Origin of the sequence: Longicatena sp. 210702-DFI.1.196 (assembly GCF_020563125.1) — a bacterium.
Taxonomy (GTDB): domain Bacteria; phylum Bacillota_I; class Bacilli_A; order Erysipelotrichales; family Erysipelotrichaceae; genus Longicatena; species Longicatena caecimuris.
Genome location: NZ_JAJCPX010000011.1, coordinates 1 through 57,671 on the forward strand (window position 1 = coordinate 1; position 57,671 = coordinate 57,671).

The 57,671-nt window shown below is 37.2% G+C and carries 41 protein-coding genes (1 of these 41 running past the window's edge); 6 read left to right on the forward strand and 35 right to left on the reverse strand.

The features are described 5' to 3' along the window. On the reverse strand, positions 1 to 2,842 hold a 2,842-nt coding region (locus LI241_RS06630), incomplete at its 3' end, for a leucine-rich repeat protein (RefSeq protein WP_227160434.1). Positions 2,843 to 3,012: 170 nt separating this feature from the next. Further along, on the reverse strand, positions 3,013 to 3,912 hold the full coding sequence (locus LI241_RS06635) for a peptidase U32 family protein (protein WP_008689302.1): 900 nt from the start codon (positions 3,910 to 3,912) through the stop codon (positions 3,013 to 3,015). 173 nt (positions 3,913 to 4,085) lie between these two features. Between LI241_RS06635 and LI241_RS06640 the strand changes: the two genes are divergently transcribed. After that, positions 4,086 to 5,990: a sensor domain-containing diguanylate cyclase gene (locus LI241_RS06640; RefSeq protein WP_008689305.1), complete on the forward strand. Its 1,905-nt coding sequence runs from the start codon at positions 4,086 to 4,088 to the stop codon at positions 5,988 to 5,990. A gap of 299 nt (positions 5,991 to 6,289) precedes the next feature. On the opposite strand, the gene LI241_RS06645 is transcribed toward LI241_RS06640, so the two are convergent. The 7 genes from LI241_RS06645 to LI241_RS06675 form a co-directional block, all read right to left on the reverse strand. Next, on the reverse strand, positions 6,290 to 7,021 hold the full coding sequence (locus LI241_RS06645) for an ABC transporter permease (protein WP_008689307.1): 732 nt from the start codon (positions 7,019 to 7,021) through the stop codon (positions 6,290 to 6,292). Continuing rightward, positions 7,021 to 7,860, reverse strand: a complete 840-nt coding sequence (locus tag LI241_RS06650; RefSeq protein ID WP_008689309.1) for an ABC transporter ATP-binding protein — start codon at positions 7,858 to 7,860, stop codon at positions 7,021 to 7,023. The genes LI241_RS06645 and LI241_RS06650 overlap by 1 nt, the downstream gene beginning before the upstream one ends. A 140-nt stretch (positions 7,861 to 8,000) precedes the next feature. Continuing rightward, positions 8,001 to 8,870 carry a YitT family protein gene (locus tag LI241_RS06655; protein WP_008689312.1) on the reverse strand — a complete coding sequence of 290 codons (870 nt, stop codon included), beginning with the start codon at positions 8,868 to 8,870 and terminating at the stop codon, positions 8,001 to 8,003. A 368-nt stretch (positions 8,871 to 9,238) separates the two neighbouring features. Beyond that, the gene (locus tag LI241_RS06660) at positions 9,239 to 9,868 is read right to left on the reverse strand and encodes a polymer-forming cytoskeletal protein (protein ID WP_008689314.1); all 630 of its coding nucleotides are present in this window, start codon (positions 9,866 to 9,868) and stop codon (positions 9,239 to 9,241) included. Beyond that, positions 9,846 to 10,190: a hypothetical protein gene (locus LI241_RS06665; RefSeq protein ID WP_008689315.1), complete on the reverse strand. Its 345-nt coding sequence runs from the start codon at positions 10,188 to 10,190 to the stop codon at positions 9,846 to 9,848. The genes LI241_RS06660 and LI241_RS06665 overlap by 23 nt, the downstream gene beginning before the upstream one ends. Beyond that, a complete protein-coding gene (locus tag LI241_RS06670; protein WP_008689317.1) occupies positions 10,187 to 10,858 on the reverse strand; it encodes a DUF4004 family protein in 672 nt (223 codons plus the stop codon). Before LI241_RS06670 ends, LI241_RS06665 begins: the two co-directional genes overlap by 4 nt. After that, the gene (locus LI241_RS06675; protein WP_008689319.1) at positions 10,831 to 10,980 is read right to left on the reverse strand and encodes a hypothetical protein; all 150 of its coding nucleotides are present in this window, start codon (positions 10,978 to 10,980) and stop codon (positions 10,831 to 10,833) included. Before LI241_RS06675 ends, LI241_RS06670 begins: the two co-directional genes overlap by 28 nt. 226 nt (positions 10,981 to 11,206) lie before the next feature. Between LI241_RS06675 and LI241_RS06680 the strand changes: the two genes are divergently transcribed. From LI241_RS06680 to LI241_RS15805, 3 genes are read left to right on the forward strand one after another with little or no spacing between them, the layout of a single operon-like run. Beyond that, complete coding sequence (locus tag LI241_RS06680; protein ID WP_008689320.1) at positions 11,207 to 11,776, forward strand: TetR/AcrR family transcriptional regulator; 570 nt, start codon at positions 11,207 to 11,209, stop codon at positions 11,774 to 11,776. Between the two features lie 11 nt (positions 11,777 to 11,787). Further along, a complete protein-coding gene (locus LI241_RS06685) occupies positions 11,788 to 14,718 on the forward strand; it encodes an acyl-CoA dehydratase activase-related protein (protein WP_008689321.1) in 2,931 nt (976 codons plus the stop codon). Positions 14,719 to 14,722: 4 nt separating this feature from the next. After that, entirely contained in the window at positions 14,723 to 16,021 is a 1,299-nt protein-coding gene (locus LI241_RS15805; RefSeq protein WP_008689322.1) for a 2-hydroxyacyl-CoA dehydratase, read from the forward strand. Positions 16,022 to 16,125: 104 nt separating this feature from the next. Here the strand turns inward: LI241_RS15805 and LI241_RS06690 are convergent, their stop codons facing one another. Then, positions 16,126 to 17,022 (reverse strand): hypothetical protein, encoded by an 897-nt coding sequence (locus LI241_RS06690; RefSeq protein ID WP_008689323.1) that lies wholly within the window; start codon positions 17,020 to 17,022, stop codon positions 16,126 to 16,128. A 161-nt stretch (positions 17,023 to 17,183) separates the two neighbouring features. On the opposite strand from LI241_RS06690, the gene LI241_RS06695 reads away from it, so the two are divergent. Continuing rightward, a complete protein-coding gene (locus LI241_RS06695; RefSeq protein ID WP_008689324.1) occupies positions 17,184 to 17,852 on the forward strand; it encodes a uracil-DNA glycosylase in 669 nt (222 codons plus the stop codon). A 141-nt stretch (positions 17,853 to 17,993) separates the two neighbouring features. After that, the gene (locus LI241_RS06700; protein ID WP_008689325.1) at positions 17,994 to 18,413 is read left to right on the forward strand and encodes a C-GCAxxG-C-C family (seleno)protein; all 420 of its coding nucleotides are present in this window, start codon (positions 17,994 to 17,996) and stop codon (positions 18,411 to 18,413) included. A 65-nt stretch (positions 18,414 to 18,478) separates the two neighbouring features. Here the strand turns inward: LI241_RS06700 and LI241_RS06705 are convergent, their stop codons facing one another. The 25 genes from LI241_RS06705 to LI241_RS06825 all read right to left on the reverse strand — a co-directional run. Then, positions 18,479 to 18,856, reverse strand: a complete 378-nt coding sequence (locus tag LI241_RS06705; protein ID WP_008689326.1) for a hypothetical protein — start codon at positions 18,854 to 18,856, stop codon at positions 18,479 to 18,481. A 56-nt stretch (positions 18,857 to 18,912) separates the two neighbouring features. Next, positions 18,913 to 19,824 (reverse strand): YafY family protein, encoded by a 912-nt coding sequence (locus LI241_RS06710; protein WP_008689327.1) that lies wholly within the window; start codon positions 19,822 to 19,824, stop codon positions 18,913 to 18,915. After that, the gene (locus LI241_RS06715) at positions 19,821 to 21,584 is read right to left on the reverse strand and encodes an ABC-F family ATP-binding cassette domain-containing protein (RefSeq protein WP_008689328.1); all 1,764 of its coding nucleotides are present in this window, start codon (positions 21,582 to 21,584) and stop codon (positions 19,821 to 19,823) included. The genes LI241_RS06710 and LI241_RS06715 overlap by 4 nt, the downstream gene beginning before the upstream one ends. A 96-nt stretch (positions 21,585 to 21,680) precedes the next feature. Further along, the gene (locus tag LI241_RS06720) at positions 21,681 to 22,124 is read right to left on the reverse strand and encodes a hypothetical protein (protein WP_008689330.1); all 444 of its coding nucleotides are present in this window, start codon (positions 22,122 to 22,124) and stop codon (positions 21,681 to 21,683) included. An 89-nt stretch (positions 22,125 to 22,213) separates the two neighbouring features. Beyond that, complete coding sequence (locus tag LI241_RS06725; RefSeq protein ID WP_008689332.1) at positions 22,214 to 22,753, reverse strand: hypothetical protein; 540 nt, start codon at positions 22,751 to 22,753, stop codon at positions 22,214 to 22,216. Further along, positions 22,734 to 23,567 carry a class C sortase gene (locus LI241_RS06730; RefSeq protein ID WP_008689334.1) on the reverse strand — a complete coding sequence of 278 codons (834 nt, stop codon included), beginning with the start codon at positions 23,565 to 23,567 and terminating at the stop codon, positions 22,734 to 22,736. Before LI241_RS06730 ends, LI241_RS06725 begins: the two co-directional genes overlap by 20 nt. A 47-nt stretch (positions 23,568 to 23,614) precedes the next feature. Then, entirely contained in the window at positions 23,615 to 25,159 is a 1,545-nt protein-coding gene (locus LI241_RS06735) for a SpaH/EbpB family LPXTG-anchored major pilin (protein ID WP_008689337.1), read from the reverse strand. Between the two features lie 59 nt (positions 25,160 to 25,218). Beyond that, complete coding sequence (locus tag LI241_RS06740; RefSeq protein WP_227151108.1) at positions 25,219 to 39,156, reverse strand: SpaA isopeptide-forming pilin-related protein; 13,938 nt, start codon at positions 39,154 to 39,156, stop codon at positions 25,219 to 25,221. Between the two features lies 1 nt (position 39,157). Beyond that, positions 39,158 to 39,898: a hypothetical protein gene (locus LI241_RS15895; RefSeq protein WP_008689343.1), complete on the reverse strand. Its 741-nt coding sequence runs from the start codon at positions 39,896 to 39,898 to the stop codon at positions 39,158 to 39,160. Positions 39,899 to 40,553: 655 nt separating this feature from the next. Further along, on the reverse strand, positions 40,554 to 43,382 hold the full coding sequence (locus tag LI241_RS06750) for a leucine-rich repeat domain-containing protein (RefSeq protein ID WP_008689346.1): 2,829 nt from the start codon (positions 43,380 to 43,382) through the stop codon (positions 40,554 to 40,556). Positions 43,383 to 43,847: 465 nt separating this feature from the next. Further along, positions 43,848 to 45,176: an RsmF rRNA methyltransferase first C-terminal domain-containing protein gene (locus LI241_RS06755; RefSeq protein WP_008689349.1), complete on the reverse strand. Its 1,329-nt coding sequence runs from the start codon at positions 45,174 to 45,176 to the stop codon at positions 43,848 to 43,850. 29 nt (positions 45,177 to 45,205) lie between these two features. Further along, the gene (locus LI241_RS06760) at positions 45,206 to 47,572 is read right to left on the reverse strand and encodes a hypothetical protein (RefSeq protein WP_008689351.1); all 2,367 of its coding nucleotides are present in this window, start codon (positions 47,570 to 47,572) and stop codon (positions 45,206 to 45,208) included. 75 nt (positions 47,573 to 47,647) lie between these two features. After that, a complete protein-coding gene (locus LI241_RS06765) occupies positions 47,648 to 48,745 on the reverse strand; it encodes a DUF2185 domain-containing protein (RefSeq protein ID WP_008689354.1) in 1,098 nt (365 codons plus the stop codon). A gap of 114 nt (positions 48,746 to 48,859) precedes the next feature. Beyond that, complete coding sequence (locus LI241_RS06770) at positions 48,860 to 49,621, reverse strand: YwaF family protein (RefSeq protein ID WP_008689355.1); 762 nt, start codon at positions 49,619 to 49,621, stop codon at positions 48,860 to 48,862. Between the two features lie 120 nt (positions 49,622 to 49,741). After that, positions 49,742 to 50,668: a transketolase family protein gene (locus tag LI241_RS06775; RefSeq protein WP_008689358.1), complete on the reverse strand. Its 927-nt coding sequence runs from the start codon at positions 50,666 to 50,668 to the stop codon at positions 49,742 to 49,744. Then, positions 50,662 to 51,486, reverse strand: coding sequence for a transketolase (locus tag LI241_RS06780; RefSeq protein WP_008689359.1), 825 nt, complete (start codon positions 51,484 to 51,486; stop codon positions 50,662 to 50,664). The genes LI241_RS06775 and LI241_RS06780 overlap by 7 nt, the downstream gene beginning before the upstream one ends. A 71-nt stretch (positions 51,487 to 51,557) precedes the next feature. Then, complete coding sequence (locus LI241_RS06785; protein WP_008689360.1) at positions 51,558 to 52,331, reverse strand: HAD hydrolase family protein; 774 nt, start codon at positions 52,329 to 52,331, stop codon at positions 51,558 to 51,560. Between the two features lie 87 nt (positions 52,332 to 52,418). Next, on the reverse strand, positions 52,419 to 53,066 hold the full coding sequence (gene dhaL / locus LI241_RS06790; protein ID WP_008689361.1) for a dihydroxyacetone kinase subunit DhaL: 648 nt from the start codon (positions 53,064 to 53,066) through the stop codon (positions 52,419 to 52,421). Between the two features lie 3 nt (positions 53,067 to 53,069). Further along, on the reverse strand, positions 53,070 to 54,080 hold the full coding sequence (locus tag LI241_RS06795; RefSeq protein ID WP_008689362.1) for a dihydroxyacetone kinase subunit DhaK: 1,011 nt from the start codon (positions 54,078 to 54,080) through the stop codon (positions 53,070 to 53,072). An 11-nt stretch (positions 54,081 to 54,091) separates the two neighbouring features. Next, positions 54,092 to 54,538: a ribose 5-phosphate isomerase B gene (gene rpiB, locus LI241_RS06800; protein ID WP_008689363.1), complete on the reverse strand. Its 447-nt coding sequence runs from the start codon at positions 54,536 to 54,538 to the stop codon at positions 54,092 to 54,094. Positions 54,539 to 54,675: 137 nt separating this feature from the next. Next, positions 54,676 to 55,590 (reverse strand): cupin domain-containing protein, encoded by a 915-nt coding sequence (locus tag LI241_RS06805; RefSeq protein WP_227151106.1) that lies wholly within the window; start codon positions 55,588 to 55,590, stop codon positions 54,676 to 54,678. A gap of 24 nt (positions 55,591 to 55,614) precedes the next feature. Then, complete coding sequence (locus tag LI241_RS06810) at positions 55,615 to 56,664, reverse strand: PTS fructose transporter subunit IIC (protein WP_008689365.1); 1,050 nt, start codon at positions 56,662 to 56,664, stop codon at positions 55,615 to 55,617. A gap of 25 nt (positions 56,665 to 56,689) precedes the next feature. Beyond that, complete coding sequence (locus LI241_RS06815) at positions 56,690 to 56,983, reverse strand: PTS fructose transporter subunit IIB (protein WP_008689367.1); 294 nt, start codon at positions 56,981 to 56,983, stop codon at positions 56,690 to 56,692. 20 nt (positions 56,984 to 57,003) lie between these two features. After that, a complete protein-coding gene (locus tag LI241_RS06820) occupies positions 57,004 to 57,474 on the reverse strand; it encodes a PTS sugar transporter subunit IIA (protein WP_008689368.1) in 471 nt (156 codons plus the stop codon). Between the two features lie 15 nt (positions 57,475 to 57,489). Beyond that, positions 57,490 to 57,671 carry the final stretch of a class II fructose-bisphosphate aldolase gene (locus tag LI241_RS06825; protein WP_008689370.1) on the reverse strand. It continues 703 nt past the right edge of the window, so only the last 182 of its 885 coding nucleotides appear in the window; its start codon lies off the right edge, out of view — the gene reads right to left on this strand; the stop codon is at positions 57,490 to 57,492.

Consider the following 57,671-nt stretch of genomic DNA (forward strand, 5'->3'; position numbering starts at 1 on the left):
CATCTTTAGGTTTCATTGCCTTACTTGTCACATTTAATTTTACAGCACTTACCGGCGTTTTTACGGTAATCGTACATTTGGCTGCTTTCTTGGAGCCATCTTTGGCGGTTGCAGTAATGATTGCCGTGCCATTTCCTCTTGCCGTTACTCTTCCACTTGCCGACACCGTAGCTACTTTCGTATTATTGGATATCCATAACAAATCAGTATTACTTGCCGTTGATGGTGACACTGTTGCAGATAAATAATATACATCTTTAGGTTTCATTGCCTTACTTGTCACATTTAATTTTACAGCACTTACCGGTGTTTTTACGGTAATCGTACATCGTGCTGCTTTCTTGGAACCATCTTTGGCGGTTGCGGTAATGATTGCTGTGCCATTTCCTCTTGCCGTTACTCTTCCACTTGCCGATACAGTGACCACTGCAGTATTACTGGAAGTCCATATTAGCTCCTTATTGGTAGCATTAGAAGGCGCAATGGTCGCAAAAAGATCATACGTTGTTCCCGAAATCATCGTCTTGTCCGTTGTATTTAGCTGAATGCTGTCTACAGGAATCGGCACATCATACACATGATGGGGAATTCCTTCACGAAGCAAGGAAGCTTCTGTGATCGTATTTGGCATTGCCCATAGTTCCACATCATCAAATGAAAAATAACTTATTTCATTGATATTGTCAGGTAAAACTACTTTTTCAAGACTATTACAATTGTGAAATGCATTTTCTCCAATTGCATTTAGATTCTTTGGTAATGTGATTGTTTGTAAATTGATGCAGTCCGTAAAAGCGGAAAGTTCTATTTCCGTGATTGATTCCGGCAATACGATACTTTCTAATGTAGCAAAACCGGAAAATAAGAAACCGGGAACTTTCGGCATACCTTCTTCTAATGTCACGGTTTTAATTCCTGAATCTTGAAAAGCATACACACCTGAAGAAACCAGTGTTTTAGGAATCGTGATATCCTTTAATGCTTCACAACCGGTAAATGTATGATTACCAAGTTCCTTTAAACCTTTCGGTAATCTCAATTCCTCCAATGCATAACAGCCTTCGAATACGCCGTCACCTGATGAATCTCCCAACACGGTTAATGATTCGGGAAGTGCAATATGGATAAGGCTGACACAATCTTTAAAAGCTCCCTGATGAATCGTCGTTAAGTTTGATGATAACGATATATCTGACAGCATTTCACAGCCTTCAAAAGCGGAAAGTTCTATTTCCGTAATTGATTCCGGCAATACGATACTTTCTAATGTAGCAAAACCGGAAAATAAGAAACCGGGAACTTTCGGCATACCTTCTTCTAATGTCACGGTTTTAATTCCTGAATCTTGAAAAGCATACACACCTGAAGAAACCAGTGTTTTAGGAATCGTGATATCCTTTAATGCTTCACAACCGGTAAATGTATGATTACCAAGTTCCTTTAAACCTTTCGGTAATCTCAATTCCTCCAATGCATAACAGCCTTCGAATACGCCGTCACCTGATGAATCTCCCAACACGGTTAATGATTCGGGAAGTGCAATATGGATAAGGCTGACACAATCTTTAAAAGCTCCCTGATGAATCGTCGTTAAGTTTGATGATAACGATATATCTGACAGCATTTCACAGCCTTCAAAAGCGGAAAGTTCTATTTCCGTAATTGATTCCGGCAATACGATACTTTCTAATGTGGCAAAACCACAGAATAAGAAACCCGGGACTTTCGGCATACCTTCTTCCAATGTCACGGTTTGCACATCGGAATTTGTGAATATATAAGGATGAGCTTCTTCTAAAGTCTTAGGAATTACAATATCTGTAAGTGCCGTACAACCATAAAATGTTTTAGCACCTAAAACCTTTAAATTATCAGATAATGTAATATCTTCTAACGATATGCAATCTTCAAATACACCTGAATCCGCATTTGAACCTAATTCCACTAACGAATTTGGCAATGTTATTTTTTTCAAATTGCTACAGCCTCGAAAAGCACCTGCTTCAATTGTTCTTAACTTATTTGAAAACGTAATATCTGTTAAATTTTTACAATCTCGGAATGTTTCATAACCGATTTCAATTACTGTTTCAGGAATTTCAATACTTGTTAATGTATTACAATCATTAAATAACCAAGCGGGAATTTTTTTAATATTATCAGCAAAAATCACGTTTCTTAATCCCGAACCTTCAAAATTACTAACACCAACCGTTTCTATATCTTTCGGTACTTGAATTGTTGTTAAAGAGGTACATCCTTTAAAAGTATTTGCACCTAAAGTGTTTAGTTCTATTGGAAGATGTACTTCATGTAATGATGTACAACCTTCAAATACACCTGAATCCGCATTTGAACCTAAGTATCGAAGACAATCAGGCAAATCAACTTTCTTTAAGTTTACACACCCCATAAACGCCCCATAATCAATACTTCGTAATCTTGATGGGAAACTGATTTCTTGTAAGGTTATACAATCTTTAAAAGCTTCATATCCTATCTCTGTAACGTTTTCCGGTATGACCACCGCAGCAGCATTTCCCTGATATTTCACTAACGTACTTCCAGACATGATAAAGTCACCTGCTGTCTTGACCGACTGTAAAGGTTTGGTTGACAGGATGACTTGCTCATCCAAGCTTTCTTTTTCAACATAATCTGATACAACTTCCATGGCAGAAACAACTTTCTTGCTCATCTGTTTCATTGCCAATTGATGATCAGATGATAATCCGGTAGCCTTTTGCATTGCATTTGCAATCGTAAAATCGCTTAACACCGTTGTAATGGAACATGTACAACACAAAAGCCCGGCAACTACTTTCTTCATTTGTAATTTCATAAACATTCTCACCTTTCTTTATCATGAGAATTATATAAAAATAACAAATGAATAACAACAAACACAAAACTGAATGTAAAAAATGACCGTTTTTATGTCAAAATACACAAAAAAAGCATCTCAATAAACCAATGAATTGAGATGCCCTATATCTTATTCTTATGACGTTTTTAGCCCTCTTTGACCTTGCTCGTCTTGGTATAATAAAAACCGTGTGTCACATGGTCCTTCTCATACTTCTTTGCATAAGCAGCAAAAACCGCTGTTGCGTCTTTTTCCTTATTCAGAATGGCATGATAAAGATCCAATGCTTCTAACACATAAGCGATATCATGAAACATGCCGTCAATGCGAAAATGACGAATTCCACTATTTAACAGCTCCTGAATTTCTTCAAAGCTCGCAAGCGTAAAACCGGTGAATACATGCGTACCCGTTTCATCTTCCACAATGGGCATATGTTCCTCACGATTTTCTTCCATCAAATATAAGTCATAGTTATTGCGTACTTGCTCATTTTTTCCTATAAAAGACATATAACTGCTTAATAAATTACGTTTGCTATGCATCATATTCAAACGACCATGGAGAATAACCTCACATTCACCATCAGTAAGCCGACCAATTTCACACATTTCCTGCAAGGTAATTTCCTTAGAAATAGTAACCATCTGAATACCTTCATCTAAATAATATTGCACATCACTGTGATTTGTAATTAACGTATCCGGATTGTAAATAAGCTTTTTCTTTAAGTCAAAATGTTCTGCCTCTAACAATACACACTCATCGCCATAATAAATACCATCCACATCTAATTCTTTCAATAAATGTAAATGCTGACGTAACGCCGGTAATTCTTCTTCCACAAAAAAGCGATTTACGGCCACATACATGCGTAAGGAAAGCCGTTCACATTCTTTCTTTATTGCTTGTAATTCCTCCACTGCAAAAGCATATACGCAGCGAACAGAAAAAAATGGTGTACCAATCAAAACACTATCTGCGCCATGCGCTTTAACTTTTGCCAAATCCTCGAATGCAAAAGGTGTTACAATAAAATCAGGCATAGAATCCATCCTCTCTAACCAAGCTTTATTATAATATAAGTGCGCATTGAAAGAAAGGATAATGTTTTTCACCATAAGATAATCGTGAAAAATAAATTCAAAAAGATTTCGATATTTTTTAAAATGTAAAGAAAATGAGCGTATAATAATGAAAAAGAGTTAAGAGGGTTCTTATGAAAAAACATATACTTGCAAAAACAAATATATTTATCTGTATTATCATTATAATCGGTTACTTGATTACTTCCTTTGTCAGCTATAACAGTAATCATACCATGCTAAAAAAAGATATCGAACATATTTCGGATCTGAGTAGTGAAAGCATCTATCATAAAATAGATTCACTATTTACAAAACCTATCAACATCTCCTTAACCATGGCCAATGATACCTTTTTAATGCAGCATATGAAAAATGAAAATGCGCTTACAGATGATGCTAACTTTGTAAAAACAATCACAGATTATTTGCATGCCTATAAAGTGAAATACAATTTTGATTCCGTCTTTTTAGTATCTACCAAAACAAAACGCTATTATCATTTTGATGGCATTGATCGAATCCTTACAAAAGATAATCCGGAAAACACCTGGTATTATGAATTCCTTAACAGCAAAGATGATTACAGCATTAATATTGATAATGATGAAGCGAAGAAAAATGAGATTACCGTGTTTATCAATTGTAAGCTAAAAGATGTTAATAAGCATATAATTGGCGTTATAGGTGTTGGTTTTCGCATTGAACATCTGCAAGAGCTGTTGAAGCAATATGAGAAAAAATTTAATGTGAAAGCTTTTTTGATTGATGCAAACGGCACCATTCAACTCTCTACGAATATTTCCGGTTATCAAAAACAAAAGTTAGCACAAAACAAACGTTATGAAACCCTCTTACCAAAATTAATGAAGGAAAAGGAAGAGAGTGTTTCTTTCTGGTACAGCGAAAAACCTTACAGCGGTTATCTTATCCGGCAACCTTTGAATACTATACAATGGCAATTGCTGATTGATCGCGATACAGCACAATTAGAGCATTCCATGCATCAGCAGTTAGGCATTGGTTTTACTATCATTTTGATGGTTATTATTCTTGTCTTAGGAGTTATTACGTATATCGTACGCAAGTATAACAAGAAGTTGATTCATTTAACTCTGGAAACAGAAATGAAACATCAATCCATCTTCCAACAGCAAACCGAACAGATTTATGATACTATTTATGAAATTGATGTGACCCATAACTGTGCTGCCAGTGAAGCTACCGAAGACTATTTCTATAGCCAGGGCATTCCTCGAAAGACTCCTTATGATGAATCTTTAAAGATCATTGCTGAAAAACAAATCAAACCGGAATTTAGAGCTGGTTATTTGACAGTCTTTGATCCTGCGCATATCTTACAGCTATATGAGGAAGGCATTACGTCTACGCAATATGATTTTATGATCAATAATGGGAATGACAACAATTACTATTGGATGCGTATTACCGTTAAGATCTTTTATTGGGATGATGACCAGTCCATTCGTATGTTTGTTTATCGCCAAAATATTGATGAAGAAAAACGCAAAGAACTCTTCATGAAGAAGAAAATGGAAAGTGATTCTCTGACTTCCCTTTATAACAAAGCCGCTACTCGTTCTTATATCCAACAGAAACTGATGCAAAACACTGATCAATATTATGCTTTCTATATCTTAGATATTGATAATTTCAAAGATATCAATGATGCCTATGGTCATGCAGTTGGAGATGAAGTCATCGTAACTTTTGCTAATATCTTAAAAAATCAATTCCCAAAGGATGCAATCATCGGTCGTATCGGCGGTGATGAATTTGTCACTTTACAAGCAGTTGCGTCCAAGCAAGAAGCACAAGCCAAAGCAGAAGCACTTGTGAACATCTATCATAACGCAAAACGCCAAGGATTATGCCACTACACAATATCCGCCAGCATCGGCGTAGCTGTGACAATACACAATTTGGATAACTTCGATTCGCTGTATCACAATGCGGATAAAGCACTCTATGAGGCAAAAGAAAACGGTAAGAATCAGTATCGTATGTATGAAAAATGAATATTGCAGTAAAAGATAAACAAAAAGAAAAGGAAGATTGCTCGGTGAAATTAAAAGCGTAGGCAATCTTCTTTTGTTATCGAATACACATGCAATTTTTTAAGGCTTGTATACTACTTGATATGCACGAATATCTGATCCTCATTTTGAATAAAGCAGCTCTGTTCTGCTTTAACAGTAAAAGGCTTCTTCGTTTCCACTACGATTTTTTTCGCCTAGACCGATCCAAAGGCATCCTACATAGTGTTCATCCTTAAACAACCCGGTTAAGTTATGATTTTGTTAAAAGTTCACTTTCATTAGTTATCAAAACCTTTTTTACGATACATCATGGCAAATGTCACAACACCTAAGAGAATCCAGGCAAGAATAATTCCAAAATCCAGCAAATGTTCTTGACTTAAGATGCTCATACCATTCATCGCATCATTAATAATCGCCATCATTCTGGTTGTCGGTACGATACTGGCAATCTTATCAATCACTTCATTCATATTCTGAAACATCGGTGGTATCAAAAACAGAATCATCAATGGTGTTGATAAGGTACTGGTAGACATCTGATCCTTCGACAGCAATCCGACAACCGAACCAAACAACAGCATGGAAATGGAAGTCACTGTCGTTACCAGAAGAAACATTGGCAAATAAGAAAGCTGCGTTGCCGTGATAAAGAAGATCACGATTGTGATGAGTTCCATTAAGACAAGTACGGAAATAATCTTGCTAAAAATATATTCAAGCGCTGACACATCACTCAGCATCAAGACACGCAAGGTATTTTTTTCTTTTTCTTCTGCTACCATCATTGCCAAGCCGGTAAGTGGAATAGCGGAAAGATTCAATAATTCGCATAAAGTTAAAACAAAGTTACTCGGCATTCCTGCTTCTTTAACATCCCCAAATATGGTCTGATATAACACAGCAAAGCCAATCGGTAATAAGATCATGATCAGCATATTCTTATTCGTAAACATTAAACGAAAGTCTTTTTTGATTAGCACAGCTAATGTATGCATTCGCAGTTTCATTATAATTCCCTCCCTGTCACATCAAGAAAAATTGTTTTCAGATCAGGCTCTACCGAATTTATACGCAAAATATTGCCTTGTATTGCTGCCAATGTTTTCATCAGACTTGCTGTATCTTTTGTTGTATGGTATTTATTGCCTTTATCATCCAAAATGACAACTTCATTTTTGGCATATTTTAATTTTAATTCATCTGGACTTCCCATTTCTTTGATTTCCCCTTCATTTAAAAAAGCCACACGATGACATAACAAATCGGCTTCACTCATATTATGGGTCGTTAAGAAAATCGTCGTACCTTGGCGATTTAATTCAAAAATCATCTCATATACAGCCTCACTGCTGGCAGGGTCTAAAGCACTGGCAGGTTCATCTAAAAATAAGATCTTAGGTTTATGCAAAATAGCACGTGAAAATAATAAGCGTTGCTTCATCCCTTTTGACAAATGCTCAACCTTTTTCTTCTTTGCTTCATACAATCCTGTCTTCTGCAAAACCTCATCAATATACGATGTTGAAATTTTCTTCAGATCGGCGAAAATCTTTAGATTTTCATACACTGTTAATTTTTCATATAAACCACTATTATCGGATAAGACACCGATATTTTGATATAATTCATCCTGCAATTCATCCACTTGTTTCCCTAAGATCAAAAACGTTCCATGATTTGGCTTCAACTGATTTGTTAACAGCTTGATCGTTGTTGTTTTACCGGCTCCACTTGGACCCAGAAAACCGAAGATTTCTCCCTCTTTGATTGAGAAACTGACATCTTTTAAAGCTTTTGTCTCTTTAAAAGAAATTGCTCCATGACGTACTTCTACGATTGTATTCATATCACTCACTCCCTTGTGTGTATCTCTTTAAGTATACACGAAATAACCTCATCATTTCAATTTGATGCTTTGCAATAAAGCCGATAACTGTTTATCATCTATTGTATTTGTCATAACTTACTTACCTTCATAAAAGATGATTATAATCGCTTTTCAAAATTGCCACTCACCGTAGGACCCTCATTAAAAATCACAAAGGCATTTGGATCAAAAGAGGCAACAATGCGGCGAATCTGATGTTCTTCGTATTTATTTATCACTGTCACAAGGATGCGTGTCTGTGTTTTCGTATAAGCCCCGGCACCATCCCAATAGGTTACACCTCTTCCTGTTTCTTTCATGATGGCTTCTTGAATTTCCTGATTCTTAGTAAAAATCATTGCAGTCATATTAATATTTTGATAATGTGTGCGATCCAATACTAAAGAAAAACAGGTCATATATAAGATAGAATAGATCGCCGTAGGCACATCAAAAAGGAAAGCACATAACAGATAGACAAAAGCATTGACTATTATCGATAATTTCCCCACACTGAAATTGGCAAATTTTCGCGTAAAATAAACACCTAAGATATCCAGTCCTCCTCCACTGCCCCCACTACGCAATGCAATACCAATACCAAAGCCACAGATGATGCCCCCTATCAAACAGCTGGCAAGCACATCGTCTAGGATAGGTGTTTCCGGTATAAAGATAAGACTAAAAGCAAGTGTTTGTGCAATGACACACAAAAGCGTCTTCACAAAGAACTTTCGAGAAATGCTGCGATATGCCAAAATAAATAATGGCAGATTCATCAAGAAATTGATGATACCGGCAACATCAAAGTTGGCAGGCAATGAGATATGCGCATATTGTATTATAATCGTTCGAATGATCTGGGCAATACCGATCACTCCGCCACTATATAAATTTAAAGGTACGATGAATAAGTTAACACCCGCTGCGAAAATAAAGCCTCCTGCAATGACCATCAATATTTTATAAGTTTCATTTTCTATTTTCATATATAAAACCCTCACTCGTTATCATCAGCATTATAGCATAGAAGAGGTTTTTATGGGAATGTTTCCTGCTTCGATGCAGCAATTTTCCAAATCGTGCCTGCGTGCTTGCGATATGACATACATCCTAGGTAGCAAAGATGTCTTCTTTATCGCAACTGTTTTATCAAATGATCCTTTCACATCAACTGTAGTTTATAGCAATTTGCATCGATAAAGCGTTATTCTTTCATTTCTCTATCCTTACCGCAACTTGCTTAATGATAAAATAAAATCTTTGATAACGATTAAAGACTTTTTCAAACATCCTATAAAAAAGAAAAGAATCCTTTGTTTGACCAAACAATGGGATTCCTTTGCATGAAACGTGTTTACATACGTTTTTGTATACAATCGCCTTCGATTTTCTTAATACGGCAGGTTGCATCATAGCGCAATGTACCATTGCAATGCACATAATCAACTACGCAGCCTCCCTGTAGAACAATATCCGTTGCGGAAATAGAATTAGCTCGAATATTACTTGCTCGCAATGTTGTACATTCAATTGTATTCGCATGATTTGTTTTTCCCCAATTCTTGCCAAAGCCAAAGGCAAATACGCCTAAAATACCGCTGGCAAAATTAATGACCACTTCATCACCAAACAAATCATTCAACACGGCACAGCCATTGATAATGACCTTATCCGCATTCACTTCTCCGTTATTCTTTAACATGCCATCTACGCGTATATCATCTGCATAAACTTTACCATTTTCTGACTTTACCATGCCATCGATATCCAACTTATTCACTCTGATATCTTTGGCAACCTTCAGCATTCCATTCACATCCATTTGCTCCGCCGTAATACTGCCCTCTGCATTGCAAGTGCCATCTATATCAATCATATGACATTTGATATTGCCGTTTATCTTTCCCATACCATCAATTTTGATACGATCATATTCTCCTTCGGTAATTGTTCCAAAACCATCAATCCTTACATCCATACTCATACCATTTTGTCCTCCTTGCGAATAATAAATGTAACCCTGCACAGATACAGCCAACTGCTGCCACTAGGGGCACGCTTAAACGAAAATCAATCCAGTGATTCGCATCTGCCAGAAAATATACTCCTAAGCTTAATACCATCAGCATCATAAATTGAATACCGTATTTTAACAGACTGATGCAGGCAGGTAAGATCAGAAACAGACTCCACCAGCCGGGGAAAAATAAGGTAAACTTCCACAGTTCAAATAACTCTCCTAAATAGCCAGCACCTACTGCGATTAACAACAATCCCCAGATAATATTTTTTGCATGCTTGCTCATGAAACGACCTCCTCATCAAAGGTAAACGCAAACGTTTCCTTATACTTTACTTTCATTTGTGAACTCAATTCCTGTAATGATACACTTCGCAAGATTTTCATACGCTCATCAAGCCAATACCAGACATCCTGATTGGTGGATGCTGCAGGTTCTTGTAAAGCGAGCACGTAATGATCTTCTTGTACCTGCACAAGTAACATTCGCCATTCATGTGAGTGGATATGCGTTAACGCATGGGCACTGGATTGAATCAATGCCATCCGCGTGTTTTGGGAAAATGCATATTCCTGATTCCATTCACTGATGACCATCATCACCAAAATCTCATAGAAGGAAAAGCAATCCTTTTCCATTACATCCATAAACAGGGCGGCCACCTCAATATCAATCTCGCTGAATTCTTCCAGATCTTCTTCTGTAAACATGCGATTACTAACCTCAGGAGTCAGCATCTTCGCTAATTCTTCTAAAGAATATGTATCCTTCATCTGTTGAATTGCACGGATCCGATTTAATATACGTTCTTTCGGGAAATAGGTTTCCTGTCCTGTGGGACTAGGACGTTTCACAAACCAGCTTTCCGGTATCAGACCTTCGCGTTTCCAACGATATAGCTGTCCATAAGAAATACCGGTTTCTTTTAATAAATCTTTTTTTGAAATCTCCATAGTCGTTTCACCTTCTTCTCATTGTCATTTTGTAATACTCCAGATGATATTGCTCGTTCAATAAATGCAGCTTTTTGATCGATAGATTTTCGGCATACATCTGCTTGTTGCATTTCATACATATCAGCCACCTCTCTGCCGTTAGTGTAACATTGTTTTATTACACCTATATATTAACAAAACATTGTTACGTTGTAAAGAAAAAAAACATAAATTATTAAAATTTATGCGAAAACGTTTTCATAAACTTACCGATATCACTCTCAGGTAAAAATTAAATCAAATCTATTGACCGGTGGTCACTAAAGGGGTAAACTAGTTACATGTATGAAAAAAGGAAGTGAATATATGGAAGAGTTAAACAAACGCAGCCGTATTCAAAATGCTGCAGTTGCCTTATTCAGCGAACAAGGCGTAGAGGCAACCAGTGTCAATGATATCGTGCGGCGTGCGAATGTCGCAAAAGGCACCTTTTACATATATTATAAAGATAAAAAAGAACTGATCTCCCAGATCCTGACTGAAAAACATGGCAAAGCTTTGAATGATTTGATGAATGCATCATATGAGAAAAGCCGTCAGGGTATGATGGATTGGCGCCATGCATTTGCCAATGAGCTAATTTCCTTTTATCGCCATAATCCAAAGATCTTAAAGATGATCCAAAAAAACATCACCTCCATCTTTGACTGTGATAAGCATCGAGAACAAGTCTTAGCCCATATCGAAAAGTTGGATGCTTTCTTACAATGCTTTCATCAGGAAAAAGAGAGTCGAAAAGATGCCATGAATCGCTTTATGCTGATGATGGAGATGATTGGCGTCATTAGTTTTCACGCCATCTTTTATGAGCAGCCTGATACGATGGACAGCGTAGAACCGGTACTGCTGAAAATGATTGAGCGCATGTATTTGTAAGGAGGATTTCCATGACATATAAATTAGGAATTGATGTAGGATCTACTACATTAAAAGCCGTTCTATTAAATGAACAAGATGAAATCATCTATAAAAGCTATGAACGCCATAAATCGCGGGTACGCGAAATGAGCGTTGAGAAGATAGAAGAATTAAAACCGTTGTTGCTTGGTCATAAAATTGCCATAGCCATTACCGGAAGCGCCGGTCTTGGGGTGGCAAGTGGAGCTCAGCTTCCCTTTGTACAAGAGGTATTTGCGACAGCACAGGCGGTCAAGAAATATTATCCAACTACGGATGTAGTCGTTGAATTAGGTGGTGAGGATGCCAAGATCATCTTTCTAAAAGGCGCTTTAGAAGAACGAATGAACTCGACATGTGCCGGTGGTACCGGAGCGTTTATTGATCAAATGGCTTCCTTGTTAGATGTTGATTTGGAAACGATGGATCAACTATCGTTGCAATATACGACCCTATATCCAATTGCCTCACGTTGTGGTGTCTTTGCGAAAAGTGATGTTCAGCCTTTAATCAATCAAGGTGTTGAAAAAAGCAATTTAGCTGCCAGTATCTTTCAGGCAGTCGTTGATCAAAGTATTGCCGGATTGGCACAAGGCAGAAACATTGAAGGCAATGTTTTATTTCTGGGAGGGCCTCTGCATTTTCTAAAAGGATTACAAAAGCGTTTTAAAGAAACCTTGCACCTTAATGAAGATGAGGCAAACTTCCCCGCTTTAGCACCTTATTTTGTGGCATTAGGAAGTGCGGTATATGCGGATAATGAGACAGTGCTCTATACGTATGAAGAGCTATTGCATAAAATGAAAACGATGGCACAACAAAAAGTCAAAAATGACGGTCTGCCTCCTTTATTTGCCAGTGAACAAGACTATCAAGAATTTGTCCAACGTCATGCCAATGCCCATGTAGATCGAAAAGATATTCATAAGTATCAAGGAAAGGCATGGTTGGGGATCGATTCTGGAAGTACGACAACCAAACTTGTCCTCATTGATGAAGAAGATAACATTCTGTACGAAAGCTATGCCAATAACCAAGGCAACCCGGTCGATGTTATTCAAAAAGAATTATTGCAGATTTATGACTTGATGGAAGATCGCATTACCATAAGTCATGCTGCCGTTACCGGCTATGGTGAAGAATTGATGAAACATGCCTTCCATTTGGATATCGGTGTTGTGGAAACCATGGCCCATTATCAGGCAGCGAAGCATTTCAATCCCAACGTCGATTTTATCATCGACATCGGTGGTCAGGATATGAAATGTTTCCGTATTAAAGACAATTCCATTGACGATATCTTATTAAACGAAGCTTGCAGCAGTGGCTGCGGCAGTTTCATTGAAACCTTTGCGAAGAGTATGGGGTATGAAATCAAAGAATTTGCTCGGATGGGATTGCATGGAAAGCATCCGGTTGACTTAGGTACACGCTGCACCGTTTTCATGAATTCCAGTGTGAAACAAGCACAGAAAAATGGTGCCAGCATGGAAGACATTTCCGCCGGCTTATGTATCAGCGTCGTAAAAAATGCATTGTATAAAGTTATTCGTGCAAAAAGTGCCGAAGAAATCGGAAAAGAAATCGTTGTACAAGGTGGCACCTTCTTAAACGATACCGTATTGCGCAGCTTTGAATTAGAACTAGGCCGTCATGTCATTCGTCCAGGCATTGCCCATCTGATGGGGGCTTATGGAGCTGCCTTACTCGCGAAACAAAAACATGCTAATACCTCTTCCATACTCGATAAAACCGCACTAGAAAACTTTACACATACCTCACAAGCCAGCAACTGCGGTTTATGTACCAACCACTGTAATCTGACCATAAATACATTTGCGAATGGCACTCGTCATATTGCCGGTAATAAGTGTGAACGTCCGATCATTGGTCGTGCCAATAAAGAAAAACTTCCTAATCTCTATGATTTCAAATATGAAGAACTATTGAAATGCAAAGGAATCAGCGGTGTTCGTGGAAAAATCGGGATTCCGCTTGTGTTAAACATGTATGACAACCTTCCCTTCTGGCATTCCTTCTTCACCAATTTAGGATTTGAGGTGGTCTTAAGTGATCGTTCCAGCAAAGCCTTATATGCGAAAGGACAGCATACGATATCCTCTGATACCATCTGCTATCCAGCAAAGCTAGTGCATGGACACATTCAATCCTTGATTGATAAAGGTATTGATACGATTTTCTATCCCTGCATGAGTTACAATGTAGATGAGCAGATGAGCGATAACCATTTCAACTGTCCAGTAGTTGCCTATTACCCTGAAGTCATTGAAGGCAATATGGATTTAGAAGGCATCACCTTCCTTTATCCTTATGTTTACTTGGAAGATCGTCATACTTTTGAAACAAAAATCTTTGAATACTTCCGCTCACAGGATATGGATATCACTTATAAAGAAATTACGGCAGCTGCTTCTCATGCGTATGTTGCCTATGAAGAATTTAAACAAAAGATCCAACAGGAAGGTGCCAGAGCTTTAGCTTTTGCGCAGACGCATCATCGTAAGACGATCGTATTAGCGGGACGTCCTTATCATGTCGATCCGCAGATCAATCATGGCATTCATCGTTTATTAAGCAATTTGGGATTTGTTGTCGTTAGCGAAGACAGTATTCCAAAACAATCGCAACGCCCAAGTATCCATGTCTTAAATCAATGGACCTTCCATGCTCGCATGTATAATGCGGCACAGTTTGTAACGACGCAAAACGATATGGAACTCATTCAACTTGTCAGTTTTGGCTGTGGCATCGATGCGATTACCGCAGATGAAGTAAAAGATATCTTACGTCGTCACAATAAATTATATACACAGATCAAGATTGATGAAGTTGATAATCTTGGTGCCGTGAAGATTCGCTGCCGTTCCTTATTGGCGGCAATGGAAGAAAGGGAGGGATAAATTCATGAACCGTGTAGAATTTACCAAAGAAATGAAGAAGACACATAAAATCCTTGTGCCCATGATGCTGCCGATACATTTTCAATTTTTACAAAACATCTTTCGCCAAAACGGCTATCAGATGGAGTTGTTACAGACCAAAGGACAACAGATCATTGATGAAGGATTGAAAAATGTGCATAACGATACTTGCTATCCGGCATTGTTGGTCATCGGTCAAATGATCGATGCCTTAAAATCAGGAAACTACGATACCGATCACATTGCTTTGGCCATTACCCAAACCGGTGGCGGCTGTCGTGCCTCTAACTATATCCATTTGCTGCGAAAGGCACTAAAACAAGCTGGTTTTGGCCATGTACCTGTCATTTCCGTTAATTTTTCCAAGTTAGAAAAAAATAGTGGATTCAAATTGACAGGCAGTATGCTACTACGACTATTATATGGTTTTCTATATGGAGATATGCTTATGTGGATAAAAAATCAATGTAAACCATATGAACGGCATGCCGGTGCAAGTGATGCACTTGTCCAAAAATGGATCAACCGTATCAGTGAACAATTTAATTCTCTTTCCTTTTTAAAGCTTCATCACAATTATGTAATGATGTTAGAGGAATTTGCGGCTATTGAACGTGAGAATACACCGAAAATTCAAGTGGGTATTGTCGGAGAAATCTATATGAAATATGCCCCTCTAGGTAATAATGAATTAGAAGATTTCTTGATCAAGGAAGGCTGTGAACCAGTCGTATCCGGAGTTCTTGATTTCGGTTTATATTGCCTGGAAAATACGGTCATTGACCATGAATATTATAATCGCAGCCGCAAAAGCTATCGCTTTGTTGCCATGGCCAGTCGTTATATTCAGCATTTACAGATGAAAGCCATCAAAGCCATTCGTCAACAAGGTGTCTTCCGTGAACCCGATACCTTTCAAGAAGTTATGGAAAGCAGCGAAGGCATCATTAACCGTGGTACTAAGATGGGAGAAGGCTGGCTGTTAACAAGTGAGATGGTTGCCTTAATCAAAAGTAATGTTTCTAATATCGTTTGTTGTCAGCCATTTGGCTGTCTGCCAAATCATATCGTTGCTAAAGGCATGACACGTAAAATCAAAAATATCTATCCAAACGCCAATATCGTCGCCGTTGATTACGACCCAAGTGCGACACGGGTAAATCAGGAAAATCGTTTAAAGCTAATGTTGAGCAATGCGCGTTTAACGGCTCGCTTTGCCCAGGCCGAAGAAGAAAAAAGGGCAGCTGCCAAACAACAGGCATATGCATATGAGACACGATAAAAAACATTGTATTTTATAAGAATATGCACATATAAAATGAAAAAGAAGTCAAAACCAGATCAAATCACAGGTGATGACTTCTTTTTATGTAGAAATGCATACTGTTATACTTTTTGTTTTTCCTTCTTTACAACTGTAATCTGAAAACTATGCATAAGTTCCTCATCATATGCTTGTCCCAAATTTTGAAACGTTGGCAAAAAAACATAATTCAAGCGTTGTTCATAAGGCAATTCTTTGGCTTTACCAGATGCATAACAGATACCTTTGATATCGGTCTTTCTATTATAAACGGCTGCTGTTAACAACTGTGATATGACATAATTGCTCTTAAAGGCATGCTTTTCATTATCCTTTGCCCATATGGATAAGGCGTATTTTAATGGCATGGTACATAAAAAAGCAAACAATTGTTCATGCGAATATCTTCTTTTTTCCATCTGTGGATAGGATACGCTCACATCCAATAAAGAAAATGCTTTTAAAGGACAAAATTCACCATAGGATATATTGGTTTTTCCCAATTCCTTATACATACAAGGAAGACTGCCAGCCAGATATAAACAAGGTATCCCTGTGATTGAATAGCGCTGATTCTGAATCAAATAGCGTTTTGTAAAAGGGATATGATAAAATTCTTGACAATCAAGCAGTGGCATTAAAGATACTCTTCCTCGATATAATACATTTGGAAGCTGCTGTACACGCTCAAACATCATGTCATATGTTTGATGATGAAAGGAACACTGCAACATATTTTGCATCTGAGAAGAAGCTGTATTCATCCTTCCCTTTAAATAATTACGCCAAATATCATTAATTTTATTACGTAACTTATATAAATATGTATATTCTTCTATAGTTAAGATATCGGCCTTTTTTATAAGATGTAAGAAACGCAATGTTTTTTGTAAATAAGCACTACGTACCTCATGATCATGTTCAACCATCGTCTCAAGTGGCAGCTGTTCTGCCAGCTTTTGCAATAATAAAGTTTCCATCATAACTCCCTAAGCCTTTCGTAAGTTCTAGTTCATTATATAACAATTCATAATAAAATGAGTAGAAATTATAGTAGAATGTTGCTTTCCCTTATTTTCTTCTCGATAACGTTTACTTCATGATACACATAGAGTAAAATAAAGAGGAAAGAGGTGTTTTTATGGTACAGATTGGCAATGTTTGGGACGAAATATTAAAAGATGAATTTGCGAAAGAATATTACCAGAACATCCGCAAATTTTTAGTATATGAATATAATCATCATCCGGTATATCCTAGCATGTATGATATCTTTAACGCTTTAAAATATACACCGTATCATTGTGTTAAGGTTGTTATTTTAGGACAAGATCCATATCATGGCAAAGGACAGGCGCATGGCTTATGCTTCTCCGTTAAAAAAGGAGTTACCCCTCCCCCATCTTTACAAAATATCTTTCAAGAATTAAAAAACGATGTTGGCTGTAACATCCCTTCTCATGGAGAATTAACGAAATGGGCAAAACAGGGCGTATTATTGTTAAATACCGTATTAACCGTTCGCGGTGGTCAGGCGAATTCTCATGCCAATCATGGTTGGGAACAATTAACCGACGCGATTATTCAAAAGTTAAATGAACGCGAAGAGCCAATCGTCTTCCTTTTATGGGGGCGTAATGCCAAAAATAAAATGGCACTTATCACCAATCCGGCACATCTTATTCTATCATGTGCACATCCTAGCCCATTCAGTGCGGATTACGGTTTCTTTGGCTGTCGGCATTTCTCCAAAACCAATGACTTTCTAAAACAGCATGGACAAACACCTATTGATTGGCAGATTGAATAAGAAATATCTTGCACTTTTTGTATCAATTCGCTTATAAAACAAATAAAAATAAATGGTAATGCATGAATTTCACATCCCTTTCTTGACACGAAAAACAAGCATGCTAAAATTAATTCGTATGAAGAGAAAGGAAATTGGTTTATGTTAAAAGAAGTTGCTATAAAGTATTATCGCATGGGATATAACTGTGCAGAAAGTATCATTCGTGCGGGAAATGAGGTCTATGATCTGGGGCTACATGACAAGGACATGAATATGACCGCCGCTTTTGGGGGAGGTTTTCAAATTGGGGATGTCTGCGGTGCCCTCAGCGGTGCAGCTTGTGTCATCAGCTCTCGCTATGTAGAAACCAAAGCACATGATTATGCAGATATGCGCCCATTGACGCAAAAGCTGGTCATCGCTTTTCAGAAACGCATGGGTTCTCGCCTATGTGCGCAAATCAAACCGGTATTTCATAATAAAGAAATAAAATGTGAGAATACAGTTGCTACTGCTGCTGAAGTATTAGAACATGTTATCATGGAATGGGATGCAGAACACAACACTGTAGAGCAATAACATAAAGCTGCCCTATGACAAGAGCAATCTTCACTCTTGTCATGAGCAGCTTTTTCTATTCTATTTCATCCACGTTTCCCCGTTAAAATAAATTGTATCAATTCTTCAACATCATCAAACACATCATAATCACCAAAAATACCTTCTCTATGATAAACAATCCCATTCTTTTCATTCGCTGCCAGACAATCTAAAAGTTTTTCCTCGCCATATCGCTTTGCAAATAGAGTAAAGCCATAAGGTTTGCTCTTACTCAACATACCCTTGCGACATTCCTTGTCACATTCATAACAATGTCCGTATTGTTTTTCTTTTGAGCAATTGCGATTTTCACAAGCATCCATAAAAGCACAATTGTCACCTAAACACCCCTGACAAGTCGTATTTTCACTACATAAACAACAGGCAAGTCCACAGCGCGCAATACCATATTCTCTTTTCATCTTGCATCCTCCTATGTACAGCTATATCATAACAAAAAAACTACGACAACAGTATGTCATAGTTCTTGATAAAGTTGTATCCATCGTTTACTGTCTTCATAGATACGTTTTCTTAACGTTATTGGCTGTAACACTTCAATCCTATCGCCAAAGGCTAACAGATTCGCATACCAGAAATGCTCATCTTTAGGCACATACAAACGATATAAGAAAGTTTTTTTATCTTCCTGCAAAATCTCACCCGGCAGATATTCCAAAATTGATAGTTTCTTTGCTTTATCACAACGCAAACGAATTTCTATCATCGGCTGTTGATGTTTCTCATCATGCATAGATGCGATAATTTCACGTAATGCAGGATGCGGCTGCGCTTGCATATCCTTAACGAGTTCAATATCTTCCATACGCACTAACTTATACATACGATAGCCTTTTTCCATTTTGGCAATCATATACCAAGCATACCATTTATACATACATCCGGCAGCATCTGCCACTATCTTCTTTCGTTCATTACGCGCATTTGTATACATAAAGCGTAAGCAACAATGCTTCAGCATGGCTGTTTTAATGATTTGCAAATGTTGATAGATGAGCGGATGTTCCTGTAATACACTAAAATCTAACAGGATATGGGAATCATCTTTAGAGAGCTGTTCTATCTTTTCACATAAATCAACTACCTGATTTTCTCCCATTGCGCTGGAATAACCTTGCAATGCAGTAGCCATCATAGAAAACTCTTCCTCATTCACCCATTGTTCATCCAAGCGATAACCTTCTTGTATTTCATAACCGCCATCACTACCGGGATAAGCAATAATAGGAATTTTCGCCATGCTTAAGGCATCCATATCCCGCTGAATCGTGCGCACTGAAACCTCAAAATATTCTGCTAATGTTTTGGCGCTGGTACGCCCATGATTCAACAAATATATCGTGATTCCATATAAACGTTCACGCTTCATCTGCTTTTTCCTTTTTTTAAATCTTCGATGGCCTGCTGTTTTTCACTAAGATACTCCCAGCGTTCCATTAATTCTTCAATCTTGGTTTCCAAGGCTTCCCGCTGTTCACTTAAAGATTGCAATTTCACAAAATCTTGTGTATCCATCTCCATTTGCTCATCAATCGCTTCAATTTGTTTTTGCAGCTTTTCCATATGTTCATCCATCATTTCCAGTTCCTGTTTCTCTTTACTGGATAAACGCGGACTTACCTTTGGTTTCACTGCTTTTTCATTCTTATCTACTGCTGTGTTCTTTTCCCCTAGTTCCATCAAGGCACTATAGCCTCCCAAAAACTGCTGTATCGTTTTATCCGAATTAAATACAAACAGCTTATCACAAATACGATCAAGGAAATAACGGTCATGTGACACCGTAATAAGCGCCCCATTAAATGTATCCAGATAATCTTCCAGAATCTGTAAGGTCTGAATATCTAAATCATTGGTTGGTTCATCCAAAAACAAGATATTTGGTGCCTGCATCAATACCTTTAATAAATATAACCGTCTGCGTTCACCACCGGATAAACGCCCAATTGGCATATATTGCGCTTTGGCATCAAACAAGAATCGTTCCAGCATTTGCGAAGCTGTATATGTTCCCTCCATGGTCGTAATGGCATTCGAGCTTTCCTGAATATAATCCAATACGCGCATAGACATGTCCATTTCTTCATGTCCTTGCTTAAAGAAGCCTATTCTAACCGTATCTCCATGTACCACCTCACCGCTATCTGGAGCCAATTCTTTTGCCAATATTCTCAATAAGGTTGTCTTTCCACACCCATTCGCACCCAAAATACCAATGCGGTCATTTCTTTGAAGATGATAAGAAAAATCATGAAACAAGAGGTGTTCCCCATACGCCTTAGATAAATTTTCACATTCGATAATTTTCTTACCTAAGCGAGAACTTATAGCATCCAATTTTATATTCTCTTGTTCATTCGGTTTCTCTATTGCATTAAGTTTATGAAACCGCTCGATTCGTTCCTTGCTTTTTGTTCCTCTGGCTTGTACACCGGCACGCATCCAGGCAAGTTCCGTACGCAAAATATTTTGCCGTTTGCGCTCATTCGCCTGCGCTATTTCTTCGCGTTGTGCTTTTAATTCCAAATATTGTGAATAATTAGCCTCATAGGTATATATGTTTGCCTGATTGATTTCCATCATCTTATCACAGATACGTTCTAAAAAATAACGATCATGTGTTACCATAAAGATCGCATGAGAATAACGCAATAAATACTTCTCTAGCCATTCGATCATATCATTATCCAAATGGTTAGTCGGCTCATCCAATAGTAAAAGATCACAAGGCTGTAACAAGGCTCTTGCTAAAGCAACACGTTTGCGCTGTCCACCACTAAGATGCTTCACAATGCGCGCAGTATCATAAATACCAAGTTTCCCTAATATTGCCTTTGCCTCAAATTCCTTAATATCTTTATCCATACATAAAATTTGATGCAAGATCGTATCCTCTTCATCAAACACAGGGTCTTGGGGAAGATAAGAGATTCGTAAATTATTTTTACGTATCATATTACCCTCTTCATACGTTTCAAGACCTGCTATGATACGTAACAAGGTCGTTTTACCAGTACCATTGACACCAATCAAGGCAATTTTATCATGATCTTCAATCGCAAAACTGACATCTTTTACAATTGGTTTTATATTCTGATGCTTTGTTAAATGTTCCACTGACAATAACATATATATCATCCTCTTTCGTTACCTGCTTATTTTACCATACGCAGATGAAAAAGGAAATCATCTCACAAGATGACTTCCCTTACCTATTCATTTATCTTAATAATCGTCATTGTAATATACGATACCTTTATGTTCATCATAAGCCTTTTGGAAAGATACTAAGAGCACTTTCTTTAGATTTTCCAGACATTTTAAATAATTACCACGATATTGCTGGTGTGTTTCACTAAGTAATGCTTGATACACCTGTGACATAGACAATTCTTTTAAATTTGTAATTAATTTTTGTATTTTTGCATTATCATCAATACACATCAGAAAGTAGTTTTCTTGTATATCATGAATCCGTCTGTGACAATAACTTCGAGGATGATAGTTTGTGATCATATTCCAAATATAGAAAAAATCACAACTGCGTACAGGTATGGAATAACTGGCATCAGAGAATAATTGTAAACATAAATTTTTCTCATCAAAGCCTCTGTTATCTTCACATATCACATCTATTTTCTGTATTTCAAGAACGTGTATCGTCTGCATAATTTACTGTTCCTTTCTTATGAATGAAACATATAAAGAAATAATATAAATATACAAAAATTTATATCATTTCTAAATAATTTTAACAATTAAGAATTCAAATATCCTAACATAGCCGCATTCAACAAAGAATTGCTACCATCAAAAATCCATTTTTTATTCTCTTTGCGATAGTTAACTAAAACAGTTTCTTCTTTTTGTTTTGCTTTTTTCATTTTCTTTGTAAACTCACTTTTCGTGAATTCATCATCTTTTTTTTGTTTCATAGTTTCATAGATAGCATCGTTCATTGTATCTATATAATTAAAGTTTTTTACTTTAACACTGACTGTTGCTTTATCATCTTTGATTTTTTCTTCATTAACCTCATAGGTCATATTTGCATAAGTTAACTTCATAAGTTCTTTTTGCAAACTAGCACTCTTATCATAGCTTTTTTGATCAAATTCAGCACCGACGGTATCACATGCTTCTTTATACTTTCCTTCTTTCATCTTCTCCAAATAAACTTCTGTTAAACCTTTTGGTGAAGACTTATCCGTACGCTGGCATCCGGCAATTGCCATTGCCATCACCATACAGCAGAATACTGCCATTATCTTTTTTATTCTAGCTGATTTTTGTTTCATTTTTTCGACTCCTTACTTTTTTAACTATTTTATAACCTATCATCAATACTAAAGCTCCAGTTAGCACTAACAGTATAATTATTTCCTTTGGCCACGTTTTCTTTGTTATCATTGCTTTATGCTTTGGTATGTACTTTGTTCGTATTCCTCTTACCAATAAGCGATGTGAATTGATTCCATATGGTGTACAGGTCAATAAAGTCACATGATCTTCATCGGCAATTGGTTTTAAATATTCTGTTTTATTAGGTTTCACTACGATGATCTTATCTACTTTATAAGCAAGAACTTGATTATAAATATGAATGTAAAATTCATCACCAATTTCCATTTTATCCAAATCTGTAAATAATTTTGCCTCAGGCAAGCCGCGGTGAGTACTTAAAACCGTGTGATTTCCTTTCCCTCCAATAGGAAATGGCGTCTCACGTAAATGACCAACACCTTTGCGGATAACTTTTTCTGCCACACCATGATAAATAGGCAAGTTTAAATCAATACAAGGAATCTCCAATGTGCCCATAATACCGGAGGCAACATTCATGATGTCATTATAGTTATCAGGAATAACCACACCACTTCCAGGTACAAAAGGGTCATGTACCTCAGTACCTAAGATGCTTTTGTTATATACCTTTGCCTTATCAATTTCCTTTTTTACCATTGCTTTATCATAATGCAATGCCTTATCATTGTATTTCTTTACAGCTATGGTTTGATCATGATTAGACAATAAAACATTTACGTTTGGATAGGCCAGTAAAATAACACCACCTAGAAACAGCAAGGTTGTTATTAGCTTTCGTATTTTCATCTTAGTCGTATAAAGCAGAAAAGAGGGGAACTGAATCCCCTGATTTTCTACTTAACAGCTTTACGGCTGCCTTTTCTATTTAATACAACTGCTGCACCAATTAAAGCAATACCACCGATAACAAAGATAATTGTACCAATACCACCGGTGAATGGAAGATCAGTATTTGTCAGTGCATTGTATACAGTTATTGTTTGATTATCTAAATGACTTGTAGCATTAACTGTTACTTTTAAAGGCTCACTCAATAAGCTATATGGTTCACCTTTCTCATTAATAGGAGCTTTTGTCTCTACGATCCAATAATCCGTTGAACGATTATTGTTTTCTTCATATGACTCACCCAAAGTACCGTAAGCTAAACCAAAGATTTCTACGATACCTTGTTCATTTGATACAAAAGTATTCTTACCATTAATGCTGATTGGATTCTTTTTAGCTTTTGCATCCGCTTCAGATGCAAAAACCTGGAATTCTGCACCCTTCAATACTTTTGCAGAATTTTCCTTATCAACCTTTATCATTTTAATACCGCCAGTATGTACTTCTGGTGTATCGCTATCTTTCTCATAATCTTGACCACTGAAGTTTGTAAAAGATAAATGAGCAGTATTATCAATTTCATCGCCTAAAATTGCTGAATCATTTATTTTTGTATAGAACTTCGTAACCAATTTTCCATTTCTTGCAACACTACAGATCTTTCTAATACCATCATTAGTTAATGTGATTTTCAATTCGCGTGTTGATTCATCATATTGTGTATAATAATCAGCATCGCGCGTTAAGTAATCATGTGAATTTCCATAAGAGTCTCGCATTTCGATTGAAATCTTCTCTTCATTAACAAAATCTAAGCGTGAATCAATTACATCTGTAATAATATATTTGTTATAAATTTCTTCATCATCTTTTAATGGAACCGTTGTAGTAATAATCCAAGGAAAAACATCACCAATATTTTCACCTGCATGATTATTTCCCTCATTGACAACATCTTTATCGATATCTGGACCACCTTGATGAATTAAATTCTTAGGATATACATGAATATCATATAACCATTTTGGAGCATTTGTATCTGTTTTGTTTTCAGGATTATATGTTGGTACATATATAATCGCTGGTGCCATTTTTTTGCTAACTTGCGCATGATCTTCTTCTTGTAATAAATAAGCACCTAATGGCAAATTATCAAATTTATACTCACCATTATCATCTGTTGTACCTTCTTTAGTTCCATCAGTACCAAACGTCTTATCTCTATGGTTATTGAATAAATCAGTAGCCTCTTTAGGATCTAGTTTTACACTTCCATCATCGACAAGTTTTGTTAATTTGAATGTAATACCAGGGAATGGCTTATAATCTTTGATAAGTGGATTGTCTTTTTCTAATAATTGTCCAGTACCTTTATTATTCAATCCCTCAACTAATTTATTGTAGTCATCCTCTTCTTCTACTTTTAACTTGTGAATCGTGATACTACCCGTCTCAGGCTCAGCTGCCTTTACATTTGCGCCAACACATAATGTCATTAGCATTCCTATGCTCAATAACATAGCTGTGATTTTTTTCAATTTGTTTTTCATTTCTTTTACCTTTCCTTTCTGTTACATTTATATAAATTTATCAAGAAAAACTTTAATGGTTATGATCCATAACATTCCTCCTTTTTACGTTTTCTTAATAACCATGCTAGAATCAGCATTATACTTCCATATCGCAGATAGTTAGAATTTCCAGTGCTACCCATAATAGGCAAATCTTGTTTCTTTCTGTTAATTACCTGATATTCATAACTTCCATCACTCGTTTCCACTTTCTTAAATGCTGGAGGTAACGAATTTCCTTTTGCAGTAATCTTAATAGGATTTTCTTTATCAGTGTAATTAACTTGTATTGCCCATTGACCTTTTGGAAGTTCATAACCTTCTGGAGCTGCTACTTCAGCTAAACGATATTCGCCTTCTTCAATATCTGTGAATTCCACAAATCCATTTTCACCACTAACGACCGGTGTTTCTGATATAGGTTTCCAACAACTGCTGCCATTTCCTTCAATATCTGCCAGATCGTCGTGTGTATGTCCTGAACTAGTATCGTCACATCTATAGAGTTGGAAACTTGCTCCTGCTAATGCAAGACCATCTGGATCCACTTTACGGAATTTAAAGTTATGAGATAACTCATTTTCTATTTGATATTCGAAAGAAGTACCAATAGTTACCGTTTTCACATCAGGTGCACCATCAATTGATTTAAACACGATTGGTGTTGGTGATGAGTTCTTAATCGTTACTGACCATTGACCTGTAGGTAATATATAACCTGATGGTGCTTTGGTCTCAACCAAACGATATTCTCCATCATTTAAGCTTTTAAATTCAACAAATCCATCAGAGTCACTTATCTGTGGTGTATTGCTTATAGGTGTCCAACAGTTAAGATTAGTACCATCGATATTCGCAGTTTCATCATGAATATGTGATGATGCTGTATTATTACAACTATATAGTTGGAAATTAGCACCTGCCAACGCACTTCCATCTGTATCTACTTTGCGGAATTTCAAATTATGTGCTAGCACATTTTTAATCTGATATTCATAAGTGCCATTCGCTGAAACATATGTTGCATCAGGAGCACCTTCTAATGAGTTAATAACTACTGGTTTCGTTGCTTCATTATTTATGGTAACTTTCCATTGTCCATCAGGTAGTCCATAACCATCAGGAGCCGCCGTTTCAACTAAGCGATACTCACCATTAGCTAGTTTCTTGAATTCTACAATACCGTCTTCTCCACTTGTTACCGCAGGATTAGTGTCCATTGGTTTCCAACAACTGCCAGATTCATCAGGGTTTGCTAATAAATCGTGTGTATGGTGTTCTGTACAAGAGAATAATTGGAATGTTGCGTTCGCTAATGGATTGCCACTCTCATCCACCTTACGGAACTTAAATGGTGTAAATCCTGTATCTGGATAGTTAATAATTGGCTTATCCTCAGAAATTCCATCAATTACAATAGCACCTGAACTATTGTTTTCTATGGTAAACGGATATTTCGCTGTCTCAACAGCGAAGTTATCTGCTGTATCGAGTTCCTTCACATAGTATTTACCAACTGGTAATAATGTGTTATTAGTTGCTTTACCATCACTGTCTACATGCATTAACTGAACTAGTGTATCTTTCTTGATTAATGCTCCATCATTAGCACCTTTTATTTCTTCAGCAGAGAAGATACCAAATATAACCTTAGGATAAAGTGCCGTTGCATCCGCTACCCCATAGAATTCTTTATAAACCGTTAACGAAACTTTATTTCTATGGTTTTCAATTGTTGTAGTTTCAAGCGTTGGTTTAAAGTTTACTATATCTTGGTCTAATATAACCTCATGCTCACTTGTATCAACTATGAAACCATCTGGTGCTTCTTTTTCGGCAACTACATAGGTTCCATAAGGTAATTTTCTACTAATATCCTTTGTACCGCTCTTTAGCGTATCGACGACAGCACCAACTGGATAATATGTTCCATCGATTGTAACAGCAACCTTTGTACGTATTTCTACCACCGCACCACTCAAACTATCCATTGTGAATACCGGTTTTGTAACGATATGCCCATTTTCTTCAACTGTTTCAATTGCAGTGAAGGTCTCGCCGACTTTTTGTAATTTGATTTGTCCATAACCGGCATAATTGATAATCGGATCGTCATCATTCCTTATTTGTAATTCCACATTTTTATTATCATAATTTATAATAAATGGAATAGTTGTTGTATTTAAAACATAGCCTGGTGCAGTAGCCGTTTCTCTTACATAATATCTTCCTTCTGGTAATTTAATACCAGACATCGTACTCTTGCCATTTGAATCAATGCCAAACATTGCAACCATAGAATTCGCAGGTATCACATTCTGATTACCATTGTTATCAATGTATTCAATCGCATATTGTGTGAAGACACCAAATTTTACATATTTAAATAATTCAGGATTGTTCATACCGTCAAATTGTTTTGTTAATTTGGCCGTAAACGTAGCATGCGTATCATCCATATCGATAAACGCTTCTGCATTTTCTGTTGTATCAGATGATGTCAACTTAATTTGATGGAACTCTGTATCAAGCAAATAATCTGATGGTGCTGACAATTCTTTATACATGTAAGTTCCAAGAGGCAAATCAATACTTGTTTCACCACTCTTTAATTCAAGTATTAAATCATCTTTTTCATACTTCTTACCATCTAAATACAATGTTTCAGTAGCATAAATACCAATGGTAACATCTTCCAAATTCTTAGTTTCCCAATTCAGATGCAATAAACCACTTATCGTTTGATCGGCCACATAGCCAGTAAGAACTTCCCCTGTTTTACTAAATGTGATTTTACCTTTTTCAAGTTCGTTCGTTAAAGGAATTAAGAAACTATCGCTCTTATCTTCAACCGTAAAGTAAGTTGGCGTAGGATCTAGGCGATATCCTTCCGGTGCTCTGGTTTCAACGATTTTATATTCACCCGGTGTATAATTATTTAATAGAATCTCACCATTATCATTTGTAATTCTCACATCACTAAATGTAGGGTCATTAACAGATGTTATCTTAAATTCTGCACCTGGTAATCGTTTTTCTGGATTATCCTTGTCATACTTGAGAAGTTTGATAACACCTTCTTTAGAGGTATGATTTTCCAATTTAACTTCAACAATTGGCGCATCTTTATCGCCTATTAATCGGTGATATGAAGTCGTATCAATCTCACAGTTTGGTGGTGCAATAGTTTCACGTATTGTATACCATCCATATGGCAGATCCTTACTGATTCCGATTCCATTTGCTTTAGTTGTTATTTTGTCAACCACTTCATTCGTCGCATCACTTGTTATTTCAAAAGTGGCATCTGCTAAGGTATTGCCGTACTCGTCTACCTTTATAACTTTTAATTTGCCTGTGTATACATCATTCGTAAATTCATAAACGTATGGCTCATCAACTTTAGAACCATCAATCGTAACAGTACCGATATTTTCGTTTAAAATACTTCCATCCGGTGCTTTGGTTTCTACTATCGAATATGTTCCTTTAGATAATGTTTTACTTGTAGCCTTACCTTCTTTATTGGTTACCAAGGTATCAACAACAGCATTTTTGCTATCACGAATTTCGAAAGTAGCCTTCTCTAAATTACCAATGACTTTATTGCCATCAGGGCCTTTTAAAGATTTTTGAACTTCAATTTGTCCACTGATAGGATAATTCACAATGTGATTCTCATAATGATAATAAATCTTACCATTTTTTTCCGTAGCTGTTGAATCAGAGTATAGGTTAATTAATATTGGATTGATTGGCAAATATCCCTCCGGAGCTTGCTCTTCTTTTATGACATAGAAACCAATATCTAAATCTTTAATTAATGCGTGTTGGTTTTCATCAAGCTCAATATCCATAATTTTAACATCTTCTGTGACATCGCCAAACTCTTCATCTTGATACCAGGAACTGCCTGCCTTATAAAGTACGAATTTTGCTCCAGGTAATGGTTTACCGGCTTCATCGGTTTTCCATAATTCAATTTCACCTTTTGACGGCTGATTCTCGAAATAAAAGGTATAATCATGCTTATCTGGCGTAATATCAATGATTTTAATTTCATCTGATTTATCATAGCCGTAGCTAGCAGGATTTTCTTCCGTTACATAATATCTGCCAGGAGCTAACTGGTCGCTTCGATAAGATGCAATTCCTTTACCGTCATAGCCCGTTTCAAAAGTAGCTATTTTTTCATCATCATCAGTTTGCACCTGTCCATCTTCTCCAGCCCAATGCAGTGCAAACGTTACTCCCTCTAATGGCAAGCCGAATTCATTTATTTTATGAATGGTAATACTATCATGATAAGTATTCTCAAACGTATAATCAAATGAAGGATTTTCTGCACTTGGCGTAAACCTTTCAACTCTGTCGGATAATTCATAATTCAACGGAGCTTTATACTCAATCAATACATAGCTCTCATTAAATTTAAGTTGATCATAGGATGCTTTTCCTTCTTCATCTGTCGTTAAATAAATCTCTGCTTCCGTAACAGAAATATCAGCATTAGGATCTTTTTCAAGAATCTTCAAATCTTCTAAATATTGATTATAGCTTTCTTCTGTAAATATAGCAAAGACAGCATCTTTAAGTTTCTTTTTGGAATCCTTTGCATCAACCTTTAAAATATCTACTTTTCCTTTTTTAGGAACATCATTTGTTTCAACTTGAATTAAAACATCATCATATTTGGTTTCCTCATCTTCATTTTGCTTCACTTCTGCGACAAGAACAGCATCGTTTATTTCATAATCTTTAGGTGCTTCAATTTCTTTTACATAATATGTTCCTAAATCTAGAATTTTTGATTTCACTGGAACATGCGTAATCAGCGTGTTATTAATTTCAATATTTGGATCAGATTCCTCTGCTACTGAACCATCGCTGGCATATTCTTCAGGATTTTCATTTGGATCCATTATTTCAATTTCATCAGGTAAGGTAACCATATCATAGCCTTCCATATAGGAACTTTCTACAACTTCATACTTACCTTCTTCATTTAATATAGCTTCTTTGAAAATTCCATAAGTCGCTCCAGGTACACCAATTCCTGTTTCTTCAGCATCTACTTTGACTAACTCAATTGCTCCTTTGATAGGTTCGTTTTCAATTGTATATTCATATACTTGTCCATCTTTACTGGCGATTGCAAATGCCTCATAGAAATCTTTATTCAATTTATATCCATCAGGTACATCTGTTTCTTTTACATAGTAATTACCATATGGTATTTTATCAAGTGATGCTATTCCGTATTTATCTGTCTTCAATACTGCATATGCATTATCATCAGCATCATAAACAGTAAATTCAACACCTTCTACAGGCTCTTTCGTCTCAGAATCTTTTTTATTTAGTTTAAGACTACCAGTTATAGCATCATTTACAATGGTTTTTGTTATGACCTCTGGACTATTTTCATTAACAGTAAAGTATAAATCATTATTTTCTGATAATTTATAACCATTTGGAACACTAATTTCTACGATTTCATATTTTCCAACACCTAATAAAGTAGATGTAGCTTTACCATTGCTGTCAGTAATCAAACGTTCGATAAATTCAACACGATTACCATAATCATCTAAAGAATAAATATCAAATGTCGCACTTTCCAATGGTTTATGCTCATCAGAACTATCTACCTTAAGAATTTCCAAACTTGCCCTAATTTTAGCATTATCATAGATAAGCAATAATGAGTCTTCATCAGAATCAGCATTCAAATTTATAGTTTGTACTGGATTTTCAGCAAGCTTATAGCCTTTTGGTGCTTTTGTTTCTGTTACTCTATACTCACCAAACACTAATTCATCTGTAGTAAAGGTACCATTTTGGTCTGTCATATAGGTTTTATCATATTGAACATTAATTCCTACTACCTTAAATTCTGCACCTTGCAGTCCCTCAGCAGTATCCTTATCACGTTTTAACACACTGAATTTTCCTGTGGTCGGTTTTTTAACATCTGTGAATACAAATGGCAATGCATTTGTTTTTCCTGAATCTTTATTTACCTCCACCGTCTTAATTTCAGTCGATAAGTAATAACCTTTAGGGGCACCTGTTTCTCTTACATAATACGTTCCATAAAGTAAATTGCTAAATTCTGCAATTCCGCTATCTCCTGTTTTGATAGATTTAAGCTCTCCGCTTAATGCTTTTGCATCTTCATAGCTTTTATAGATTGCGAATGTAGCATTTGCTAAGACTTTTGATTGATCCTCAGCATCTACTTTTTTCACTTTGAATGAACCGGTTAAAGGCTTGTTTTCAACAGAAATCGTCTTATGTTTAACAGTTGGGGATATTGTAAAGTCATACACATCTGAAACTAGTTCATAACCTTCTGGAGCCTTTATTTCTTTCATTGTGTAAGATCCAGTGCTAAGGTTTTTACTCATTGCCTTTCCTTCGATATTTGTCGTTATCGTATCAACTACCTTACCGCTGCTATCATAAATTTCAAATACTGCGCCCGCTAAATATTTTTTAGTTCCTGTTGTTTCATCATACTTTACAACTTCAACATTTCCTGACATTTCATCATTAGAAATTGTCAGTGGTTCAGCTTCAAACTCAATGATATCTGCTTGTACCTTTTGATTAATAACAATGTTATGAGGCGTAGTATCTAATACATAACCATCTGGTGCTTTTGTTTCAATTACTACATAAGATATTGCAGCAGCTGGGATAGAAGCTGTATACGTACCTGGTGTAGTTGTTTCCGTTACATCTGCAATTTTCGTAGTCAGATCTTCTTTATTGAAGATAGCGAATTCAGCTCCCGATAAAGGTTTACCACCGTTGCTGTCAACTTTATAAATCGTGACCTTAACAGGCAAGCGATCGTCACTTACTATTACTTCTGTCGCTGCTGGCTTTTCATTAGTTACTGTTATCTCAAAACAGTCTTTAATAAGTTCATACCCTTTTGGAGGTACTAATTCATAAATATCATAAGTTCCAGCACTTGATAACATTCCAGTATAAACACCGTTTGCATTTGTTTTAAATTTTAAGAGCGGTTGGGCAGGATTCGTTGTGTTATATGGTGAATCACCATGCTTAAATAAACCAAATTCTGCATCTGCTAAGCGATCACCGCTTGCGGCATCCTGCTTAATTAATTTAAAACTAAATTCTGCTTTTTTATTTACGACTTTCACTTCTTTTTCATCACTATTTATGACAACGTTAGTAATTGCCCCAGAAACAGTTATATAACCCGGTGGAGTATTGATTTCTTTTACATAATATTCACCATAAGGCAAGCTTTCAACAATCGCTATACCGTCCGCACCAGTAATTAAATTATCTCCGATCTTTTCGTCTGTATCTTTACGGCGCAATTCAAACTCTGCATTAGCAAGCGGACTTCCATCTTCTGTACTCTTTTGAATAATAAGTTTTCCAGAACTTAGTTTATTTTCAACATCTAGTTTTACTGCCTTCCCATGCTCACTAACGTTAACAGACTGTAATTCATAAGATATATCGTGATCCTTCGGAGCTGTTGTTTCTTTCAGAACATATTCACCATATGCTAGATTCTTTACTACTTCAATCCCACTATCTGGAATTGTGATTGTTTCTATAAGTTTATAAGCTGGGTTATCTTTATTAACACTGTCATACTTTTCTCTTTCTGTTCCAGATGTCGGCATTTTTCCCTTATATAACTCAAATACAGCACCACTAAGTTTTTCTTTCGTGCTTTCATCTAGTTTTGTAATCTCCAACTCACCTACAATAGGGTTATTTTTAATAGTAACAGACTTATTATAAGCAGTAATTGGATTACCTGTAGCAGTAAAGTCCTTCAGTGTATAGTAATATACAGTAGAATCTAACTGGTAACCCTCAGGCGCTTTTGTTTCACGTAAGGTATATCCATCATCATATGGCAAATTAATTTTATCACCAGAAGATGTACCACTTGTTGTTACCACAATAGCTTTCCCATGTAAAGGTTTGATTTCAAATACAGCTCCAGCTAATGGTTTTCCACTATTATCTTGTTTCTTAAGAATTAAGCTGATTGGTATACTATTATTTTTAAGAGTTATTGAAGCAGCAAAACGATTTTGTGAATCAAATTTTAAATCACTCATATTTTCGTTTTTAGATAGCACTTCTAGATATTTATTAGTATTTGATGTGCCTAAATACGTAGGATGGAATTTAAAAGTAGCTGCAACACCGTTTAGTACAAGTAAACCATCATCTGTTTCTTTTTCAGTCAAACTAAATGTCCAATCACTCATTGATAGGTCAGCCATTTCACTTAAAACTGGTGTAATATCAAGAACACCATTTACTGTTTTAAGTTCTTTACTAATTGATTGACTTCCACTTGTACCATTTAAATTTAAAGTTGCGTTAGCTAACGAACCATTTTCATCTGTTTTATTTAATACAAATTCGTATTGTCGAATATTATTTATATCCAACTCCAATAAATACTTCGTTGCGACTAAGTCAGACGGGCTTTCTTTTATTTGTTGGAAATCACTAATTACATAATCTTGCTTAAACGCATCTCCAGCTATGTATCCAGGAGGAAACTTGGTTTCTTCTATATGAACTGATTCTGTATGCGGAATGGTAATTATATCTTTTTCCACATCACCTGTTGTTACTAATTTGTAAACTTCATTTTCTTTCGTTGTAATTGTGAATTCAGCATCTTTTAAAGGCTTATTAGTAGCTTTATCTACTTTTTTTATTTGTATATTTAAAGGTGCATATTCATTTTTAAAATCAATTACATACTTATAGATAGTAGAAGACTCATCACCTTCTGTAGTTAATTTAATAAGTTCACTTAATGATTTTATCTTGTTAGGATTAGATTCGTTTGGGCAATAAGTAAAAGCTTTAAATTTAGGTTGTTTAGAATATATTTTACCATCTATCGAACTACTAAATATTACTGCAGTTTCAGTGATATAAACATCATAATCATTTTCACTTGGAAGAGAAGTTAAAATATCGGTTATTTTTGTCAGTGTATTTGAATTATAATTATCAATATTTACTCCCTTTTCTGTCTTAATAGGCACTCCAGTTTGTCCTTTTTTATATATATCTATATCTATAATCGCACTAATTACACCATTATCTTCTGACTGCATAGATTTTTTCATATAGAATTCTGTTGTCGGTTTTTTGTTTACAACCTGAATCACAATTTGTTTTGATGAATTTTCAATAAATGATACTCCATCTGGTAGTGTTGAACTTATTAAATTAAATTGGTTATTAGAATCCATTCTAAAATTCAAAGTTATTGGAGTATTTAATATGGCAAAATCCCCTTCTACTTTAGTTTCCTCGATTTTTAATACATTAGTTGAACTTGATGCAGTACCATCATAGAACTCATTTAATTTAATTTCAGCTAATCCATCATCAACATTTGTAGTAATTGTTTCACTATAACTACCAGTTCTACTACTTGTAATCTTAAATGTTGCTTTTAATGGGTTGCCATTCTCATCAACTTTTTTAATATAAATTTTAGGAGCTTTTAAGCTGTTCTTTACTTTGATAATCCCTGTGTAACCATCGAAAGATAACGCATCACGCATAGCTTCACTTTCATCTAGTGAGCTAGTAAGAATTTTATCCTGATCTAATTGCGGAGTTCCACCAGGAACATATTTTATCAAAAAAGAACCATTTAACTTTTTTTGTGTAATATAGGCTTTAGTTTCGCTAAATTCAATATGATATCCACCATTAGTACTAGTCGTTTCTAAACATTTATCTAGAAGATAATTTAAATCTTTTGGATTATCTATTGTATTAATTTCTATATCCTCTTCATAAAATGGAGTCCCCGTTCTAGAATCTGCTTGTGAATTATTGAATAACTTTACATGGAAAGTTGCACTTATCGGTTCATTATTATCATCAACTTTTGATAATCTTAAGTTAACAGGCTTAGGTTCATTTGTTAATTTTAAACTTACTAATTCTATTTTGTGCGTAGGGTTATCAGGTAAATCAATAAAGTGTTTCTGTGTATCTAATATATATCCATGAAGCTCTTTTGTTTCAATTATGTATGCATCATTCAACTCATCTACTGTATAAGCCATACTTTTTACATAACCTTTATTATTTGTAATTAATGTCTCTAGAACTTCATCTTTACTATTTCTTAATTCAAACTCAACATTTTCTAAAGGTCGCCCACCTGCACCCTTTTTATTAACTTCAATTTGAATATAAGATTTTGGATTAGTTACATTTAGTTCTATCTTCTGCTTATCTTTGTTAATATTAATCACATATCCTTGCAATTCAGCATTCCAATAATCATCATTACCACCATTAACAAGATCATTATAATGTCCTTTAGAAGATTTTGTTTCTTTAACAACATATTCACCATATCTATACTTTTCAAATTTTACAATACCCTCTTCATTCGTTGATTTTGTTTCTAACGCCTTGGTTAGATCATTCTTACTATAGATTGCAAATTCTGCATCTTTAAGTTTTTGAGTAGGATCTTCCTCATCAACTTTCATAATTTCTATACTACCTTTTACAGGTGGATTAGCAAATGATTCTTCGAAATTTGCTTGTTCTTTCGTTAACTGGAAGTATTTACGCGTATTTTCAGGCAATATATGATTATCTCCTGGGGTGGTTTCTTCAAGATAATAATAGCCTTGTAAAGGATTTGCGTCATTTACTAATGGTACATCAACAAATTTTGCGATACCCTGATCGTTTGTTACCTGTGTACCTAACAATTGCCCTGTAAGACTATTATAAAGCTTGAAAGTTGCATTTTTTACTACTACATTATTTTTTTCAGAATCAATTTTATGAATAGTTACAAGACCTGTTGTTTCCTCATTGGTAATATTATAAGTCATCGTAAGCGTGTTAGGATTAAATGTTCCTGTCCATTTATTTCCACTGCTTGATTTTGCATTATTAAAATCTATTGTTTGATCATCAAAATCTACCAAAATATTTGCAGGTGCCCAAGTTTCTTTAAGTGTGTAAACACTACTAACTATTAATGGTTTAGATTTAGCATAACCATTTTCATCTGTTTTTAATGTCTGAATCATTTTATCGCCATCATAAACGGTAAATTCAATACCAGCTAAAGCTTTACCATCTTGATTTTTCTTATAAATTTCTATATATCCATAAATAGGCTCATTAGGTACATCTTTCTTATAGTAATATGGATGATTTCCAGTATCTGTTATTTTAAAAGCCTCTTTTTCACCATTAATAATTTTATAGCCTTTTGGAGCCTTTGTTTCCTTGATATAGTATGTAGTGTTAGCTAACAACTCAGTTGTTTTTGCCTTACCTTCATTGTTTGTAACAAGGGTACATACAACATTGCCTTTGGTGTCTGTTATTTCAAACTCTGCACCAGATAATGGTTTGTTTTTATCATCTTTATCATATTTATACACTTCAAAAATGGTAGGGATTGCTTTATTTTCAACCTTTACCTCTAAGACATTTTTCTCAATTGTGTTATCCAGAGAAAGCATAATCGGATCTTTTAATTTATCATATCCTGGTATAGTTTCTCTTTCAACTAAACGGATAAAGCCAGCATCTATATCACCCCTTGTAAACTTATTAGTAGTAACTGCTTTACCACTCTTGTCAGTTTTTATAGTTTCTACATCGACCCATGAAGCGCCTACAACCTTCTGAACTACAAAAACAACATTTTCCAAAGGCAGATCATCTTTACCTGTTTTTATTACTTTGATTTGAACTGGTTCCTCATCATTTTTAACCGTTATCCCAATATTAGTATCATTAAAGGTAACTGTTTTAATAGTTTTATCCAGTTTGATGCTATCATCTTCACTGCTCCACTCCTGGTAATAAATTTTAGTTCTGGCATCATATAGACGCGATTCAATATAACCATTTTCATCCGTTGTTTTAAAATCAAAACCATTAGCAGCACCTTCTTGTCCATTTAAATTCGGTCCGATTTTAAATGTTACGTTTTTAAGAGGTTGATGCGTTCTACTATTCTCTTTATGAATTTCCAATTTTACTTTTATAGCTGTATTTTTAAAGGTAAATACATTCTTATCCGGATTTACATTGATTATAAGTGTTTGCGTCTTTTCCGTACCTGTCGGTGCAATAAATCCAGGCCCAGCAAAAGTCTCTGTTATTGTAATTTTTGTTCCTACTGGGAAGCTTACCTTACTAGTGAATTGTCCATTTTTATCTGTAACACCAGTATATGTAGCTTTCCCATCAGTATAGGAAAATACTGCTCCCTCTATAGGGTTGTTTGTTTCTTCATTTATTTTTTTAATTTTAAGAGGAAATGATTTAATTTTATTTTTAATTGCCAACTCAATATTTTCACCAGATTTTATTGTTCTTTGGTATATGGTTGTATCTAATATCAAATCATTCGGAACAGTTTTTTCCTTTATATATATCACTGTACCAGCGGCATAATTTCGTTTAAGCTTCGTTTCACCCTTATCATTCGTTGGCTCGGTTGTTTCATTTAAATTATTTTTATCCATTCCATAGCTAAAAGTAATTCCTTTTCTCGCCTTACCACTTGAATCCGTTTTCTTGATAAGAATATTACCATTTGTATTCACTTTTATGTAGATGTTAAATTTTACATCTTTAGGAGATCCATAAAAGTAGACACGTTGCCTGTTAGTCGCCGAATATTGTTTGACATTCCAACCTAACGAAGGAAATTTTTTAACAAAGGATATACTCAAAGTCTTTCCGTCATATTTAATATTATTTGAAAGGGTCACATTTAGTTTATTCCCATCAAAACTAACACTTTTAATACCTTCACTTTTTGAAGTAACTTCACAATTTCCTTGACCTAATATTCCATTGCTATCTGTATAACTAAATGTATTACCGCCTGCCTCTTTTCTAGTTACTGTCATTGTTTTTCCATTAAAGGAAGGAACCTTGTTATGATTATTTACTTTAGCTAAAATATCATCACGATATTGTTTCATTGCGACTTCATTTTTATAAGTGTATGTATCTTTTCCTGTTTCGTAATAAACTTTAATACCCTTGACACCACATTGTTCCCAAATCAAAGATTGTGCAGCCAAAAAGTAAAGATTCTTTTCCCATTGTTTTTTATTCTTCCATGCTGGATTATCAATACCATAATATGCATAAAGACTTAATTTATAGGCTTTATCTTTTGAATATCCATTATTATAAAGGGATCCACCTGCATAGCATAATTCATCTCCTGCATTTAAAGCTACACCAGGCTGCAGGCAATATAAATGTTGATTTTTATTATTCCCAAAATACTTTAAAACATAACCTTCAGATCCACCTGCATGCCCATTCACAGAATAACTTATTTTTACACGAAGATTATCCCAAACTCTTAAACTTACCCAATTTAAAATTTGGCAATCTGCTGATCTTGTTGCACTCAATTTAGCAATTTCTTTTTCTATTTCTTGCGTATTTTCTTGTACTAAACCTAAATTGAGGGTTTCATTCTTTGTTACATCGTATTCTGCGATGCGCAAAAAAACATCATCTTCGTAATTTCCTATTTCAAATTTATCCTTGTTATTTTTTACTGTATTATCCAAATTATATGCTGCAATATCTGAAAACTTAGCACACATATTAATTTCATATTTGCCAGCTTCATCTACTTTTATATGATAGGTACCATCTTCTTCGGTAACAGCTTTATAGGTCTTTTTATCCTTGCTAATAGCTCTTACTTCAATGCCACTTACACCTGGTTCATTTTTATCTTGTTCACCATTTTTATTTGTATCATCAAAGATAACACCATTAATAGAATATGTTGCAGTTTCATCTTCACTTGTTGTTTTTACAACAGCATAGACAGTCCAATCGATATTCGTTAAAACAAGTAATGTTACCATGATCCATACGCATGATTTATGTAATAAACGCTTTAACATATTAGCACCCTCGTCCTTTCTTCACTTTCCATATACACATACTAGCTCCTGATATCACGATCAGTAATAGATATAAATATGTATTAGATAAATCTCCAGTTTGTGTTTCTTTCCCTGGTGTTTTTTCATCTGTTGGAGTATCACCGCCGGATGGCGTATCCGGAGTATTTGGATTATTTGGTTTATCTGGAGTATTTGGATTATCTGGAGTATTTGGTCCATCGGATTCTCCAGGAGTATTTGGCTTTGGTGATGCTTTAGGCTCCACATCTACAGTATAAAGTGGTCCATATTGAACATCTTCTATAGTTTGATAATAAGGTAGGTGCACAATAAAAGGAGAAATTACACCGTATGCATTATCGTCCTCTGCCATAAGCAGGTAAACACCTTTCTCATCCAATACCAATTCCATCTCACCTTTAGCGTCTGTACTGTTAGATAAAATCGGTTTATCTTCTAACTTTTTAGATATCATTTTAGCGACTAAATCTAATTCGTGAGCGTTTTGTGGATATGTTTCATATCCATATTTAGGATAGATTTTTGCATCTCCGTTCTTGTCAATTTCTCCAATCTTATATACATAAAATTTGACTCCATTCATATCAGAAGACTGAACTTGCAAATCCTCTAAATGAATTTTGATTATGCATCTTTCTGATTCAACTGCACGTATCGGAACTAGAAAGATCATAAAAGCCAACAAAAACGTCGCAACAAGTAATAATTTTTTCCTCATTTTGCTAACCTCCCTCAATTCATTTCTGTTTAATATACTATACCTTTTTAAATCAAGCGAATTTTCTCTTAAACTTGATATTTAAGTGAAAAAAAGAGCATAAAAAAAGACATTTACAACAAAAAAGTAAATATCTATAAAGGTATACGTTGTTCCATGTGAAAAGGCTTCCGTCTAAATTATATAGGCAATTTCTGGAAATTTCAAGACATTATCGGGCATGTTTTCACACTAAATTGACATTTTTATAACCAAATTCTTCGCTTAAAAATGTAACATTTATGATATTTAGGTTTTATTTATATCTTTCTATCACAAGAAAATCACATAAATAACACAAATTAAATTTCAAAATATTTTTGTTTAGCATAAATTTCATAACCCATAGTCCTTCATAACTTCATATTTATCTACTTATTTCGAACATTTCCTTTAGCATAAAAAAGATTATGCTGCCGTCATAACAAGGTTATCTTCTTTTTTCTAAAAAAAAGAAACATCACAATGAAAATGACATTTCTTTTACCTTAGATTTTCCATAATTTATTAACTTTTCTTTGTCTTGCCCTTTTTATGCATCACTTATTTATCAAAATACCATGTGAAATCACATGGTATTTTGACATATTTTATATGATTATTGCTCTTATGCTGTTTATTGATCAAGCTCCCACACAATATTTAAAGCTTGCATAGCGTTTAATCCCCATGGGGCACCAGCAATTTGATCCTTACTCTTTCCTTTGATGAAGAAAGAGGTGATTCCTGTAAAGCGAAATGCATTGTTAATGCTAGTAACCGTGCTAGGTATTTCTATACTTTTTAGTTTCGTGCACTGTACAAAAGCATCTGTACCAATTACTTCCAGTCCCTCAGCTAATGTTATACTTTCCAGTGCCAAGCACCAGCCAAAACCATTTGCCGGTATTTCTTTTAATTTTGCAGGGAGAGTGATATGGGTAAGACTCGTACATTTATTAAATGTCGCAAATCCCATCTTTTGCATTGAATCTGGTAAATTGATTTTCACAAGGCTGTTACATTCAGCAAACGCTTGGGAACCAATTTCCGTTACCCCATCCGGTAGTACAACGCCTTCTAAATGAATACAATTCGTAAACAAATACTCATTGATAACCGTGATATTTTTAGGAATAACCAATGTTCCTTTCAAGGCAGTGCAGCCTCTAAAGGCACTTTGTTCCAGAATCTGAAGATTATCCGGCAGTTCAACACTTTCTAAACGCAAACAGCTTTGGAACGCACTGTATCGAATAGCAGTTACGGATTCCGGTATGGTAATGTGGAGCATATACTCGGCTCGCCAGAAGGTCTGCGGCATAATTTCTTTCAAATTGTTGGATAACTTAATATCACTCAGCCAGCAATCATAGAATGCCGCATTACCGATGCTGGTGATACTGTCTGGCATGACAACACTTTTTACTTCATGTTTTGCGTTAAAAGCATTGCCTCCGATACTCACGACAATACAAGGTTTGTCATTCACGAGAATGACTTCCGGAATCACTACATCTCCTTGATTTAATATTACCTTTTCTTCTGTAACGGCATCAATGACTCCATTATTCACCATTTCACTTGTCAAAATCACAGTTCCCGCTGTCTGCAATGTTTTGGTTTCTTTTAAACCGCCATAAGCAAAGGTTAAATCAAAGGTTGCACTCGTCGGTACTTGATCCTTATCAATTACATATTCATCTTTTGCTAATGTTTTGATACTTCCATCGGAATACATTGCCCTTACGATAAAATCATCTTTATCAAGCAATTCTTCTTTTAGAAAAAATTTCTTTTTCGCTTCTATGGACAACTGGGCCAAGATCACAGGTGCCTTAGCTTGCAGTAACATGGTATTTTCAGATAGTTTGCTTGTCTTATCTTTTGTCCCCGAGACTTCCTTTACGACATATGGTGTATTCTGTTTTTCACTCACTGTCCATACCGTGTCATCACAAACCTCTATTCTGGCAAATTGTTTCGCTTTTATCGTAATCTCGCCGGTAGCCTGCGTGGTGCGTTTGGCTACAATTTCATTTGTTTCACTATCATATACCGTATAGGCAAGATGAACACCTTTGCGTGTTTCCAAGATTTGTTTTATATCGGTGATGTTCTCTTGGCTAGCCCGCAGTACCTGACGTAACTCGAAAGTGAATTCCTGATCGCTGTCATTTTCCATTTCTTTCGCAATTTCAATGACCGTCTTGCGATTACTATTCACAAACCCCACGGCATCCTGGCAATCAATACGACCATTATAGCAATCATCCAGTGCATCAACATATCCACTTAACTGTCCCCATTCAGCATCACTTTCCTCTATCAACTCCACGATTCGATAGGTGCCATCTTTGACAATGCTAGGCTGTATTTTTACATCTGCTTCGCTAAAATAGATGATTGGATATCCATTTGCACTCTTCTCGATGCTAATCTTACCATCACGTTGTGTTCTTTGGATGCGATTACTTGAAATGCCCTTTTCATCAGCGATAATATATGCCACATTTGCGGCTGGATTCCATACTTTTCCATCATATACATCTACACGATAAACTAGTCTGGCTCCTTTCATCACTTCATCGCTGCCCAAATGCATCCGTTTATAAATGGCAGACGTTTGATCTCTTCCACTAATCTGATTCTGTAAAATAGCCAGTGGCTGCTGTTGAATCACATTTGCCAATTTCCCTATCTTTGGGGTGATTTCAATAAAACCGCCATCCTGTTTATAAAGCTTATAACGATCTTTACTGCTCTCGCTTAACCGATAGCGCGTATCCTTCGGTAAAGTATTGATCATGATTCGTTTCCATGGTTCTATCTGGATTTCTTTACCGGCTTCCCATAGTAAGGTCGCTTGTGTCTGATGTATGGTATCCAATACTTGTACTTCTGTTGTTTCCTTAGGCCAAACAGCCCATTCCCCGTTATGCTCTTGGATTTCCAGTTTCAGATGCACCTTTTCTTTATCCCTAATTTCGGCATTTTGTCTGATATCTTCTAAATAAGCATTCCCCCTTCCATTATCTTCTACACCGACCACATATTCTTTTCCGATCATGAAGGTATTGGCATCCCCATTTACAAAAGTGACCGTACTGTTTTCCGCTAATTTTCCTATAGCCGGTGTTTTATCAACCGGATAAATTTGTTCATAATCGGCATCCGGTGTTTCAATGATCGTATATTCCATTCCTTCAACGCCCACATCTTGAAAGACGATAGTTTGCTGATGCTGAATGCTGAAATAGCCATCGTTTGATGTCTTACCCTGACCAACCGGCATACCGTTTTTCATGATCCGATATTCCTTATCGGCATATGGTTTGCCTTCGATTAAAATTTGCATCGTAAATTCTCTTGTTTCGATAGCCTGTTGCTCACTTTCTGACACTTTGGATGGATCAAAGCTGACAAGCTTTGTAATTTGGAGAGGACGTTGCTTTTTCCCAGACATGTTGACCTTATCATAGCGTTTTTCATTTGCTTGTATCCATGATCATTTTCATAGCGAAGGACAATTTTTACCAGCATCTATCCATTGCCTTTTGTATTTATAAAGCTGCTTCAGCAATACCATCGCATTCACCTTGCATAAAGCATTATTCATTGTTTTCATAAAAAGACATCTTATCTATAACAGTGTTCGTTATAGCTCTCATTGCCCATGTACAGGATCCTTTTTGCTTAACCCATGTACAGGATAATCAATAAGCGCGTGTGTCAATTCTTTGTCAATATCTTAGAAAAACATAACAAGATATTACTAAATTTTACATACGATTATAGAAATATCGTTATGAACGTACATACTTTCCCCTTGTGGCTATAGCATAAGGGCAATAAAAAAAGGAATCTCGATACAATCGGAAATTCCTGTCATTTATCCTTACCTATTTGGTCAAGTTATTTCTATTTTCGATCAGCGAATACGCATTCCTTTAGGGTATTTATTTTTTAACACCATGCCATCCCCTTTGGCAAAGCCGATGGGATGCTGATGCCACAATAAGGCCGTATACCCCTTATACCCACTGACGGATAGAGGATGACCTTGTAAAAAGAGGTGACATTCCTCATCACACATATCATAGGTCTGTAAAAACTTATCCTGATGCAAACTTGCGCTATAAAAATGCTGATGTGGCTCTATGCGGTTTTTCATGATTTCCCCGGCTAAGATGCACTGGCGCAGGATATGAATTTTCTTAAGCTTCAAAAAAGGCGTTTGTTTCAGATATAGCTTATCCTGCAATAGTAACGTATGCGCAGGCTGCTTTGCCAGCTGGCTTTTTAAAAAGGTTTGGGCAAACATTGGCAAGGCTGTATCCGCCATTTCTTTTTTCCGCGACATGACGGCTTGACCATGTTTCTTCATCTTGGCCACAAAATGTCCCTCCCCTTGATCCATCGGGAAAATTCTTCGCACCTTTGTCACATCCAGATCACGATAAGAAAATCCGCTTCTGCCAAAGTTAACCTGGCAATCTAATAATTCCATATCGTCATGATGCTTTAAAAATTCATAAACGACTTCTTCATTTTCTTCCATAGAATAGGTGCAAGTAGAATATACAAGAATGCCCTCTTCTTTTAAGGTTTCATAGGCACTTTCTAAAATAAGCTTTTGGCGCATTGCACAGGAAGCCACATGTTCTACGCTCCAATCGTCCATTGCCTTGGCGTGTTTTTTAAACATGCCTTCGCCACTGCAAGGAGCATCTACCAAGACCTTATCAAACCAGCCGCCCATTTCCTTGGCCAGTTCATCGGGACGTGCATTGGTAATCATACATTCACTAAAACCTAAACGTTCCATATTGCTCATCAATACGGCCGCCCGCTTTGCCTCTATTTCATTACTGACTAGTAAACCACTGTGCTGCAATTTCGCGGCAATCTGTGTACTTTTGCCTCCCGGAGCTGCACACATATCCAACACCCAATCCCCCTCTTGTACATCCAAAACTTCTACGGCACTGGAAGCACTTGGCTCTTGCATATAAAACAGACCGGCAAGATGTGCAGGATGATTGCCTAACCCTTTTTCCTGGTGTGGAATATAAAAGGTTTCAGGACAGATCGCAGAAGGCTTACACTCACAAACAGACAGCTGTAAAAAAGCCTCAACGCTTATCTTTGTCGTATTAACACGCAACCCACGATAAGCATCTTCCTCTAACGTTTTTACATAAGCCTCATAATCCTCTTGCAGATATTCCTTCATCCGCTGCAGAAATTGTTCTTTCATACACATCCCTCCAATACCTTCGTATTTTATCATACTTCTTCAGCATATGCATCCAGCAGCAGTGAAGAATGTTTCAGATACCATCGTGTTGCCAGCTGCATGCTGAAGTAAAGCAAACCACCCACACAAGCGGGCAATAACAAATACATCAATAGTGAGACATCCGCTGAAAGCTTTAACAAGATCAATATGATATAGCCCCACAATAAGATGGTCGTTATAAAGATAGCTACAAACAAATATTTTCGCCATCTTCTTAAGAAGGTTTTTTCATATAATTTACGCATTGCGTCCTTTCGCTCACCAAAAACATAATACACACTGCAAGCAAGTTGCTGATGCTGAATGGTTTTATGCAACAGCAGAAAATAAAGCAGTACACTGCCTCCTAGAAAGAAGATGCTGGCAATCGCAAAAAAGGTGAACAATTCCTTGAAATCAATGACTAGAACTTGCAGCAGCAAAGAATTTTTTAAGCTTATCTCATATAAATTACTAGTATTCAAATACTGCAATGCCTCTCTTACTTCCTCCACACTGTTTCCTTGATAAGTTACCTGTTTGATTTGGACATTTTTCACCAGGACATCCGCTAAACCGGTTTCATCCATATACACGGTTGCATCCTTTACCTGCTCGTTTCCTTCCATCATATCCATGCTCGGTAATAAGAAACCGGCAATTTTCACATTCTTACGATACAACATACTGTTAATTGGTGTGGCTTCGATTGTATACGCCTGTACCTGTATTTGTTTACCGATCATCTCATCAGCAAAGCGAATATAGGCATACAATTTTTCCTGATAGCTCATTGTCTCATCGTTTGCATAGCGTTCATAAGGGAACCCCATTTCAATAGCGGTGGCTACATCAAGGACAATTTCATCCTGCGCAATTGGGGTGTAATACACAATCTGTTTTCCATTATAAAAACGTGAAAAGACATCAATCGGCTGAATATCTTGAATGTTTACAAAATGATCTTGATATAATAAGCGTTTGTTACTGGAAGGAAAGCTTTTCATCTTCGATAAAGGATGTTGTTTCAGATAACCGCTTTTTACATACAAGGGATAGCCCAGATGCATTCCTAAAACGCCATTTGCAGTCTTATCCCCATCCTCATCCTCAAAAACCCCGGAAATCCGTAAAGGCAGGCCATACCAAGAAATTGTCATATGCAACAGTTTCTCTGCCGGTATCTCTTGATGAAAGAGCTGATGAGCCGTTTGCAACGAAAGACAAACTTCATCAAAGGTTGTAGGATAATGCCCCTGCAATTTTTTGATTCCGGCTTGCTTGGCAGTATTTGCCTCCACCACAGGCAAGTAATTTTCTAAGGGTATGGCTTCTTTATCGTAAATACCTTCCAGATAGGCATTGGCAAAGGTTGCATTGACCGCTACATAACTACATAGCAGATTGCCCTTCATATGCTTCTGTAAGATTGAAACATCCTTTGATGATAGATTCGTTTTTAAAGCGGGATATAATGTCCCATCGTCCCCTTGGGCTATCTTATGGACGACAAATGAATTCGTCTTATCCTTCTGCAGCATGCCTAGCTCAATATTGACAATATCTAAGCTCGTTGTGCTCCATAAGATACAAACAAGGATCAATGACATCAATGTTAAAAATTTTAACGCATGATAAGGCCAGCGATAGCGACGATGTTGCTCCTCAAACATCGCATGCCATCCCTCTTTCTGCATGGTTACACCAGGTTGTTGAATATCCTGTATTTTTACTTCTTCATCTGCTTGATTATCACTGATTAAAATACCTTCACGAAATTCCAAGATGCGTTCACTATAGGCATGACAGGCAGGATCACCGACAACGATGACCAGTATGTGTTCACTATAAATTTTTAACAATTGATAAATACTTTGCAGCTCCTCTTTTGAAAATGGCGTACTATCGGGATAAAAAATGATCGAACGATAGGTACGCAAAGCACTTCGGGCAAGCATCGTTTTCACTTTATCTTGAAAGCTGACTTCTTCAATGCTTTTTTCTGCTATGGAAGATAATTGCCAATCTTGCAGCACCTGTTTCACCTTTGTCTTTTCATATGCATATTGTAAAACAATATTTTCTTTCACACTTGCTGATGGTAGGAAAAGGAAATCGCCAAACCAGCTAGTCACACAGCTAGTGCGATACCGGCTTCTTTCCGTCACAGAGAAATTGGTTACTTTTGTTTCATCACACTGTAAAAATCCGGCATCCGCTTGTTTCATACCGGCCAAAAGATAACTGATGGCCTTTTCGGTTTCTTTTTCCTTAGCCGTAATGGCACAAAACCCATGTGCAGGTAATACAAAAGAGACATCTGTTAACAGATGCCGCTGTTTGTTTGTCATGGTGATATGGGATACTTTCAGCATGTTCAACACCTCTCTTTATAACTAGCATAATTTGCTTTAGAAAGTCAATGCCTGTAAGAGAATCGTAAGAACAAGCTAAGCTTCTTTCGAAGAAATCTTATGTAATAAATCATCTTCCTTGCGCGCATACGCACTGCCCACCTCATCTGTGAGGAAAGGTTGAATTTCCGGATCATAATTACATAGTGTATTTAATTTATAAATGCCGCAATGATAAGGATCATCGAGATATTCCTGCGTTTCATCACCAGCCATAAAACGCCAGCCGCTATCCCATTCCTGCTGTGGTTCTTGTCGATACATATAACCGATTCGACAACCATCTACCAAAATGCGGTCACTGGCAATACAGCCATCTCCACCTTCCCAATCATGGAGCAATTGTAATATTTCTTCCTTAGACTTCACAAATTTTTTGGGCATTGTCTGATACCAGCCATGTACGCCCCAAGCACCGCCTTCACTCAACAGCTGCTGCAACAATCGCATATGCAGCTGGAATAAGCCATCTGCCTCTTCATCCGTGCCACCATTACGCAAATTAAAATATAAGGCGCCACATAAAGAGCTTAAGGCAAATTCTTGCCAGTTCGCATACCAGGAAGACACCCTGCGGGCAATTGGCAAACAACGTTTCCAAAAGGCTTCTTCATCAATCAAATGACAGGCATACGCTCTGCGATATAGACCAATGATCTCATTGGCATCCCAAGCATAAAAGCCTTTGTCTTGTGTGAATGGATAAAAAAGCTGCGCATAACTTTGAAAATGCTCAAACATGGTTTTTGCTTCCGGCTGCAGATCTTGAAGATCAAACATCGGCTGTTCTTTCCAAAAAGATAAAAATTGAACATATTCACGGTGTGTTGTAAACAGATGTTCACAGCAGGCCTCCAAGCTTGTCACATCCTTTATGCCATAAAGCTTTTCCAGATGGTTTCGCACTTCTTGCGCCTGTTCATCATCACACACATACATCTGTTCATAGCCCATATGCTCTGGGATGCCTGGTGTCTTACGGCAGGCTGAAATACCGCTGAGCAGTAATGTAAATTTTTTTAAAGATATTTCCCCGCCTGAAAGAGCATTGCGACACATCGCAGTGTATGCCTCTTGTATCTGCGGCAATAATGCCTTTGTGTGGCTCCATGTTGTTTCCTTTTGTTTTGTCATATATAATCTCCTGTTTCTTTCTTCTTATTTTACTATAAGAATTGCTTTGTGCATAGTCAATACGGATGACTTTTCCTTAAACATGATAAAGATAAAGAAAACAGCATACTTCCTCTACGATGCTGCTTCTTCTTTGCTTGGATAGCCATATACTTTACGTAATAAATAGACAACAATACATTGAATGACAAACAAAGCGGCTAAGACCGCCGGCATAAATAAGAAAATACCGGTCAGCTGATATAAGCTAGCTACCAAAGCGATTTTCGGTGGAACACCGACAAACATATATTGGGTATCCAGCATCAGATTGACAATAAAGGCGATGGAAAACATACAGCAAATAATCAAATAGTTTTTCTTCATATAGCGATATTGTAAAAGCGTAGTATCACTTAATTGAATGAGCGAAAATAAGAGAAAGGCGCCATGTAAGATATAGAAATTGATTGTGCGATAAGATACGATTGGATATAAGCCGGCAATATTCGCAGGATAAATCATGGCTACCCCTCCAGCAACTAAGCCAACTACCCCACTAAAGAAACGCAAGCTATTTTTTTGTGTAAAGACACAGGCAGCATTCATATAAACACAGCAGCTGCAAAGTTCTAAAGGCAAGATCTGAATCCATACCTGTTCATGACAGTTAAGTAAGAGCCATAGCGTATATATGACCTCTTCGATTAGAAAATATAAAGCCATATAGATCTGAAACTTTCGTTTGTTAGATGTGTTAAGCGTGGTGTAACGATGATACAGCGCATAAATGATGATGCCCATGAGGCATAAAAAACACAAGTGCGCAATAGAAAAAGTCTGAAATGGTGCAGCCATTGACTTGATTTCGGTATAATATGTAAAAAAATCCTTCATGTAAATCACCCTGTTTTATTTTAGCATAATTTCTACTGAAAGTTCTTAGGATATCTTAATTAAAAAGAAAACATGTTCCTCGCTCATCATTCACAGAACATGTTTATGCAATTATCTTTGTTATTGAAAGGGTTGTGTTAAAATCGTGTTTACAATAGTTTTTGCATCAATGCCATATTTATGCAAGACATCTTGAGGGGTGCCACTTTCTCCATACACATCGAAAACACCTACCATGCGCAACGCACAGGCATGTGGCTGCTGCGCAAGAACTTCGGCAACGGCACTGCCTAAACCACCGATTATGGAATGCTCTTCTGCCGTTACGATCAGCTGATGATCCTTCGCCAGCGAACATAACAATGCTTTATCAATTGGTTTTATGGTATGCATATCGACAATCGTCGGCACAAATGGTAATTGTTTTGCTGCCTGTAAAGCTTCTTGAACCATGATTCCACTGGCAACGATGGCTACTTTTTCCCCTTTCTGTAGGACATTCCCTTTTCCTATCGTAAACGGCATATTTTCATCATAAACCGCATCAACAGCCATTCGACTTAAGCGAACATAACAAGGACCATCCATCCTCGCTATGGACTTGATCATCTGGGTGGTCTGCTGCGCATCACAAGGCTGTAAGACACACATACCGGGAATCGTGCGCATCAATGCCAGATCTTCATTACATTGATGAGTAGCACCATCTTCTCCAACGCTTAATCCGGCATGAGTTGCACATATCTTTACATTCAGATGTGGATACCCGATTGCATTGCGAATCTGTTCATAGGCTCTTCCTGCCGCAAACATCGCAAAGCTGCTGGCAAATGGGATCTTGCCACTGGCTGCCAAGCCGGCTGCCACACCCATCATGTTACTTTCCGCGATGCCCATATCAAAATGACGCTGTGGACATACTTTTTTCGCTTCGCTTGTTTTCGTGCTTCCTGCTAAATCAGCATCTAAAACAACAATGTCAGGATTTTGTTTTACGAGTTGCGCTAACGCTTCACCATACGCCTCACGCGTTGCCTTTTTTACCATTGTGCATCACCTCCTAAGTCCTTGATAGCTTGTTCAAATTGCGTTGCATTTGGTGCTTTGCCATGCCATCCTGCTTCATTTTCCATAAAGGATACCCCTTTCCCTTTAATTGTATCGGCAATGATCACCGTCGGTTTTCCTTGTATCTGACGAGCCTGTGCAAAGGCCGTTTTGATAGCATCCATATCATGCCCATTGATCTGCAGGGCATGACAGCCAAAGGCAATCGCTTTGTCATACAGCGAATCTACCTTCATGACATCATCCACCTTGCCATCAATTTGTAAACCATTGTGATCGATGATGACACATAAATTATCGAATTGATAATGGGCAGCACTCATCAATGCCTCCCATACTTCCCCTTCCTGACATTCCCCATCACCTAACAATGCATATATGCGATGGGTATTGCCATCTAAGCGATTTGCTAGTGCCATCCCTACTGCGGCGGAAATCCCTTGTCCTAAAGATCCCGTAGACATATCTACCCCATCAATATAATTCATATTCGGATGTCCTTGTAAGCGGGTATTGATGCGGCGAAAAGTTGTTAAATCATCCTTTTCCAATAGTCCTTTCTCACACAATAACGCATAAAGCAGTGGTGCCGCATGACCCTTGCTAAAAACCAAACGATCACGTTTTTGACCTTGGGCATTTTCCTTTGTTATATCCATCTCATCAAAAAATAAGACTGTACCAAGATCGGCAGCACTTAAAGAACCGCCGGGATGACCGCTTTGTGCGCTAAAGATCTCCCACAGCACATCCTTACGCACTTGTCGTGCTATCTGCTGTAATTCTTCTTTTTTCATATCCCTTTATCCTAATCAGTAATCGTACAACATCCTGTAGCTCTTACCAATGATCCTTTCTTTCTATTTTGTTAAATCCAGTGAAAATGCTGACATGCCTTTTGAATACCATCCCTTACATTCGTATCCGTTACATAATCTGCTTTTTGTTTGATATCTTCACTGCCATTGCCCATCGCAATGCTACACCATCGTTTGTCAAACATGACAAGATCGTTGGTATCATCGCCAAAGACCACGACATCCTCGATACGACCATGGATACGTTCGATCATATGTTCAATGCCTTTATCCTTTTCATCGTATTGAAACATTAAATAATTGCCCGCAAAGCGCAGATGTCCTAAAGTATTGCACAGTGTTAAACGCTCTTCCTCTTCCTTTGGAATGGAAATATAAATCTTATAAATGGCACTCAGTGCATCATAATCTAACGTTTCATCAATGATGTATTCCGTTGGTTCTAAGCGTTCCCCCATTTGTTCACGAAAACGATTATCTTTGCTGTAGCAACGCAAGGAATCATCTAGCATTAAAAGAAGGCCATAACCTAACGCATCTGCCTGTTTACAAATCGCTTTTGCTTTCGCCAGATCCAAAGGGCGATTTTCCACCAGTTCATGATCAATGACTAGGCCAACACCGCCATTACACACCATATTCGACAAGCCAATCTTTTCCATGAAGCCTCTTGCTTTATAATGAGCACGACCAGTAGCGATGCTGACAAAATGGCCTGCTGCTTCCAGCTTTTTCAACGTTGCTAACGCACTGGGAACAATTTCACCAGTTGCACGGTTCGTTAAGGTTCCATCTATATCAAAGAAAAAATATTTCTTGTGCATCTTTTTTCCTGGTAGTCATGTACATATCAAACATTTCTACCTTTTCCTTTCTAGAGAAAAGATGATTCTCAAAAGAAAATCATCTGTCTACTCTTGTGACTGCAGCTGCGCTAACATCGCATTTGCCATCGTTGTTAAAATGATCCAACAGGAGGTAGCTCCTGCATCCAGATGACCGCGGCTGCGTTCGCCTAAACGAGCAGCTCTGCCGATTTTCGCTACTAAATCCTTTGTGCTTTCTTTACCGGCTTCTGCCCCTTTCGCCATTTCTCTTAAGCACTGTGAAAACTCTGCATCTTGTTTGATAGCTGCTTGATAGGCCTGACAAGCCGGATAAATCGTATCCACTAATGTCTTATCGCCAACCTTAGCTCCAGCCAGATCCATCAAACCCTGTACCGCATTTTCCAATGCTTCTAAAAAAGCTTCTTTCGTGATAGGCTCTGCCTTTTTTAAAACCCGGCTCAGCTTAGAAAACATGGTGCCGTAAATAGGTCCCATACTGCCGCCAATGTCCATGACTAAGGTACGTCCTAAGATTTTTAAAGCTTCCGCAAAAGAATCGCTTGGCTCAATGCGCTCCTTTGCCATCATAAAGCCTTTATTCATATTAATGCCGTGATCTCCATCTCCGGTTGCACCATCAATCTCACTCAAGTAAGATGCTTGTTCATGAATGGCATCGATGACTTGCAAAACGATACCGGCATTTCCTTGATTACGTAAGGTTTCCATAAGTTATCTCCTTGCCAACTGGGTCATACCCATGGTTTCTACTTCCATATCGACACATTCCTTTAATTCCTCATCCAATTCCATGATCGTTAAGGTTACACCATTCATTTCCAAGGACGTAAAGTAATTGCCGACATAAGATTTATAAATACGAATATCCTGTTCCTCTAAGAGCTTGGCGACTTCTTCAAAGAAGATATATTGTTCCATGACCGGCGTTGCCCCTAAACCAGATACCAACACAGCAACTTCACAGCCTGCTTTAAATGGTTTATCTTCAATGACCAAACGGGTCATTTCTTTCGCCATTTCTTTTGCCGTACCAAGTTTTTCAACTTTAATTCCCGGTTCCCCATGATGACCGATACCAAATTCCATCGTTCCTTCTTCAATGGTGAAATTCGGTTTTCCATTCGCCGGTATCGTACATGGACTTAATCCAACACCGACACTACGTGTATGATCAATGGCCTTTTGGGCAGCAGCAATCACTTCATCCAAGCTAGCTCCCATCGCTGCCTTAGCACCGCCAACCTTCCACATGAAGATTTCTCCGGCAACACCGCGACGTTTCGTACGATCTGCTTTATCAGCACTGGCCACATCATCATTGGCAACGACTGTTTTTACGACGATATCATCATCTTCCGCTAATTCCATCGCCATCTTTACATTCATGTTATCACCGGCGTAATTGCCATACAAGCAGGCAACGCCCATGCCTTGATCAACCGCACAGAAAGCATCGTAAAATGATTTTGCCGTAGGAGAAGAGAAAATTTCACCAACGGCCACGGCATCGACCATATTCTTTCCGCAATAGCCGATAAACGCTGGTTTATGCCCACTGCCGCCTCCAGTAACGATACCAACCTTTCGCTTCTTAGTAGCTTCTTTTGAAATGACAACACGAGGATTATTTTCATCAACGCGTATCAGATCATGATGACAGCGCTCAAAACCTTTCAGCATATCTTCAACGACTTCATCACAATTGTTAATGATTCTTTGCATGTTGTTTCCTCCTATCTGTATTGACACTCGATTTCCCTGATCCTATCTACCTTTGCCTTACTTGCCCCACCGGCAAATTCACACTGCAGCCAGCGTTCCATCAACATCAATGCAGATTGGATGGCAATTACTCTGGCTCCCATGCAGAGAACTTGACAGTCATTGCTTTTACGACTGCGTTCTACGGAAAAGACATCATGCCCTACGGCTGCGCGAATGCCTGGTATTTTATTGGCTGTGATCGCCATTCCGATACCGGTTCCACACATCAATATCCCTTTTTCGGCACGCCCTTCGACGATTTCTTTGCACAGCTTTTCTGCCGTGTCCGGGTACAAGGATGGGTTTTTATCATAGACTCCCACATCAATGACATCATACTGTAGTTCTTTTAATCGCTGATGAACTGCCTCTTTCATATCAAAAGCAGCTTCATCACATCCAATCACAATTTTCATTTTCTTCACCTTTTATATCATAATGATCAGATGAGTGGAGCAATTCCACTCATCTCATCGACGAATTCCTTTCGCAAGTCTGTAATACGAAGAACACGTTTTCCCTTTCTTGTTTTCTTCTCAGACAGTAGTTATTATTACAGCTCGGTAATCGCAAAGACTACTTTCACCGGTTTTGCTTCAAAGTTTACCAACTGATAGCTAACACCAGCTGGAATAAAGAAAGTATCTTCCGGTTCCATGACGAAGCTTTCTTCCAGCTCTACCAAATTTACCGTTACCGGTCCATCCACACAATACAAGGCGGCATCTCCTTTATGTGTATCAGGATCAGAGCAGCGAGGCCCATAACCACCGGCCGGCAAGATAAATTCACCAAAATGTCCATAGTCATTGCTGGTGATGAAACGCATTAGCATTGGATGACTGGTTCCATGCACATTGTTTAATTTTTCAAAGTCACGAACGGCATAAACGGCACCGGTTTCTCTAGCTTCTTTTGCATCCACTGGCCAATGTCCGATATCATCGGTACAGCCCTGACGGGAAATATCATGAATCTTATCGCGCATATTTGGTAATGCATCGTTGTTCGGTCCTTTGTAGAACTTTGTTTCTTCATCGGTTGGAATAACTGCCGGTGGAATCTGTTCGCTCCATGCCTTTGGTGTGATGAAGTACAGAATACGCGCTTTGCGGTCTGAGAAATTATGACAGCAATGCCATGCGCCTTCCGGCATGAACAGACCTTCTCCGGTTTCTAAGTAAGCAAACTGGCCATTGCCGCTGCGCTGTACGACCGGTCCATCCAGGATGTAGTAAGATTCATCACCAGGATGGATATCCAATGGTGCAAATATACCACCAGGTCCTAATTCATAGATACCTAGCATGAAGGTATCGGTTGTAATCATCGTGAACGTATTATCACTGGTAAATGCGTTGTTTGGTGGATACAATGCTGTAGAATAATCCTGTTTACGAATCAGCATTGGTTTTTTATCCTCAGGTTTGAATGGGAAATTTCCCATGATATCAAATAATTTTGCCATAAACTTGTCTTTTCTCCTCTTTTCTTATTCAGCTTCAACTTCTTCGGCAGGAACATCCTTTTTTAATACGACTAATAAAGCAGCCGTAACAATTGCCCCAACTACCGCAGCAATGATGAAGTAGATTGGATTATTCATTGCAAAGGCTACAAACAAACCACCATGTGGAGCCTGAATGGTTAAGCCTAGCATATAAGATACGGTACAACCAACAGCAGAACCAGCCATCAAAGATGGAATTACTTTTACTGGATCACTGGCAGCAAATGGAATTGCAAATTCTGTAATCATACCAGCAGCACCTGCAAGTAAACCAGCTAAAGAGTTTCTTTCAGAGCTTGTAAATTTGCTTTTCTTAACAAGGATAGCAATTGCAATACCTAATGGAGGTGTGATGGAACCAACGAAGTTTGCACCCATGACCATATAGTTTCCAGTATCCATAGCAGCCAAAGCGAATGCATAAGCAACTTTATTACAAGGACCGCCCATATCAAATGCCAACATGCATCCTTGAATGATACCTAACAGCAGTAAGTTTCCGGTTCCCAGAGAATTCAGCATATCAGTTAATGCATTGGTAACCGCAGCGATAGGACCACCGATGATGTATACCATAATTAGACCCATAGCTGTAACGCCTAATAATGGAATGATCAATGTAGGCAGCAAGCTGCGCAGCGTCATTGGCATAGGGATCTTCTTTAATAATAAGACTAAGTAACCAGCGATGATACCACCGATCAAACCGCCAAGGAAACCAGAAGCCTGATTTAAGCCCCAAGGATCGGTAGCCATCCAACCAGCGATCATACCTGGCGCAATACCTGGCTTATCGGCAATACTATAAGCCGTATAAGCACCCAGGATAGGTACCATCAAGCCAAAGGCTGCTTTTCCTAACCAGAACATTGTAGAAGCGAAGTTGCCCCCTTGCGCAACATCATTTGGAATATTATAGCCCCCCAACAGGAAACCGATGGCAATTAACAAACCGCCGGAAATAACGAATGGAAGCATGTAGGAAACGCCGGTAAGTAGGGCCTCCTGTATCTCTTTTAATTTATCTTTCATGTTTTCTATCTCCTTTTCATTAAGATTATTTCAAAATAATGCTTGGATCTTTGATGACATCATGGGGTGAGAACTTTTTGATCTTATCTTTATATTTATCAAAGCGTTCTGCCTTACTGATGCCGACATCGTTAGCGAATACGATCAAATCAGCAGCTTCAATTTCGTAAGGTTTCAGCTGATTTTCAATGCCCAATGCCCCTTGTGTTTCCACCTTACATTCATGATGGTTTTTCTTGCAGAATTTTTTTAATGCTTCAGCAGCCATATAAGTATGCGCAATCCCCGTTGCACATGATGTGATAGCTACGATCTTCATCACAAACCCTCCTTTCTTTTTTATGAACAAGCCTTCATCAGTGCCAACATTTCATCATAGCTGTGCACCGAATCCAACTGATCGACAAATTCTTCTTTTGCCAGCAAGCCGGCTAAAGTTGCCAATACGCGCATGTATTGATCTGCACTTTGATTCCCTGGAATCGCAAGCATAAAGACATATTTTACATCGCCCTCTTCTCCACAGCTCTGATATAGGAAGGGAGAGGAACAGCGACAAAACGCAATTCCGGATTTTACCACTTCATCACAGCGACCATGAGGAAGACCGATGAGATTTCCCATATACGTAGGTCCCATAGCTTCGCGCTCACGAAGTGCAGTAAGATACGCTTGCTGATTGGTTATAACACCGGCTTCGAAAAACTTTTCACTCAATAGCTGAAACATTTCTTCCTTACTGTTAAAGGGCGTATGATCTAAGATCATCGCTTCCTTTGTCAGCACATTTCCTAACTGAATATCCGCCATATGCGCTTACCCTTCCTATAACGTACAGGTTTTGCCGTTTTTAAATACAGCCAGCACTTCTTTTGCGTATTCCTTCATGAAACGATAAGCTTCTTCATCGGCTTCATGCCAGTATGCATTGCCATCTCTATCTTTCAGATATTCATACATGTGCTTGCTGCAAGCTTTTGCCATATAAGAGTAATAATTTACTTTGG

Coding starts and splice junctions, on each gene's coding strand:
- LI241_RS06765 (WP_008689354.1), bottom strand. CDS start 48,745: ATGACAAAACAAAAGGAAACAACATGGAGCCACACAAAGGCATTATTG.
- LI241_RS06755 (WP_008689349.1), bottom strand. CDS start 45,176: ATGAAAGAACAATTTCTGCAGCGGATGAAGGAATATCTGCAAGAGGAT.
- LI241_RS06710 (WP_008689327.1), bottom strand. CDS start 19,824: ATGAAGCGTGAACGTTTATATGGAATCACGATATATTTGTTGAATCAT.
- LI241_RS06820 (WP_008689368.1), bottom strand. CDS start 57,474: ATGGCGGATATTCAGTTAGGAAATGTGCTGACAAAGGAAGCGATGATC.
- LI241_RS06730 (WP_008689334.1), bottom strand. CDS start 23,567: ATGAAAATACGAAAGCTAATAACAACCTTGCTGTTTCTAGGTGGTGTT.
- LI241_RS06640 (WP_008689305.1), top strand. CDS start 4,086: ATGAAAAAACATATACTTGCAAAAACAAATATATTTATCTGTATTATC.
- LI241_RS06675 (WP_008689319.1), bottom strand. CDS start 10,980: ATGTATGAAATGCAACAAGCAGATGTATGCCGAAAATCTATCGATCAA.
- LI241_RS06665 (WP_008689315.1), bottom strand. CDS start 10,190: ATGAGCAAGCATGCAAAAAATATTATCTGGGGATTGTTGTTAATCGCA.
- LI241_RS06660 (WP_008689314.1), bottom strand. CDS start 9,868: ATGAGTATGGATGTAAGGATTGATGGTTTTGGAACAATTACCGAAGGA.
- LI241_RS06775 (WP_008689358.1), bottom strand. CDS start 50,668: ATGGTAAAAAAGGCAACGCGTGAGGCGTATGGTGAAGCGTTAGCGCAA.
- LI241_RS06750 (WP_008689346.1), bottom strand. CDS start 43,382: ATGTCTGGGAAAAAGCAACGTCCTCTCCAAATTACAAAGCTTGTCAGC.
- LI241_RS06670 (WP_008689317.1), bottom strand. CDS start 10,858: ATGGAGATTTCAAAAAAAGATTTATTAAAAGAAACCGGTATTTCTTAT.
- LI241_RS06740 (WP_227151108.1), bottom strand. CDS start 39,156: ATGTTAAAGCGTTTATTACATAAATCATGCGTATGGATCATGGTAACA.
- LI241_RS06685 (WP_008689321.1), top strand. CDS start 11,788: ATGACATATAAATTAGGAATTGATGTAGGATCTACTACATTAAAAGCC.
- LI241_RS06815 (WP_008689367.1), bottom strand. CDS start 56,983: ATGAAGATCGTAGCTATCACATCATGTGCAACGGGGATTGCGCATACT.
- LI241_RS06780 (WP_008689359.1), bottom strand. CDS start 51,486: ATGAAAAAAGAAGAATTACAGCAGATAGCACGACAAGTGCGTAAGGAT.
- LI241_RS06770 (WP_008689355.1), bottom strand. CDS start 49,621: ATGAAGGATTTTTTTACATATTATACCGAAATCAAGTCAATGGCTGCA.
- LI241_RS06810 (WP_008689365.1), bottom strand. CDS start 56,664: ATGAAAGATAAATTAAAAGAGATACAGGAGGCCCTACTTACCGGCGTT.
- dhaL (WP_008689361.1), bottom strand. CDS start 53,066: ATGGAAACCTTACGTAATCAAGGAAATGCCGGTATCGTTTTGCAAGTC.
- LI241_RS06655 (WP_008689312.1), bottom strand. CDS start 8,870: ATGAAAATAGAAAATGAAACTTATAAAATATTGATGGTCATTGCAGGA.
- rpiB (WP_008689363.1), bottom strand. CDS start 54,538: ATGAAAATTGTGATTGGATGTGATGAAGCTGCTTTTGATATGAAAGAG.
- LI241_RS06690 (WP_008689323.1), bottom strand. CDS start 17,022: ATGGAAACTTTATTATTGCAAAAGCTGGCAGAACAGCTGCCACTTGAG.
- LI241_RS06700 (WP_008689325.1), top strand. CDS start 17,994: ATGTTAAAAGAAGTTGCTATAAAGTATTATCGCATGGGATATAACTGT.
- LI241_RS06760 (WP_008689351.1), bottom strand. CDS start 47,572: ATGCTGAAAGTATCCCATATCACCATGACAAACAAACAGCGGCATCTG.
- LI241_RS06785 (WP_008689360.1), bottom strand. CDS start 52,331: ATGCACAAGAAATATTTTTTCTTTGATATAGATGGAACCTTAACGAAC.
- LI241_RS06725 (WP_008689332.1), bottom strand. CDS start 22,753: ATGAAACAAAAATCAGCTAGAATAAAAAAGATAATGGCAGTATTCTGC.
- LI241_RS06680 (WP_008689320.1), top strand. CDS start 11,207: ATGGAAGAGTTAAACAAACGCAGCCGTATTCAAAATGCTGCAGTTGCC.
- LI241_RS06720 (WP_008689330.1), bottom strand. CDS start 22,124: ATGCAGACGATACACGTTCTTGAAATACAGAAAATAGATGTGATATGT.
- LI241_RS06795 (WP_008689362.1), bottom strand. CDS start 54,080: ATGCAAAGAATCATTAACAATTGTGATGAAGTCGTTGAAGATATGCTG.
- LI241_RS06645 (WP_008689307.1), bottom strand. CDS start 7,021: ATGAAACTGCGAATGCATACATTAGCTGTGCTAATCAAAAAAGACTTT.
- LI241_RS06735 (WP_008689337.1), bottom strand. CDS start 25,159: ATGAAAAACAAATTGAAAAAAATCACAGCTATGTTATTGAGCATAGGA.
- LI241_RS06705 (WP_008689326.1), bottom strand. CDS start 18,856: ATGAAAAGAGAATATGGTATTGCGCGCTGTGGACTTGCCTGTTGTTTA.
- LI241_RS15895 (WP_008689343.1), bottom strand. CDS start 39,898: ATGAGGAAAAAATTATTACTTGTTGCGACGTTTTTGTTGGCTTTTATG.
- LI241_RS06695 (WP_008689324.1), top strand. CDS start 17,184: ATGGTACAGATTGGCAATGTTTGGGACGAAATATTAAAAGATGAATTT.
- LI241_RS06715 (WP_008689328.1), bottom strand. CDS start 21,584: ATGTTATTGTCAGTGGAACATTTAACAAAGCATCAGAATATAAAACCA.
- LI241_RS06635 (WP_008689302.1), bottom strand. CDS start 3,912: ATGCCTGATTTTATTGTAACACCTTTTGCATTCGAGGATTTGGCAAAA.
- LI241_RS06805 (WP_227151106.1), bottom strand. CDS start 55,590: ATGGCAAAATTATTTGATATCATGGGAAATTTCCCATTCAAACCTGAG.
- LI241_RS06650 (WP_008689309.1), bottom strand. CDS start 7,860: ATGAATACAATCGTAGAAGTACGTCATGGAGCAATTTCTTTTAAAGAG.
- LI241_RS15805 (WP_008689322.1), top strand. CDS start 14,723: ATGAACCGTGTAGAATTTACCAAAGAAATGAAGAAGACACATAAAATC.